At 64.8% G+C, this 57,671-nt stretch carries 48 protein-coding genes (2 of these 48 running past the window's edge); 28 read left to right on the plus strand and 20 right to left on the minus strand.

The features are described 5' to 3' along the window. The 3 genes from MU856_RS18425 to MU856_RS18435 form a co-directional block, all read left to right on the plus strand. Positions 1–147: the 3' end of a DUF305 domain-containing protein gene (locus tag MU856_RS18425; protein ID WP_260833915.1), read on the plus strand. 243 nt of this gene lie to the left of the window's left edge; the window shows 147 of its 390 coding nt (coding positions 244–390); its start codon lies off the left edge, out of view; it ends in the stop codon at positions 145–147. A 1-nt stretch (position 148) separates the two neighbouring features. Further along, a complete protein-coding gene (locus tag MU856_RS18430) occupies positions 149–670 on the plus strand; it encodes a DUF411 domain-containing protein (RefSeq protein ID WP_186401286.1) in 522 nt (173 codons plus the stop codon). Between the two features lie 186 nt (positions 671–856). Next, positions 857–3,328, plus strand: coding sequence for a TonB-dependent receptor plug domain-containing protein (locus MU856_RS18435; RefSeq protein ID WP_186401285.1), 2,472 nt, complete (start codon positions 857–859; stop codon positions 3,326–3,328). A 37-nt stretch (positions 3,329–3,365) separates the two neighbouring features. Here MU856_RS18435 and MU856_RS18440 read toward each other — a convergent pair whose 3' ends face one another. Continuing rightward, complete coding sequence (locus MU856_RS18440) at positions 3,366–4,271, minus strand: LysR substrate-binding domain-containing protein (protein WP_186401284.1); 906 nt, start codon at positions 4,269–4,271, stop codon at positions 3,366–3,368. Between the two features lie 55 nt (positions 4,272–4,326). Between MU856_RS18440 and MU856_RS18445 the strand changes: the two genes are divergently transcribed. From MU856_RS18445 to MU856_RS18475, 7 genes are all read left to right on the plus strand, one after another. After that, positions 4,327–5,400 carry an amino acid ABC transporter substrate-binding protein gene (locus MU856_RS18445; protein WP_260833893.1) on the plus strand — a complete coding sequence of 358 codons (1,074 nt, stop codon included), beginning with the start codon at positions 4,327–4,329 and terminating at the stop codon, positions 5,398–5,400. Between the two features lie 83 nt (positions 5,401–5,483). Continuing rightward, positions 5,484–7,586 carry an ABC transporter permease subunit gene (locus MU856_RS18450; protein WP_260833892.1) on the plus strand — a complete coding sequence of 701 codons (2,103 nt, stop codon included), beginning with the start codon at positions 5,484–5,486 and terminating at the stop codon, positions 7,584–7,586. Further along, positions 7,579–8,823: a cystathionine beta-lyase gene (gene metC / locus MU856_RS18455; protein ID WP_003046361.1), complete on the plus strand. Its 1,245-nt coding sequence runs from the start codon at positions 7,579–7,581 to the stop codon at positions 8,821–8,823. The genes MU856_RS18450 and metC overlap by 8 nt, the downstream gene beginning before the upstream one ends. Further along, positions 8,820–9,572 carry an amino acid ABC transporter ATP-binding protein gene (locus MU856_RS18460; protein ID WP_003046358.1) on the plus strand — a complete coding sequence of 251 codons (753 nt, stop codon included), beginning with the start codon at positions 8,820–8,822 and terminating at the stop codon, positions 9,570–9,572. Before metC ends, MU856_RS18460 begins: the two co-directional genes overlap by 4 nt. 284 nt (positions 9,573–9,856) lie before the next feature. Next, entirely contained in the window at positions 9,857–12,562 is a 2,706-nt protein-coding gene (locus MU856_RS18465) for a TonB-dependent receptor domain-containing protein (protein ID WP_003046355.1), read from the plus strand. An 11-nt stretch (positions 12,563–12,573) separates the two neighbouring features. Continuing rightward, a complete protein-coding gene (locus tag MU856_RS18470) occupies positions 12,574–13,278 on the plus strand; it encodes a PepSY domain-containing protein (RefSeq protein WP_186401281.1) in 705 nt (234 codons plus the stop codon). Further along, the gene (locus MU856_RS18475) at positions 13,275–14,006 is read left to right on the plus strand and encodes a PepSY domain-containing protein (RefSeq protein ID WP_003046347.1); all 732 of its coding nucleotides are present in this window, start codon (positions 13,275–13,277) and stop codon (positions 14,004–14,006) included. The genes MU856_RS18470 and MU856_RS18475 overlap by 4 nt, the downstream gene beginning before the upstream one ends. Before the next feature lie 6 nt (positions 14,007–14,012). Here the strand turns inward: MU856_RS18475 and hutC are convergent, their stop codons facing one another. Next, positions 14,013–14,747, minus strand: a complete 735-nt coding sequence (gene hutC / locus MU856_RS18480) for a histidine utilization repressor (RefSeq protein ID WP_051066410.1) — start codon at positions 14,745–14,747, stop codon at positions 14,013–14,015. Positions 14,748–14,929: 182 nt separating this feature from the next. Further along, complete coding sequence (locus MU856_RS18785) at positions 14,930–15,277, minus strand: alpha/beta hydrolase (protein WP_156001166.1); 348 nt, start codon at positions 15,275–15,277, stop codon at positions 14,930–14,932. Here MU856_RS18785 and MU856_RS18485 point away from each other — a divergent pair. Beyond that, positions 15,276–16,226: a chromate transporter gene (locus tag MU856_RS18485; RefSeq protein WP_186401280.1), complete on the plus strand. Its 951-nt coding sequence runs from the start codon at positions 15,276–15,278 to the stop codon at positions 16,224–16,226. The genes MU856_RS18785 and MU856_RS18485 overlap by 2 nt on opposite strands. Positions 16,227–16,415: 189 nt before the next feature. Here the strand turns inward: MU856_RS18485 and MU856_RS18490 are convergent, their stop codons facing one another. The 7 genes from MU856_RS18490 to MU856_RS18520 all read right to left on the minus strand — a co-directional run bounded on the left by MU856_RS18490 (position 16,416) and on the right by MU856_RS18520 (position 23,822). Beyond that, complete coding sequence (locus MU856_RS18490; RefSeq protein ID WP_003046339.1) at positions 16,416–16,934, minus strand: DUF305 domain-containing protein; 519 nt, start codon at positions 16,932–16,934, stop codon at positions 16,416–16,418. A 323-nt stretch (positions 16,935–17,257) separates the two neighbouring features. Beyond that, positions 17,258–18,526, minus strand: coding sequence for a tyrosine-type recombinase/integrase (locus MU856_RS18495; RefSeq protein ID WP_186401279.1), 1,269 nt, complete (start codon positions 18,524–18,526; stop codon positions 17,258–17,260). 260 nt (positions 18,527–18,786) lie between these two features. After that, entirely contained in the window at positions 18,787–19,944 is a 1,158-nt protein-coding gene (locus MU856_RS18500; protein WP_263588147.1) for an iron-containing alcohol dehydrogenase, read from the minus strand. Between the two features lie 25 nt (positions 19,945–19,969). Further along, complete coding sequence (locus MU856_RS18505) at positions 19,970–21,430, minus strand: S41 family peptidase (RefSeq protein WP_263588148.1); 1,461 nt, start codon at positions 21,428–21,430, stop codon at positions 19,970–19,972. 4 nt (positions 21,431–21,434) lie between these two features. Then, positions 21,435–22,157 carry an RlmE family RNA methyltransferase gene (locus tag MU856_RS18510; RefSeq protein WP_062901190.1) on the minus strand — a complete coding sequence of 241 codons (723 nt, stop codon included), beginning with the start codon at positions 22,155–22,157 and terminating at the stop codon, positions 21,435–21,437. Then, positions 22,154–23,245: a Ppx/GppA phosphatase family protein gene (locus MU856_RS18515; protein ID WP_082819843.1), complete on the minus strand. Its 1,092-nt coding sequence runs from the start codon at positions 23,243–23,245 to the stop codon at positions 22,154–22,156. The genes MU856_RS18510 and MU856_RS18515 overlap by 4 nt, the downstream gene beginning before the upstream one ends. A gap of 175 nt (positions 23,246–23,420) precedes the next feature. After that, positions 23,421–23,822, minus strand: a complete 402-nt coding sequence (locus tag MU856_RS18520; protein ID WP_062901188.1) for a glycine zipper 2TM domain-containing protein — start codon at positions 23,820–23,822, stop codon at positions 23,421–23,423. A gap of 173 nt (positions 23,823–23,995) precedes the next feature. Here MU856_RS18520 and MU856_RS18525 point away from each other — a divergent pair, with 173 nt between their 5' ends. Next, complete coding sequence (locus MU856_RS18525; RefSeq protein ID WP_186401278.1) at positions 23,996–24,997, plus strand: esterase-like activity of phytase family protein; 1,002 nt, start codon at positions 23,996–23,998, stop codon at positions 24,995–24,997. A 37-nt stretch (positions 24,998–25,034) separates the two neighbouring features. Here the strand turns inward: MU856_RS18525 and rpmB are convergent, their stop codons facing one another. Continuing rightward, positions 25,035–25,328, minus strand: coding sequence for a 50S ribosomal protein L28 (gene rpmB, locus MU856_RS18530; RefSeq protein ID WP_003050690.1), 294 nt, complete (start codon positions 25,326–25,328; stop codon positions 25,035–25,037). Between the two features lie 129 nt (positions 25,329–25,457). Here rpmB and tadA point away from each other — a divergent pair, with 129 nt between their 5' ends. After that, the gene (gene tadA / locus MU856_RS18535) at positions 25,458–25,913 is read left to right on the plus strand and encodes a tRNA adenosine(34) deaminase TadA (protein WP_062901186.1); all 456 of its coding nucleotides are present in this window, start codon (positions 25,458–25,460) and stop codon (positions 25,911–25,913) included. Positions 25,914–25,916: 3 nt separating this feature from the next. Here tadA and MU856_RS18540 read toward each other — a convergent pair whose 3' ends face one another. Next, the gene (locus MU856_RS18540; protein WP_234179268.1) at positions 25,917–26,621 is read right to left on the minus strand and encodes an NAD-dependent deacylase; all 705 of its coding nucleotides are present in this window, start codon (positions 26,619–26,621) and stop codon (positions 25,917–25,919) included. A 127-nt stretch (positions 26,622–26,748) separates the two neighbouring features. Here MU856_RS18540 and dapB point away from each other — a divergent pair, with 127 nt between their 5' ends. The 3 genes from dapB to nth all read left to right on the plus strand — a co-directional run bounded on the left by dapB (position 26,749) and on the right by nth (position 29,367). Further along, a complete protein-coding gene (gene dapB / locus MU856_RS18545; RefSeq protein ID WP_062901184.1) occupies positions 26,749–27,474 on the plus strand; it encodes a 4-hydroxy-tetrahydrodipicolinate reductase in 726 nt (241 codons plus the stop codon). A gap of 79 nt (positions 27,475–27,553) precedes the next feature. After that, positions 27,554–28,714, plus strand: coding sequence for a M48 family metallopeptidase (locus MU856_RS18550; protein ID WP_062901183.1), 1,161 nt, complete (start codon positions 27,554–27,556; stop codon positions 28,712–28,714). Then, positions 28,711–29,367, plus strand: coding sequence for an endonuclease III (gene nth / locus MU856_RS18555; RefSeq protein WP_062901182.1), 657 nt, complete (start codon positions 28,711–28,713; stop codon positions 29,365–29,367). Before MU856_RS18550 ends, nth begins: the two co-directional genes overlap by 4 nt. Positions 29,368–29,386: 19 nt before the next feature. Here nth and MU856_RS18560 read toward each other — a convergent pair whose 3' ends face one another. Beyond that, positions 29,387–30,799 (minus strand): methyltransferase family protein, encoded by a 1,413-nt coding sequence (locus MU856_RS18560; protein ID WP_263589002.1) that lies wholly within the window; start codon positions 30,797–30,799, stop codon positions 29,387–29,389. 242 nt (positions 30,800–31,041) lie between these two features. On the opposite strand from MU856_RS18560, the gene MU856_RS18565 reads away from it, so the two are divergent. The 4 genes from MU856_RS18565 (at position 31,042) to MU856_RS18580 (ending at position 34,320) form a co-directional block, all read left to right on the plus strand. Continuing rightward, on the plus strand, positions 31,042–32,247 hold the full coding sequence (locus MU856_RS18565) for a M23 family metallopeptidase (protein WP_062901181.1): 1,206 nt from the start codon (positions 31,042–31,044) through the stop codon (positions 32,245–32,247). Position 32,248: 1 nt separating this feature from the next. After that, positions 32,249–32,644, plus strand: a complete 396-nt coding sequence (locus tag MU856_RS18570) for a bactofilin family protein (RefSeq protein ID WP_086457467.1) — start codon at positions 32,249–32,251, stop codon at positions 32,642–32,644. A gap of 26 nt (positions 32,645–32,670) precedes the next feature. Further along, entirely contained in the window at positions 32,671–32,862 is a 192-nt protein-coding gene (locus tag MU856_RS18575; RefSeq protein ID WP_062901179.1) for a DUF2945 domain-containing protein, read from the plus strand. An 84-nt stretch (positions 32,863–32,946) separates the two neighbouring features. Continuing rightward, positions 32,947–34,320, plus strand: a complete 1,374-nt coding sequence (locus MU856_RS18580; protein ID WP_263588149.1) for a M20/M25/M40 family metallo-hydrolase — start codon at positions 32,947–32,949, stop codon at positions 34,318–34,320. Positions 34,321–34,365: 45 nt separating this feature from the next. Here the strand turns inward: MU856_RS18580 and MU856_RS18585 are convergent, their stop codons facing one another. Next, positions 34,366–34,956 carry a TetR/AcrR family transcriptional regulator gene (locus tag MU856_RS18585; RefSeq protein ID WP_263588150.1) on the minus strand — a complete coding sequence of 197 codons (591 nt, stop codon included), beginning with the start codon at positions 34,954–34,956 and terminating at the stop codon, positions 34,366–34,368. A gap of 33 nt (positions 34,957–34,989) precedes the next feature. Between MU856_RS18585 and MU856_RS18590 the strand changes: the two genes are divergently transcribed. The 3 genes from MU856_RS18590 to MU856_RS18600 are packed head-to-tail and all read left to right on the plus strand — an operon-like array spanning position 34,990 to position 38,974. After that, entirely contained in the window at positions 34,990–36,156 is a 1,167-nt protein-coding gene (locus MU856_RS18590; protein ID WP_062901176.1) for an aromatic ring-hydroxylating oxygenase subunit alpha, read from the plus strand. Further along, positions 36,153–37,373: an FAD-dependent oxidoreductase gene (locus MU856_RS18595; protein ID WP_263588151.1), complete on the plus strand. Its 1,221-nt coding sequence runs from the start codon at positions 36,153–36,155 to the stop codon at positions 37,371–37,373. The genes MU856_RS18590 and MU856_RS18595 overlap by 4 nt, the downstream gene beginning before the upstream one ends. Continuing rightward, positions 37,370–38,974: a phytoene desaturase family protein gene (locus tag MU856_RS18600; protein ID WP_062901175.1), complete on the plus strand. Its 1,605-nt coding sequence runs from the start codon at positions 37,370–37,372 to the stop codon at positions 38,972–38,974. Before MU856_RS18595 ends, MU856_RS18600 begins: the two co-directional genes overlap by 4 nt. On the opposite strand, the gene MU856_RS18605 is transcribed toward MU856_RS18600, so the two are convergent. From MU856_RS18605 to MU856_RS18630, 6 genes are all read right to left on the minus strand, one after another. Further along, on the minus strand, positions 38,951–40,297 hold the full coding sequence (locus MU856_RS18605) for an amino acid permease (RefSeq protein WP_263588152.1): 1,347 nt from the start codon (positions 40,295–40,297) through the stop codon (positions 38,951–38,953). The two genes, MU856_RS18600 and MU856_RS18605, sit on opposite strands and share 24 nt — an antisense overlap. A gap of 4 nt (positions 40,298–40,301) precedes the next feature. Next, on the minus strand, positions 40,302–42,707 hold the full coding sequence (locus tag MU856_RS18610) for a TonB-dependent receptor (RefSeq protein WP_263588153.1): 2,406 nt from the start codon (positions 42,705–42,707) through the stop codon (positions 40,302–40,304). Between the two features lie 202 nt (positions 42,708–42,909). Then, positions 42,910–44,508: a tetratricopeptide repeat-containing sulfotransferase family protein gene (locus MU856_RS18615; protein ID WP_263588154.1), complete on the minus strand. Its 1,599-nt coding sequence runs from the start codon at positions 44,506–44,508 to the stop codon at positions 42,910–42,912. Positions 44,509–44,510: 2 nt separating this feature from the next. Next, positions 44,511–46,124 carry a thioredoxin domain-containing protein gene (locus tag MU856_RS18620; RefSeq protein ID WP_263588155.1) on the minus strand — a complete coding sequence of 538 codons (1,614 nt, stop codon included), beginning with the start codon at positions 46,122–46,124 and terminating at the stop codon, positions 44,511–44,513. A 56-nt stretch (positions 46,125–46,180) separates the two neighbouring features. Then, entirely contained in the window at positions 46,181–47,587 is a 1,407-nt protein-coding gene (locus tag MU856_RS18625; protein ID WP_409372291.1) for a M48 family metalloprotease, read from the minus strand. 168 nt (positions 47,588–47,755) lie between these two features. Then, positions 47,756–50,374 (minus strand): Rne/Rng family ribonuclease, encoded by a 2,619-nt coding sequence (locus tag MU856_RS18630; protein WP_263589003.1) that lies wholly within the window; start codon positions 50,372–50,374, stop codon positions 47,756–47,758. A gap of 602 nt (positions 50,375–50,976) precedes the next feature. Here MU856_RS18630 and MU856_RS18635 point away from each other — a divergent pair. The 5 genes from MU856_RS18635 to MU856_RS18655 all read left to right on the plus strand — a co-directional run. Beyond that, entirely contained in the window at positions 50,977–52,245 is a 1,269-nt protein-coding gene (locus MU856_RS18635) for an N-acetylmuramoyl-L-alanine amidase (RefSeq protein ID WP_263588156.1), read from the plus strand. 71 nt (positions 52,246–52,316) lie between these two features. After that, positions 52,317–53,585, plus strand: coding sequence for a D-arabinono-1,4-lactone oxidase (locus MU856_RS18640; RefSeq protein WP_263588157.1), 1,269 nt, complete (start codon positions 52,317–52,319; stop codon positions 53,583–53,585). Beyond that, on the plus strand, positions 53,582–54,727 hold the full coding sequence (locus tag MU856_RS18645; protein ID WP_062901167.1) for a DSD1 family PLP-dependent enzyme: 1,146 nt from the start codon (positions 53,582–53,584) through the stop codon (positions 54,725–54,727). The genes MU856_RS18640 and MU856_RS18645 overlap by 4 nt, the downstream gene beginning before the upstream one ends. Then, positions 54,724–55,347, plus strand: a complete 624-nt coding sequence (locus tag MU856_RS18650; protein WP_186401266.1) for a TetR/AcrR family transcriptional regulator — start codon at positions 54,724–54,726, stop codon at positions 55,345–55,347. The genes MU856_RS18645 and MU856_RS18650 overlap by 4 nt, the downstream gene beginning before the upstream one ends. Positions 55,348–55,405: 58 nt before the next feature. Further along, positions 55,406–57,671, plus strand: the 5' portion of a protein-coding gene (locus MU856_RS18655) for a penicillin-binding protein 1A (protein WP_234179253.1). It continues 251 nt past the right edge of the window; the window shows 2,266 of its 2,517 coding nt (coding positions 1–2,266); it begins with the start codon at positions 55,406–55,408; its stop codon lies off the right edge, out of view.

Below are 57,671 nucleotides of genomic sequence, written 5' to 3' on the forward strand. Positions count from 1 at the left end.
TCAATGATCCCGCATCATTCGGGAGCGATCCTGATGTGCGAGCAGGCTTCGCTCAAGGATCCAGAAATTCGCGAACTGTGCCGCGGCATCGTCGCGGGACAGGCGGCCGAAATCGAACAGATGAAATCCATCCTCGCGAGGAAATGATATGACAAGTCCCATGACGCGCCGCAATCTTCTCGGCTTGGTGGTGGCCGGCTCGGGCATGGCGCTGGCGGCCTGTAACGCTTCGCCGGGATCCGTGCCGATCGGCGAGACGGAGGCCGCTCGTGAACCCCGTGCCGATGCTGCAAGCGCCAAGCGGATGCTCGTCTATCGCGATCCCGAATGCGGATGCTGCGAGGCCTGGGCCGATATCGCGCGCAAGGCGGGGTATGAGGTGACCGTCGAAAACCGGTCGGACATGACCGAGGTCAAGGCGCGTCACCACGTTCCCGAGCAGCTCGCCTCGTGCCACACGGCGGTCGTCGGCGACTATGCGATCGAAGGTCATGTGCCGATGCAGCATGTCGCGCAGCTGCTCCGGGACCGGCCCCGCGACATTTATGGGATCGCAGTTCCGGGCATGCCGCGCGGCTCGCCGGGTATGGAGATGCCCGATGGAAGCGCGGATGGATTCGAAGTCATTGCCTTTGGCCCGGATGGCAAGTCGATGGTGTTCGGCGCCTGATCGGCGACACGCTTTGCGACGAAGCAAGGGCTTGCGAGCCGGGAGAGAGGGACGCGGGCGCGATATATAACTTAATGGAATGACCCTCTCGTTTGTGGCGATGAGTCGTGATTATTTCTGGCCATGACCCAAGCGCAGCGATAGCCCGCTGAGGAAGCCGAGAGCTTTCGCAAATGGAGGGGACCCATGAGAAAATTTTTTCGCACGAGTGGCTCGATCGCCGCTGTCCTGGCCGCCTCGTCGGCCATGGCCGCCTTCGCGCAAGAGAATGGCGAGGAGGCATCGAAGCCGGGTGCATCGCAGGGCGAGATCATCGTGACCGGTACGCGGCGGAACGACCTAAAGGCTGCGGACTCGGCTCAGCCGATCGATATCATTACCGGCGCAGAACTGCTCGAAAAGGGCACGGCCGACATGAACGACCTCCTTCGCACCGAGGTTCCATCGCTCAACGTCCAGCGTCTCGTCAGCAATGACGGGGCCGTCTTCACCCGGCCCTTCTCGCTTCGCGGTCTGCCGCCGGACCAGACGCTGGTGCTCGTGAACGGCAAGCGGCGCCATCGCGGCGCGACGGTCCAGTTCACCAATGTTCCCTATATCCGGGGATCGCAGGGACCCGATCTTTCGGCGATCCCGTCGATCGCGATCGGCCAGCTCGAGGTGCTGCGCGACGGCGCGTCGGCGCTCTACGGATCGGATGCCATCGCCGGCGTGCTCAATTTCGGGCTGCGCCGTGACCGCGAGGGGGGCTTGCTGATCGCCCGCTACGGTCAATTCTACAAGGGCGACGGCGAGGATGTCCTCATCCAGGGCAATGTCGGGCTTCCCTTCACCGATGCCGGTTTCGTCAACATCAGCGGCGAATATGTAAACGCGAATACGACGTCGCGCGGCGTTCAGCGCCCCGACGCGCAGGCGCTCATCGATGCGGGCGTCGAGGGCGTCCCGGTCCCGGCGCAGCGCTGGGGTAATCCCGAGTCCGAAGCGGCCCGCATCTTCGTCAATGCCGGTATCGACCTGTCGGACGAGATGGAATTCTATACCTTCGGCAATTACAGCTGGAGCCGTGGGACGACGGCCTTCTTCTACCGCCATCCCGACACGAGCTTCATTTCTACCTCGATCCCGCTCACCAGCACTCCGGGGGGGCAACGCTTCAGCTTTCGCCAGCTCTATCCGGGCGGTTTTACGCCGGAATTCGGGGCCACGGTCACCGATGCCGCGCTCGCTGCCGGCCTCAAGGGCGAATTCTCGTCGGGCCTGACTTATGATCTCAGCGCCTCTTATGGGCAGAACCATGCGTCCTACCGGATCGACAACACGGTCAATCCGTCGCTTGGGCTAAGCTCGCCGACGTCGTTCAAGCCGGGGCAACTCGAACAGCGCGAGCTCGCCTTCAACCTCGATCTCACCTACCCGATTGCCATCGGCACCGCCGATCCGCTGACCCTCGCCGGCGGCCTCGAATATCGGCGCGAGACATATGAGATTACCGCGGGCGATATCGCGTCGTGGCAGGTCGGCCCCTTCGCCTCGGTCGTCGACCCCGATACCGGGAACAGAGTGGGGCTCCCCGTCGGCTCAAACGGATTTCCCGGATTCAGCCCGATACAGGCCGGCGAGTTCGCGCGCCGCAACTGGGCCGCCTACACGTCGCTTGAAGGCAATCTCACAGAGGCGCTGCAATTCGGCCTCGCCGGTCGATACGAGAATTATTCGGATTTCGGCTCGAAGTTCACCTGGAAGGTGAACGCACGATATGATTTTTCCGACCTGTTCGCGGTTCGCGGCTCGGTCAATACCGGCTTTCGCGCCCCCACGCCCGGCCAGTCGAATGCCTCGCAGGTCCAGACCAATATCGACTCGGTCACGGGCGCGCCGCTGACGGCGGGCATCATCGCCCCCAATAATCCGGTGGCGCAATTCTTCGGGGCGACGCCGCTCCGGCCGGAAAAATCCTTCAACCTGGCGGGCGGCATCGTCGTGAAGCCGTCCAATCGCGTCACCTTCACGCTCGATTATTTCAACATCAAGGTCGAAGACCGGATCGCGGTATCGGGCAATTTCAACCTCACGCCGGCGCAGCGGGCGCAGCTTGCGGCGCTCGGCATTCCGGGCGGGGATTCCTTCCAGCAGGTGAGCTTCTTTACCAACTCCTTCGACAGCCGCACCCAGGGGGTCGACGCCGTACTGACCGTCGGCTTCGACCTCGGCGCAGGCAAGGCAACACTGGGCCTCAACGGCAATTATACGAAGACAGACGTCATCAAGGCTTCGCCGGTGATCACCGCCGACCGCGAGCGACTGCTCGAACTCGAAGGCTTCGTCCCCAAGTGGAAAGGCAACGCCTCCTTCAGCTATGAAGGCGAGCGCTTCGGCTTCCTCACGCGCGCGAACTATTATGGCAAATGGACCGACTATGGCGCGACCCCGGCGGCCGACCAGACCGGCGGCGCCGAACTGCTGGTCGATCTCGAGCTTTCCTACCGGGTCAACGACATGCTCAAACTCGCGGTCGGCGGCGAGAATATCTTCGACAACTACCCCGACCGCGAGGCGCGCCAATCGCAGATCAACAACGGGATCCAGTATCTCCGCTTTGCGCCGACGGGGTTCAACGGCGGCTTCTGGTACGTCCGCGCGACCGCTTCCTTCTGATCGGTGGCGCTGGGCGGGCGTGCGACGACTTTCGTCTTCAGCCGGCTTCGGCGCCGAACATCGCGTCGCGGTGGGCTTCGAGCATCGCGATGAAGGCGGCCGCAACTTGCGACATCGGCCGCAGCATCGGCGTGAAGAGCATATATTCGAAATGAACCTCCGGCGCGAAATCACGGACCGTAAGCCCCCGCTCAGCATAATCCGCGGCGGTTACGGGGTTGAGGATCGAACATCCGACGCCCTGCATGACCAGCGCGCAGATCGTCATTGCATATTGGGTTTCGATGACCATTTCGCGGTGGACGCCCGCGTCCTCGAAAATGCGGTCGATGCGGTGGCGCACGCCGTCTTCGAGCGCGAGCGAGATGAAGGGCTCGCCCTCGAGGTCCGCCGGCCGGATGACGTCCTTTGCGGCGAGGCGGTGCCCGGCGGGAAGGACGCAGGCACCGGGGCAGCGCAGAAAGCGCTCCATCCGGATGCCAGGCAACTCGCGCGCCGGCGTCGCCAGCCCGATGTCGAACTGCTGGTTCGCCATCCATTGCCGCACCGTGGACGAACTGCGTGTCTGCAGCTGAATGGTGACGCCGGGATGCGTCTCGCGAAACGCCGCGATCACGCGTGGCAGGAAGCTGACGGCAAGGGCGGGGAGCGCTGCGATCCGCAAGGTTCCGGTCGCCATGTTGCGGATGTCCTCGGCCACCCGCTTCAGCGCGGCGATGCCGGAAAAGCTACGCTCGACCTCGTAAAAAAAGGCATCGGCCTCGGGGGTCACGGTGAGCGCGCTGCCGCGCGAGCGCAGGAAGAGCTGAAAGCCGAGTTGATGCTCGAGATCGGCGAGCATCTTGCTCACCGCGGGCTGCGACAGGTTGAGCGACTGCGCGGCCTGGGTAACCGATCCCGAGACCATCACCGCCCGGAATGCTTCGAGGTGACGCAGGTTCATCGCACATCGCTCCTTATAGCTATTCTTTATGGCATTAGCATTGAAAGCTTCCATTATGAATAGGTCGCGCGCGCCGCGCTCTCTGCTTTCTGCCCTACTCGCCGCGGGCGCCCTGCTACTGGGCGGCTGCGGCGGCAAGCCTGCGGGCTCTGGCGAACATGAGGTCGCCGCTGCGGCGAAAGGTTCGACCCTCGCGCGAATCCGGGCGCGGGGAACGCTCAATTGTGCCGTCCACACGGGACAGCTCGGCATGTCCTATCTCGACCAGCGCGGACGCTGGCAGGGGTTCTTCGTCGATTACTGCCGGGCGCTCGCCGCCGCCGTTCTGGGCGATGCGCGCAAGGTCCGCTTCATGCCGGTTGCCTCGAACAAGCGCTTCACGATCGTGCAGACGGGCGAAGCCGACGTCCTGTCGCGGACGACCACATGGACGCTGACGCGCGACACCGATCTCGGGGTGAATTTCGTCGGCATCATGTATTATGACGGGCAGAGCTTCCTTGTGCCGAAACGCTCGGGCGTGCGGCTTCCGGCGGATCTCGACGGCGCGTCGATCTGTATCACCAAGGGGACGACATCCGAACTCAACACCGCCGAATATTTCGAGCGCAAGGGGCTCCGCTTCCAATCGGTCGTCTTCGAGAATCCCGAGGAAGCGAAACTCGCCTTCTTCGCGGGGCGATGCGACGCGATGACCACCGATGCCTTCACGCTGACGGTGATCCGCCTCGCCGATACGGCAACGCCGGGCGATTATGTCGTGCTGCCCGAACGGCTCACCAAGGAACCGGTCGGGCCTGTCGTGCGCAGCGACGACGAGCAATGGTTCGAGATCAACAAATGGGTCCTGAACGCGCTGTTCGCCGCCGAGGAAATGGGAGTCACCCGGGAGAATGCGGCGCGGATGCGTTCAACCTCCCCCGATCCCGAGGTCCGCAAGATGCTGGGCGGCCTGCCGGGATTCGGCAAGTCGCTCGGCCTCGACGATGACTGGGCGTATCGGGCGATCCGGGAGACGGGCAATTATGGCGAAATCTTCGACCGCCACATCACCCCGCTCGGTGTCGAACGCGGGCAGAACAGGCTATACCGGGACGGCGGGCTGATCTTCCCGTTGCCGATGCGATGACCCCCGTTCGGCGACGATCTGCCATCGCCGCGCTGCCCTGGCTGCTTTTGGCGGGAGGGCTGGCGGCAAGCTACGCCTTGTTCATGACACTCACCGACAATCTCGCCGACCGGAATATCCGGACGGGGTTCGGTTTCCTGTTCGACCGGGCGGGCTTTGCGATCGGCGAAACGCTGATCGCATACGCGCCGGGCGACTCCTATGCCGCTGCGTTGTCGGTGGGGCTGCTCAACACGCTCCTGATCTCGGCGCTCGGCATCATTTTCTCGACCCTGTTCGGCCTCGCAATCTGTATGGCGCGCCTGTCGTCCAACTGGCCGTTTGCGAAGCTTTCCGGCCTCTATATCGAACTGGTCCGCAACATCCCGCTGCTGCTCCAGATGTTCGTCTGGTACGCCATATTGCTGTTCGGGTTGCCGGGTCCCGCCGCAGGATCCGTCGGTGCGTTCGATCTCGACAATCGGGGGTTGCATCTCCCCGCACTTGTGCTCTCCGATCCCGGCAGGCTCGCCTTGCTGACCGCGATCATCGCGGTGGCGATCCTCTTCGGCGCCGTCGGGCGCCAGCGCGTTCGGGTGCGCACCGCGCTGGCGCTGGCTGGCATCGCCTCGCTTTCGTTCATCCTGTGGGGCGGGGTCGATCTGCCGCGGGCGGGGCGTTTCGGAACGGTCGGCGGCCTCTCGCTCTCGACCGAATTTCTGACGCTGGTTGCCGGGCTTTCGGTCTACGCTTCGGCCTATCTGGCCGAGATATTCCGCGGCGCCATTCTCGCGGTGCCCGCCGGGCAGCGCGAGGCGGCGAGGGCGCTCGGCCTGTCGCCCGCGCAGACGATGGGACGGATCGTCCTTCCGCAAGCCTTGCGCGTCGCGATACCGCCGATGACGAGCTGGCATCTCAATACGATCAAGAACAGCTCGCTGGGGGTGGCGATCGGATATCCCGAATTTGTTTCGGTCGTCGATACCGTCATCAGCCAGACGGGGCAGGCCATCGAGGGCGTCGGTCTGATTGTGGCGACCTTCCTCCTACTTTCGCTTTCCTTGTCCTTCGTCACCGGCCGCTATGCCCGCCGTCTGGGCTGGAGTGTCGCCGGACAGCCGGGCCGGAGTGCCGAGGCACCCCGTCTTGAACCCTTCCCCTTGCGCCGGATGGCCGACTGGCCCGCATGGATGCGGCGCAATCTGTTCGGGGGCGGAGGGCAGTCTGTCCTGACGCTCGCCATTTTTGTTCTGGCGGCTCTGGCCATCGGCAAGGGGCTGTCGTGGCTGTTGCTCGATGCGACCTTCGCCGGCGGGGCGATCGAATGCCGGTTGGCCAGCGGCGCGTGCTGGCCCTTCCTGCGGGAAAATGCGCGGCTCATCCTGTTCGGCACCTATCCCGAAGCCGAGCAGTGGCGCGCCGCCGCAGCAGCGGCGGTACTGCTGCTGTCCCTCGCGCTGTCCTTCGTCCCGCGCTTTTGGGGCCGTCGCCTCGGGCTGGTCTGGGTCGGCGCTATTCTGGTCGCTGTGCTCTTGTTGCGAGGCGGGTTCGCGGGGCTCGTGCATGTGCCCATGGAAAAATGGAGCGGCCTTCCGGTCACGCTTCTGCTCGCCAGCATCGCGGTGGTCGGCGCATTTCCGCTGGCGATTGTCCTCGCATTCGGTCGCAGGTCGTCGCGGCGCACGCTTCGCTGGGCGAGCACCGCCTTCATCGAGCTCGTTCGCGGAACCCCGCTGATCGGCGTGCTGTTTCTCGCCGCGGTGATGTTCCCGCTGTTCGTTCCCGCCTATCTTTCGATCGACAGCCTGCCGCGTGTCCAGATCGCGCTCCTCTTCTTCACCGCCGCCTATATGGCCGAGGTCATCCGGGGCGGCCTGCTCGCGGTATCGGCCGGGCAGGGCGAGGCCGCGCAGGCGCTCGGCCTGAGCAAATGGCAGGCGCGGCGGCACGTCCTGTTGCCGCAGGCGCTCAAGGTCAGCGTGCCGGGTCTGGTCAACACCTCGATCAGCGAGGTGAAGAATACCACCCTCGTCCTGATCGTCGGCGTCTTCGATGTGTTGCAGACGACGCGCCTTTCCTACGTCGAGGCGCAATGGCGACCCTATTTCGCCGAAGCCTATCTTTTCACCGGGACCATCTTCTTCCTCCTCTGCTTCTCCCTGTCCCGGCTCAGCATGAAGATCGAACGGAAATTATCCTATGCATGAACAAGACCCAGCATCGCCCCGCGAGCGGGCTGAACCCGCCGGGGGCGCCTGGCAGGATCCAACCCGCGCCGTTCACGCCGGCCCGCGCGCGAGCGATCAGCGGGGTCTCATCAATCCTCCCGTCGATCGCGCCTCGACGATCATCTACGACAGCGTCGAAGCCTATATGGATCGCCACCGGGGGCTTTATGACGAGGTCATCTACGGCCTGTATGGCACGCGCACGACCTTTGCGCTCGCTGAGGCCGTCGCCGAGCTCGAGGCCGGCTATGCGACGGTCATCACCTCCTCGGGAACAAGCGCGATCGCGCTCACCCTCACGGCGTTTGCGGGCGCGGGCGATCATCTGCTCGTCGCCGACTGCGTCTATGGGCCGACCCGAAAATTCCTGACCGATGTGCTCGCGCGTTTCGGGGTCGAGGTCGAATATTTCCGGCCCGATATCGGCGCGGAGATAGCTGACCTGTGCCGCAGCAACACCCGCCTCATCTATATGGAGACCCCGGGCTCGCAGACATTCGACATGATCGACGTGCCGGCGATCGCGGCGGTCGCGCGCGGCCGTGGCATTTTGACGGCGGTCGACAACACCTGGGCGACGCCGCTCTTCTTCAAGCCGCTGGCTCATGGCGTCGATGTCTCGCTCGCGTCGGCGACCAAATATCTCTCGGGGCACTCCGATTGCCTGCTCGGCACGATGACCGCGGGCAGCGAGGCCATCTATCGCCACCTCAAGGATGCGGCGGCGCGCTGGGGCAATTGCGCGAGCCCCGACAATTGCTATCTGGTCCACCGGGGCATCCGGACGCTCGACGCGCGTCTCGAGCGCCACCAGCGCACCGCGTCGACCCTGATCGACTGGTTTCTGTGTCAGCCCGAGGTGGTCGCGGTTCGCTATCCGGCTCACCCCGCCGATCCGGGCCACGCGATCTGGAAGCGGGACTTTGCGGGGGCGTCGGGATTGTTCGGCGTCCAGCTCGATCGTCTCTCCCCGCCGGAGACCAGCGCATTCTTCAACAAGTTCTCGCTATTCCAGCTTGGGTCGAGCTGGGGCGGTTTCGAAAGCCTTGCGGTCCCCGCGTGGCCGGCGCCGATCCGCGACTTTCCGAATGGCGAGGCCGAAGGTGCGCTGATTCGTATTCATGCAGGGCTGGAGGCGCCCGACGATCTAATCGCCGATCTCGATGCGGCCTTCGGGCGGGTGCGGATGATGCGGAGCGGAAAGCGGGCGTCATGACGGACGCTTCGATTCCGGCGGCTGTCAGTCTGCGGCAGCTCGAAAAATATTACGGCGGCTATCACGCGCTTCGTTCGATCGACCTCGATATCGCGCCGCGCCAACGCGTTGTGATTTGCGGTCCCTCGGGCTCCGGTAAGTCGACCCTGATCCGCTGCATGAACATGCTCGAAGCGCCGGACGCCGGAGAGGTGCTGATAGAGGGCGTCAGGATAAACCGGGTGTCCCGCGATGCTGCCGCGGCGCTCCGTGCGGTCGGCATGGTTTTTCAGCAGTTTAATCTGTTTCCGCACAAGACGGTGCTCGAAAATTGCACCCTCGCGCCCGTCCTCGTCGGCGGCGTCGCGGTCGAGGATGCCGAGGCGCGGGCCATGTCCTATCTGGACAAGGTCCGGATCGCAGATCAGGCGAGCAAATATCCCGGGCAGCTTTCGGGCGGGCAGCAGCAGCGAGTAGCCATCGCGCGTGCGCTGGCGATGGAACCCCGGATTCTCCTCTTCGACGAACCGACATCGGCGCTCGATCCCGAGATGATCAAGGAGGTGCTCGATGTGATGACAGCGCTGGCCGGCGAGGGGCGGACGATGGTGTGCGTGACGCACGAGATGGGATTCGCGCGCGAGGCAGCCGATCGCATTCTTTTCATGGACCAGGGGCAAATTGTCGAGGACGCGAGGCCGTCCGACTTTTTTGCGGCTCCCAAAAGCGAACGCGCACAGACATTCCTTGAACAGATACTTTCGCACTGAGCAGTCGCTTGTGAGCGGCCCCGAATGGCTTCGATCTGCGTCCCCTGTCATTTCATGAGCAAGTCGAAGGGGAAGGCGGTCGGCTCCTTGCGCGAATGGGCCGGACCCTGCAAAAAAATTTCAAAATCGATGAGGGGTGAGGCGTCGGCATGCGTATTAGACAAGTATGATGCGCGCCGAATTTGGCATTTAACTAATTGATATATTTCGATAAATTCCTGTTGACCTGTATATACATTTAATGCTCTCTGAGGGAAATCGGCCAACCAACAGGGGGTTTCGCTATGATGATCAGAACATTTTTGCTCGCCAGCGTCGCGGCAGTCGCGGTCTTGGCAACGCCGGCACTTGCGCAGGACGAATCGTCAGGGCAGCCGCCCCTGGCCACCGACGCGCCGAATGGTTCGGACATCGTCGTGACGGGTTCACGCATCCGCCGCCAGGACCTCGCGGGCGTCGGACCCGCCACGGTCGTCTCGGCTGAGCAGATCGAGAATACCGGGATCGTCAACATCGAAACGGTATTGCAGCGCCTTCCCGCCAATGCAGGCTTTGCGGGCAACCAGACCTCGGCCTATTGGACAAGCAACGGCTATGGCACGGCGCAGGTGAACTTGCGCGGGCTTGGCATCAAGCGCACGCTCGTGCTGCTTAATGGTCGCCGTCTCGTGGCAGGCGGCACCGGCGCGAACTCGTCGCCGGACCTGAACATGATCCCGGTCGTAGCGCTGGCACGTACCGACGTGCTGAAGGACGGCGCGTCGGCAATTTATGGCGCGGACGCGATGGCGGGTGTTGTCAACCTGGTCACCCGGACCGATTATGAAGGTCTTGGCCTGAGCGCGCGCTATGGCATCACGGGCGAGGGCGACGGTTCCGATTTTTCCGCCGACCTGATCTGGGGCATCCGCAATGATCGTGGTGGTGTCATGATCGCCGCGACGTATCAGAAGACCAGCGCGGTCAATATGGCGACGCGCGCGCCCTGTTCGCTCGCTGAGGTCACGCCAGGTTCGCTATCGTGCGTCAACAGTGCCTCGACGATCGGCGGCCGCGCCGTGTTGCCCAACGGGCAACAAATCAACTTCAATCAAACTCCCGGCGGCGATGGCGACTTCTTCGAGCCGTACAGCGCGGCGAAGCATAATTTCAATTCGGCGCCCTTCCTCAACGCGGTCAGCCCCGTCGAACGCATCAGCACGGCCTTCTTCGTCGACTATGACCTCAGCGACAGCATCGAGGCTTTCGGCGAGTTTCTCTATACATTCCGCAAATCCAATCAGATTGCGACGCCGGGCACGCTCCGCAACCTGTCCATTTCGGCGAGTAATCCGACCAACCCAACCGGGCAGGACATCGTGCTCATCCAGCGCCGGCTTGCCGAACCAGGGCCGCGTCAATTCTTCCAGGAAACTGATACCTGGCAGGGTACGTTCGGCCTGCGCGGAAAATTGTCCAACGATTGGGCGTGGGAAGTCGCGGGGGCATTCGGACGCAACACGGCGATCGACGGATCGACCAACATCGCCAACCTCGAACGCATTCGCAACTCGATCGACCCGAGCAAGTGCAGCGTGACGGTTGGAGCTGCGATCCCCTGCGCTGACTATCTGGGCGCCGGCGACCTGACCCCCGAGGTTCTCGACTATATCCTTTTCACCTCGCGCGATCGCGGCGGCAACGAACTGGCGACGGTCACCGCCGATCTCAACGGCAGCCTGTTCAACCTTCCAGCTGGCCCCGTCTCCTTTGCGACAGGGGTCGTCTATCGCAAGGAAAAGGGCTGGCGCGATCCCGATCCGCTGACCGTGCTCGGTATTGCCAACACGAACCAGCAGGATCCGATTTCGGGTTCGACCACGGCGAAGGAAGCCTATCTCGAGCTGTCCGTGCCGATTCTCGCGGGCAAGCCTTTCTTCGAGGCGCTGACGCTGGACGGCGCGGTGCGCTATTCGGACTATAATCTGTTCGGCAGCGACTGGAATTACAAGGCCAGCCTCGACTGGATGATCAGCGACAGCTTCCGCCTGCGCGGGACCTATGGCACCGGCTTCCGCATTCCCAACGTGCCCGAACTTTACGGCGGCGTATCGGAAGGCAATCTGACCACCACCGATCCCTGTTCGCGCTATTCGACGAGCGGTAATGCGACGCTGATCGCCAATTGCCAGGCGTCGGGTGTTCCCGCCAACTATGTGCAGCTCGGCACGACGATCCTCACCACGGTCGGCGGCAACGAGAATCTGAAACCCGAAAGCTCGACGACCTGGACCGTCGGCACGGTGATCTCGCCCAAAGGGCTGGTTCCCGGTCTGTCGCTGACGGCCGACTGGTTCGACATCAAGATCAAGGATGCGATTCGCGCCATCCCCGGATCGACCAAGCTGTCGATATGTTATGCGAGCCAGAATCTGTCGCACCCTTTCTGCGACGATTTCACGCGCAGCCCGCTGACGGGCGAAGTGACCTTCCTATCCGCGCAGCCGATCAATACAGGGCGCGAGGAGATGAATGGCCTCGATCTGGGGCTCGTCTATGCGGGCGGCATCGGCAGCGTGAACATCTCGCTCGACGTCAACCTGACTTATCTCAACAAATATGTCGTTCTGCCGTTCCCCGGCGGCGACCCGATCGATTTCGACGGCTTCATCGGCGGCGGCAATGGCGGCTATCCCAAATGGCGCGGCTATGGCGTGCTGACCGCCGAGAAGGATGGCGTCAGCGCCACCTGGTCGACCCAATGGATCGGCAAGGCGACCGACTTCAATGCGGCGCCCGGCGAAATCGGCTACAGCACGCCGAACGTCTTCTACCACAATCTCCAGGTCGCCTTCGAGATTGACGAGAAGACGCGCTTCCAGGTCGGCGTCGACAATGTCTTCGATCGCAAGGCGCCCTATATCCAGAGCTTCACCGATGCGAACACCGACACGATGACCTACGATCTGCTCGGACGGCGCTTCTATGTCGGTTTCCGCACCGCCTTCTGAGGAACCAGGAGATGGCGATACGTTGGCCGCTGCTCGTTCGGCGAACGCATAAATGGCTGGCGCTGGTCGTGGGTGTCCAGGCTTTGCTCTGGACGTTGACCGGCTTCTACATGGTGGTCGTTCACATCGACACCATCCACGGCGATCATCTGGTGCGCTCCCCGGTGGCCCAGCCCTTCGACCTCGATGGCCTCGCAGCGCCGTCGAAGGTCGTCGCGGCCGCGCCGGGGGTGTCCGAAATCCGTCTCCAGCGCTTTTTCGGCCAACCGGTCTGGCGCGCCGAGACCCCTGAAGGCGCGCGCCTGTTCGACGCGCGTTCGGGTGCGCCGCTGCCTGCCCTGACCGAGTCCCAGGTCCGCGAACAGGCACGGCGCATCTACACGGGTGACGGCAAGATCGTCTCGGTGCGACTTTTGACCGAGGCACCTCAGGAAATGCAGGCGCGCAAGCCACCATATTGGCAGGTCGAGTTCGAAGGCTGGAACCGGCCGACGCTCTATCTGTCGCCGGCGACGGGTGAGCTCATCTCGCGCCGCCACGCGCTGTGGCGCGTTTTCGACTTCGCGTGGATGCTGCATATTATGGACTATGACGAGCGGACCGACGTCAACAATCCGCTGCTCCGCGTCGCGGCCTGGAGCGCCTTTGCGATGGCGCTCTCCGGCGCTTGGCTGCTGATCTGGTCTTTCAAACGCCGCAAAAGGAAGCAGGCATGAAACGCATCCGGCTGACCCCGCTCTTTTTCCGGCGTATCCATAAATGGGTGGGGCTGATCCTCGGTCTGCAGTTCCTGCTCTGGGCGCTCAGCGGTTCGGTGATGGCGCTGCTCGACAAGGACAAGGTCGGAGGGCACGGCGGCGGCATGTCGCACGCGCACGCGCTGCCCGCCGGCGAATATTTCGATGTCGCCGCCCTACCGCGCGGCGAACCCGTCACTGGCGTGGTTCTGCGCGATCTCGGTGCGCGGCCGGTCTATGAGGTCCGCGCCGCCGGGGGCACACGCCTTGTCGATGCGACGAGCGGCGAGGATATTCGGGTCGACGAGCAGGTCGCCCGCGATGTCGCGGCGATGATGAACGAGGCGCCGATCCGCAACGTAAGTGTGCTCGCCAAACCCAATCTTGAATCGCGCGACCATGAAGGCGCGATGTGGCGCGTCGATTTCGCGGACGCCGAAAACAGCAGTGCCTATGTTTCGCTCGACACCGCCCGTTTCCTGGTGATGCGTGGCGATACCTGGCGGACATGGGACTTCTTCTGGATGCTCCACAATATGGATTATATCAACCGGAAGAGCTTCAATCATCCGCTGATCATCTTCGTCGCCTTCGGCGTACTCTGGCTTTCCGGAACCGGCTTCTACCTGCTGTTCAAAAGCTTCAGTCGCGCCGATTTCCGCTGGCTACGCCGTCGCAAACCTGTGGTTGTCGCTCGAACCAGCTGATCGGCGTCAATCGTCGATCGAGAAGGCGGCCGACAGTTCGAACCGGGTGCCGGGGTGTGTCAGCCAGGCATGCGACACGAGACGCGACCGGCTCCATGTCCGGCGCGTCATCTGGAGTACCGGTTCGCTCGCGGACAGCCCTAACATGCCGCGCATTCGTTCGTCGGGCATCGTCGCACAGACACGGTGCTCGACCCGTTCGAGCGGCGCGATGCACGTCAGATATTCGTTCGGTGTCATCCGTGTGAAGTCGAGCGTGCCATAATCGGGCGCGATCGACGCGAGGACGAAACGCTCCTCGATCTGAATCGGGAATTCGGCCTCGTGATGGACGATGATCGAATGGAATAATTTGGTCCCTACCGAAACTTCGAGCAGCGCCGCCGTGTCGACATTGGCGCGCTCTTCCCGGTTCTGGATCACGCGGGCACGATAGGCATGACCTCGCTCGCGGATTTCCTCGGCGATGTTGCGGATTTCGATCATCTGGCCGATCGGCCTCGGCTCCGCGATGAACGAGCCACTTCCAGCGCGCCGCACGACAACTCCGGCAGCCTGTAGCTCGCGGAGAGCACGATTCGCCGTCATGCGCGAAACGTCGAATTGTTGAACTAGTTCTGCTTCCGAGGGAACACGGTCGCCTGGTTGGAGGCGACCATCGCGAACGGCGTCGGAAATACTCTGCTTGATAACAACGTAGCGTGGTGTCGATTCATCACCGGCATGGTCGAGGGAAGGCATTGCCTCTCGGGGCTTGGGCATTGAAACTTTGGGCTTCCGAGTGGGCGAAGGACTCATAGGTCGTCTATACAACTTCACGGTTTCCCAGCTAGTTAAAAGAGAAGGCTGCCAATCGTCGATGTCGCAACGAAATGACGAGCGTCCTTGTCCGCTCGTCGAGCGCAGCGGCGTGCTCCTTTTTTTCAAAGAAACCTGGCTCGGCAAAGGTGGCCGGGGAACATCGCGATGGCAAAATCAGGCCGGCTGCTCCCTGTGTCTGTTTCGTCGACCGGCTCATAGGCTGCTTCTAATATATTGCTGGTCTGGGCGACCACATACCCGCCGGCTGAGAAGCCTATGACACCAATCTTATGGGGACCGATCTTGAGTTCGTCGGCGCGCGAGCGGACCAGGCGGATCGCACGCTGCGCGTCCTGTGGTGCATGGAGGTGCTTGATGGGCCGCTTTACATTGCCGCTAGCACCAATCCGCGGAGCGGTTTGTGTACCGGCCAATTGAGTTGAGAAGACAGTGAGACTAGTTGGAGGCATGGATGATATATCGGGCAACGAGCGGCCATCTGTTCGCGCTGGCAGTGCCCGCGAAGTATTTGCGGCCTTCCTGAAGCTCGGGGTGACGTCGATTGGTGGGCCGATTGCACATCTGGGCTATTTTCGTGACGAGCTTGTCATCCGTCGTCGCTGGATCGACGACAGCGGTTTTGCCGAGTTGCTGGCGCTCTGTCAGTTCCTTCCTGGCCCCGCCGCGGCGGCGGGGATGCTGGTTCTGGCGTCGCCTGTGACGCAGATCGGATTCATTGCGCTTGGCGCTCTTTCCGGGCTGCTTGTTTGCACGCCGAAAGTCCGGTCCAGCATAGGGAATGGCGGGTGGATTCCGACGCGCAGAGCCAGTTTCCTGATGCTGACGGGGGCTGCCACTATTCTTCTCCTTCTCCCGGTTGCCGGGCGGGGCGGCTCGCTCTTCGAGCTTGCGGGTATTTTCTATCGCGCCGGGGCGCTCGTATTTGGGGGCGGTCACGTCGTTCTGCCGTTGCTCCACGCTGAACTGGTCCCGGGTTTCGTGGACGATACGGCTTTCCTGACCGGTTATGGCGCGGCGCAGGCTCTGCCAGGACCATTGTTCGCACTGTCGGCCTATCTCGGAGCCGTCGGCTCACCGGATGCGCCACTCGCAGGCGGACTGATCGCCATCGTCGCAATTTTTCTGCCAGGGCTGTTGCTCGTCGCGGGCGCGTTGCCGTTTCGCGCGGCGATCGCAAAAAATGCTCGCGCGCAGGCCGCGATCATGGGGGTCAATGCGGTCGTCGTCGGCATTCTGGCGGCCGCGCTTTATGACCCGCTCTGGACGTCCGGCGTAAAATCTTTCGCCGATGCTCTAATAGTGCGCGTCGGATTGCTGATTGTGCTGCGATTTCGCTGCCCTCCGCTCGCGCTCGTTGCTGGGACCGTTGGAGCCGCGCTGGCACTTGCAGTCATATAGTTGCGATACATAATCTCGGACGCGAATCTGGCGCGAACAAGCTCGGAGATGAAATAATGGGGATGGCGCATCCCTGCGGTACGAATGGCGGTTGATGGCTGCTCGGCATTTTACCCAGCTGTGCCGGCATCATCCGGTCTCGCAAAAGATGCGAGATTTGCCGCCGGACCAGATGATTTTGCGCTGGATCTATCGCTCCCTGTAATCGGGCAGCAACGGCGCGTCTGCGGCAATCGGATGCCGCTCGAGATCCACTATCAATGCCTTCATCTTATCAATTTCCCGAACCTGCGCCTCGATGATGCCATCGGCGAGCTTGCGGACCCTGGGATCGCGAATCTTCGCCCGTTCGCTGGTCATGATGGCGATCGAATGATGCGGGATCATCGCCTTCATGTAGGAAACATCGTCGACGGTTTGCTGGCTGCGAACGAGCCATAACGAGGTTGCGAAGACGATCAGGCTGGCGGCCACGATGATCGCATTCATTCGGCGGTTATTGTACATCGACCACATGAAGCCAAGCATGATGATGGCCATCACGGCGCCCATATAGACCGCCATCCAGGTTCTCGTCTGGCTGTAGTAAATATGATCGAGTGCGTAGCTGTTCAGATACATCAGGCCGAACATGACAATGGTCGACGTCGCGATCATCGCCGCAAACCGGCCGTAGCTCGATCCATGCTTTTTCATGTCGCCGTTCATGGCTCTTGCTCCTTTCGTATGATGCGGCAAAGCAATTCCGATTGCGGGTTATGGAATGAATGCCGGACGACCGAACTCTGTTCCCTTTCGGCGATCATTCTTCACCGCGAGTCGCGTCCTGGTGGGCCAGTTCTCGATCCGCGAAGTTCTTCCAAATGCTGACCGATCTTGCCGGATTCCAGTCTGAACACTGACGGATGGCTAGTGGCCAATGGCTGTGATCCTGGCGCATCTCGTTTACAACGAGAGGGGTGACCAATGAGTAAGGGCATTTATCTCATTCGAGGAGTCGGCGGCGGACCTGCTCCTTTTCAGCGTGGCGTTTACGCTGCCAGATCAGTGGTTCGAAGCATTGCTGCGCCGCGACGGAGCAGGCGATCGATTTCGTTCGACGTCCGCTGCACAGCCAACTTCAGAGCTTCGTCGATGTGGACATAGTCTTGCGTGACATTCTGCGACGCATGGCCGAGCATGGCGCGGATCGTAAGTTCGGAAAAACCAAGATCGCCGGCGACGCTGCCGAACGTGTGCCGAAGCGTATGCGGAGTGACGCCCTTTATTCCCGCAAGACCGCAAACCCGTTTGAGGCATTCGCTAACGGCGGTGAAGGGCCCGCTTCCCACTGCCGATGGAAACATGTGGGGATTGCCGGCAATGCCGGCTTGCGCGACGAGTACTCGGATCGCGGCAGGCCCGATGGCGCGAATTTGCGCGCCGCCTTTCGTGTCCGGAAAGGCCACATATCCACGATCTGCATGTAGCCAGTCGTGATGCATAGCCTGCGCTTCCTGTCGGCGATATCCAGTCAGCAGCAAGGTTCGCAACACGCCGAGCGCAACCGGATTCTCGCCATTGATCTCGGCGTAGGCAATCGCCTTCCCGAGCAATTCGAGTTCCGTGACGCTAAGCCGCCGCGTCTTCTTTTTCCCGGCAAGCTTTCTTGCGCCATGCGTCGGGTGAACCTCCAGCAGGCCCTTGTGCTTGGCATGCGCGATAATCGCCTGAAGAGTGCCAACGCACCGCCCGGCAACACCGGGGCCACCGGTCGCTTTGCCGCCACGTCCTCCGGTTCGCGGCTTCGCGGTCTTTCCGTTCTTCACGTCTGTCTGCATCTGCTCGACATCTGCGATCTTCAGATGCTTGACCACGCGCTTTCCGAGCAAGGGAATGATGTGGGTCCGAATACGACTATCGTCCATGTCGAGCGATGAAGACTTAATGGGAAGGTTCTTCCGGCCGAGAATGTTTCCGGCGCGGGCTTCCGTGATATACCAATCACACATCTCCGCGACCGTCATCGCATTGCGCGACTGACGAGCGTCATCGGCCGGATCTTGTCCGACTATGACGGCGGCCAGTTTGAGCCGGGCCAGATCGCGCGCCTGTTCAACCGTGAGAACGCCGAAACGGCCGAGGTTCATCCGGCGCTGAATGCCCTCTGCATTGCGGTATTGAACGATGAAGGTCTTCAGGCCCGATGGGAGAACGCGAAGTCCGAATCCTTTAATCTCGGTGTCCCAATAGATGAGCTGTTTCGAGGCCGGCGAAATGACCGCGTCGATCGTGCGTTTTGTCAACTTGCTCGTCGGCATGCTATTAATCCCCTTGCTGACAAAATCTCGGATCGAGCCATTGTCAGCAAATTGTCAGCGCTGTACGGTGTTTCAGCGGCTAGGCGAGGATAGGGCGTCGTAGGATAGATATCAAGAAAAGAAGCAATTATAGGGCGATAGCGTAGAAAAAGAAGAAGCCGAAGCGAATCGCGTTCAAGTTGCCAAGGTTGGGGTCGAGGGTTCGAATCCCTTCGCCCGCTCCATTCTTCGCTGACATCGGAATTTCAACGGCGGGCCGGTCAGGCCCACGCTTCGCGGTACAGCGCCTCGATGGTCGCGGTGTCGGGGATGCGGGGATTGTTGCCCGGCGATCCCGATGCGAGCGCTTGTTCGGCCATCAGGGGCAGCAATTCGCTCCAGCGCGCTTCGTCGATGCCATAGCTTTTGGGGGTGGGGACCGCGAGGTCGCGGTTGACGTCTCGTAGCGCTTCGACCAGCCGCGCCACGGCCGCCTGGTCGCCTTCGCCCTCTGCCGCGAGCCCCATCGCGCGCGCGCAGTCGGCATAGCGCGGCAGCGCCGCCGGTGCCGACCAGGCGGTGACGGCGGGGAGCAACATCGCGTTCGACAGGCCGTGCGCGACATGGAAATGCGCGCCGATCGGGCGACTCATGCCATGGACCAAGGCGACCGAGGCGTTCGAAAAGGCGATTCCGGCCTGCAGCGACCCCGCCATCATCGCCTCGCGCGCGGCGCGATTGCCGGGTTCGGCGCAGGCGGTACGCAAATTGGGCCAGATCGCACGCATCGCGGCGAGCGCCATGCCGTCCGAGAAAGGATTGGCGAGCCGCGACACGTAAGCCTCGATAGCGTGCGTCAGCGCGTCGATCCCGGTGTCGGCGGTGAGGCGCAGCGGCTTGGTCAGGGTGAGCTCATAGTCGACGATCGCGATGGTCGGCAGATAGGCGAGGCCCGCGCACAGCATCTTTTCGTCATTGGTCTCGTCGGTGATGACCGTCACGCGGGTCGCTTCGGATCCGGTGCCGGCGGTGGTCGGGATCGCGACGATGGGCAGGGCGGGGGCATCTTCCTGATGCGGCACCTTGCGCGCGCGCATCGTGCCGCCGCGTACGGCGAGCACAGCCACCGCCTTCGCTGTATCGATGGGACTGCCGCCGCCGAGCGCGATCACACAGTCATGCGCGCCTTCGGCGACAAAGCCGTGCGCCGCCTCGACCGATGCGACCGTGGGGTCGGAGATGACGTCGCAATAGGCGCGCGACGCAATCCCTGCGTCGTCAAGGATCGCGAGCAGCCGCTCGAGCGTGCCGTTTTGCGCCAGGAAGGGGTCGGTCAGGATCGCCGGAGCGGCAAGGCCGAACTGGGCGAGCGCCGCCGGCAGCTCGGCGATCGTGCCGCCGCCGATGCGGATCGACCGCGGCAGGAAGATCGAGGCCATGGTCATGCTCCTTCGCGCCGCAGCGTCAAAACAGGCCCGGCAATTCGCGCTGCGCGGCGCGGGGGTCGGCCGGCATCAGCATCTCCGGCGCGGCCGGTGCGGCGGCGAAGCTGCGCGCGGCGATGCCGGCGGATGCGCTTGCGATGTGCGCCGCGCAGCTTTGTCCCGACAGGAAATCGATTGCGGCGCGTACCGATGCCTCGCGCACGTCGCCGAGCGGATAATCGAGATCGTCCGCGGCCGCACAGCTGTTCGCTATCTTGGGCGCCAACCCGGTAAAATAGTCGCTCGGCCCGCTCGCATTGCCCGTCGAAAAGGCGATCACGCGCATCCGCTCGTCGCATTCACTTTTGTCGAGCGCGATCTGGCCCACCGGCTTGCCATAGGTGTTGCTGCCGACGAGCGTCATATTGGTGCCGAGCCAGGGCAGCATGCCGTTGATGACGAGTTCGCTCGCCGACGCAGTCGATCCGGTGCCGATGAAGGCGATGCGCGTCGGCGCGATCGACTGCGTGGTCGGCGTGAAATTGTGGGTCTCATCGTTCGCGGATTTCGACGCGCGAAAGCTGGTCCGCGAAAAGACGTCGCTTGCCGCGCGGTTGCGGCCGAGCAGGTCCCCGAACAACTCTGCGGTCGCCACAAGGCCGCCGCCATTGTAGCGCAGATCGACCACGACATTGGTGATCCCTTGGCTGCGGAAATTCAGAAAAGCGTCCTTCAACTGATCATTGGCCGAGCTGATGAAGGTCCGCAGATTGATATAGCCATAGCTCTGGCCGCCTTCGGTGATCACCTTGGCGCCATAGCGGTCGGACACGGGGTCGATATTATAGTCGGCCTTGGTGACGCTGACATCGCGGGTGCCGCCTGCATCGCTGATCCGCAGCAAGCGCGTAACGCCCGGATCGCTTGGCCCCAGGGCATTGGTGATGCCCGCGGTCCCTTCGCTCGCGACGATGTCGGCGACGCTGCGCAGATTGGCGGCGCTGGTCCCGATCGCCAATATCTGCGTGCCGCGATCGATCCCGGCGGCGAGGGCGGGGGCGCCTTCATAGGCTTCGGCGATAATCACGCGCTGGGTCGAGGGATCGTAAGTCAGGCGGACGCCCAAACCGGCGCTCGACCCGCTGTTATAATAGGCCTCTTCTTCGGCGATCGAGGTGACGTAAGTGAAATAGCGATCCTTGCTCTGCGCTCGCGCAGGCGCCACCAGCGCGTCGATATAATCCTGCACCGTCGAATAGCTGGCCGGATTGACGTTCGTCGCGACATCGTTCGGGAAGAGATACCATTCGTCGATCACCGACTTGGCAAAGGACTGCTGTGCCGACAGACCGCAGCTTGCGGGCGTGGGGGTCGGGCTGGGTGTCGGGGTGACCGTTACCGGCCCGCTCCCCGCCGTGCTGCTACCTCCTCCTCCGCCGCACGAGGCAAGCATCAGCGCCGCCATCGTCAATGCGGTCAGCGGCACCCTCGGTTTCGCCATGTCCCTACTCCCCTTCGTCATGCTCCGGCGCGCTATCGCCGCGTCCTTTGAACCCTTGCGCGATCACATATAGCTCGGGCGACCCCTTGCGGCTTGCAGGCGGCTTGGCATGTTTCACGCTCGCGAAATTCTGCTTGAGCAGCATCAGCAATTCGCGGTCGGCGCCTCCGGCGAACACCTTGGCGACGAAGGCACCGCCGGGCAACAGCGTCTGGACCGCAAAATCGGCGGCCGTCTCGGCGAGAGCGATAGTACGCAGATGGTCGGTCTGCGGGTGGCCGACGGTGTTGGCCGCCATGTCCGATATCACGAGGTCGGGCGCACTGCCGAGCGCCTCGATCAGCGCGTCGGGGGCAGCATCGTCCATGAAATCCATCTCGAGGATCACAACGCCTTCGATCGGTTCGCAGGCGAGCAGGTCGATACCGGCGACGCGCGCGCGGGGGTTGGCCTTGCGTACCACCTGCGACCAGCCGCCAGGCGTGATGCCCAGATCGACAACCGCACGCGCCTTCTTGAGAAAGCCGAATTTGTCGTCGAGCTCGATCAGCTTGTACGCGGCGCGCGACCGATAGCCTTCGGCCTGCGCGCGCCGCACATAAGGGTCGTTGAGCTGACGCTGCAGCCAGCGCGTCGAGGATGCGGTGCGCCGACGCGCGGTCTTGACGCGCTCGTGCAGTCCGCCGCGCCCGCTTCCGCCCCCGCCTCCGCCCTTGCGTCCGCTCATTTGCGATACTCGCGCCGGGTGACTGGAATGTCGCGCCCCTGCATCGCCAGCGTGCGCAATATCCCTTCGCGAATACCGCGATCGGCAACGCCGACGCGCAATGCGGGCCACAGATCGATGATGCTTTCAAGGATCGCGCAGCCCGCGACGACCAGATCGGCGCGTTCGCGGCCGATGCACGCGATTTCGGCACGGTCGTCGAGGCTCGCCTCGGCGAGCCGGCGGCTGATGTCGCGCATTGCGTCGGTGGGAACGACCAGCCCGTCGACCGCGCGCCGATCGTACCGAGGCAGATCAAGAAAGACGCTCGCCAGGGTCGTTACCGTGCCGCTCGTGCCGAGCAAACGCAGCGGCTGGCCTTCGTAGCACTTCACCCGTTCGGCGAAACCGGCGAAGGCCTCGCGCGTCACCGCGCGCATATGGGCATAGCTCGCCTGCCGGGCCGAGAGATTATCCTCAGCTGGCGGCGCATGTTCGGTCAGCGAGACGACGCCCCACGGCACGCTGATCCAGTCGCGGATCGCAACATCATGGTCGGATATATCGACGTGCATCAGCTCGGTCGAACCGCCCCCGATGTCGAAGATCAGCGCCGGACCGTCGCCGGGTTCCATCAGATTGTGGCAACCCAGCGCGGCAAGTCGCGCTTCCTCGGCGGCGGAGATGATGTCGAGTACGATACCGGTTTCGCGGCGCACCCGGTCGGCGAGCTCGACCCCGTTGGCGGCGCGGCGGCACGCCTCGGTCGCCACCGCGCGCGATAGGGTGACATGGCGGCGGCGCAGCTTGTCGGCACAGATGGCGAGCGCGGCGACGGTGCGGTCCATCGCGGCTTCGCTGATCCGGCCGGTGCTGTGCAGCCCTTCGCCGAGGCGCACGATACGCGAAAAAGCGTCGATGACGACCAGTTCGCCCTCCTGCGGGCGCGCGATCAGCAAACGGCAATTATTGGTGCCAAGGTCGATGGCGGCATAGCTGCGCGGTCGTACGACCGGCACGGGCCGCGGGGGCGGTGCCGTCTTGTTTCGTCCTTTTGCCGCCTGTCCTGACCGCGGCGGTCGGCCCGATGGCGCTGCCATTTGCCGCATGATTTAAATGACCTGTCTCAACTCACCCACCCGCGATCAGCCGCGGGTGTGCACTTGGGACCGAACCTAGGCGCGCCCCGCCGCGATGGCAAGGCGCATGGCGCAGCAAAACCCCGCCCGGCGCGGGGCCGGACGGGGCAAGGGAGACTGTTTTTTGTTGGGGCTCGGGCCTGCCTTAGCGACGGCAGCCGTCATTGCCCTTGTCGATGGCGCGGCCGGCGATGGCGCCGACGGCGCCGCCGATGATCGTGCCGACGGTGCGGTCGCCACGGCCGGCGATTTCATGGCCTGCGAGGCCGCCCGCGATCGCGCCGATGATGGTGCCGCCGGTGCCATTGTCGCACTGGCGATAATTGCGGCGGTCGTAGCGACGATCGTAGCGGCGGTCGGCTCGATAGTCGCGGCGGTCATAGCGGCGCTCGTAACGGTCGTGGCGACGGTCGTCGCGACCATAGCCGCTGTAATAGGTGCCATAGCTGCCGTCGTAATAGCCCTGCTGGGCGGCGGCCGGCGTCGCCACGCCCAGCGTCGCGGTCGACATCAGGGCGGCGAGGGAGAGCGTCATCATCTTTTTCATCGTCTTTCTCCTTCAATCTCTTGCGTCTGCCCGGTGCGGGCGGTGGGTCGATGAAAGGGTTTTGCCCGATTCGTCTTGAGGGAAGCCTGAACGCCATTGTTGGCATTTGTTCAGCTTCGCGCGCCGGACACCGGGCTTGCCTGCGAGGAAGGTTCGGGCCTATCGCCGCGGCGATGCGCCGCCTTCTCTCCGCCGCCGCCATCTTCCTTTTGCTTGGCCCGCTGCCCGGAACCGAGCAGCGGCTGCGTGTCATGGACCGCACCTCGCAACGGATCGAGGCGCGGCCCCTGGTCTATCCGGCGGGGCAGACCGGAACGCTGCGCTTCGTGCGCGGCTGGCAGCTCGTCAGCCCCAATGCCATGTTCGGCGGCTTTTCCGCGCTGGCGCTGACCGGCCCCGACCGGTTTCAGTTAGCCGGGGATAACGGCGTCCTGGTCCGCATGACCCTGACCGAAGACGGCCGGCCGCGCGCCGCGCACATCGGCACGATTCCGTCACCGGCCGGGCCGTCCCCGACCGGCGGCGAGCGCAACAAATCGCAGCGCGACGTCGAATCGATGCTGGTCGACCCGCTAAGCGGCCGGACCTGGCTGGCGCTAGAAGGGCTCAATCAGGTCTGGCGGCTCGATCCGGCGCTGACGAAGATCGAATCGCGCCGCGCCTTGCCCGAACCGGCCTGGCCGTCGAACAGCGGGCCGGAGGCGATGGCACGGTTGGCCGACGGCCGGACCCTGATCTTTTCCGAAGACGCGCACCGCGATCCGCGGGGACGAGAGGCGCTGCTCTACACGGGCGACCCGGCCGCACCGGGGCCGGCGCCGCTGCGCTTCTTCTATGAGGCAGAAGGAAAGGGGCTGGTCAGCGATGCCGCGCCGCTACCCGACGGCCGCGTTCTGCTCGTTCACCGGCGGCTGGGCCTCTCCCCGATCTTCACGACGATCCTCGCGATCGTCGACCCCGCCGATATTGCGAAGGACGCTGTCGTCCGGTCGATGGCGATCGGTCAGGTTCCGGCGCCGCTCGCCGACAATTATGAAGGGGCGGCCGTTATGCGGAGGGATGGCCGCACGTTCGTCTGGCTCGTCGCGGACAATAATTTCAACGCCTGGCAGCGCAGCCTGCTCGTCGAATTCGAACTCGTCGACCTGCCGGGCAGCAAAAAGGCCGCGCGGTAAACCGGCGGCCTTTTGTCGCAGCACGTCGAAGGACGAATCAGGCGGCCTTTTCGGCCAGCTTCTTCGCGACTTCCTTCTTGATCTTGCGGGCGTTGTCCGAAAGCAGATTGTCGCCGGTCTTCATCAGCCAGTTGTCGAGGCCGCCATTATGTTCAACCGAACGCAGGCCGTGGGTCGACACGCGCAGCTTCACGCCCTTGCCGAGCGCGTCCGACAGCAGCGTCACATTCTGCAGGTTGGGCAGGAAGGTACGCTTGGTCTTGTTGTTGGCGTGGCTGACATTGTGGCCAACCTGGCGGCCCTTGCCGGTCAGTTCGCAAATGCGCGACATCGTCTTCTTCCTCACAAAATCTGGGCGGCGTGCCGGTTGGCGCGAAAGGCGCCGAAGGGACCGGGTGGGCCGGGAAAGGCGCGCGCTTATCGGCTTGCCGGAGATTCGTCAAGCGATTAGCGGTAGGAAATGCCCTCTTTCCCCCTTCCCGAACCCATGCGCCGCGCGCTCGACCTTGCCCGGATCGCCGCAGATTGGGGCGAAGTGCCGGTCGGTGCGGTCGTCGTCAAGGACGGTGCGATCGTGGCCGAAGGCCATAACCGCCCGCGCGAATCGCACGATCCCACCGCGCATGCGGAGATTGTGGCGATTCGGGCGGCCGCGGCGAAGCTCGGCAACGAGCGGCTCGACGGCTGCGACCTCTATGTCACGCTGGAACCCTGCGCGATGTGCGCGGGTGCCATCGCCCATGCTCGCATCGCGCGCCTCTATTATGGCGCCGACGATCCGAAGGGCGGGGCGGTCGCGCATGGTCCGCGCGTCTTCGCGCAGCCGACGATCCATCATCGCCCCGAAATCTACGACGGGATCGGTGCCGGTGAAGCGGCGATGTTGCTCCGCGATTTCTTCGCGGCGCGTCGCTGACCGTCAGAGCCCCAGCAATTGATCGACCCATTGCGGTACCAGCTGCGTTGCCGGTCCCTGCCGCGCCTCGTCGAACCAATAGCTGCCCTGGCTCGGCTCCATATTGAGCTCGAGCGTGCGGGCACCCGCCTGCCGCGCCTCGCGCACGAAACCCGCGGCGGGATAGACCGCGCCGGAGGTGCCGATCGAAACGAACAGGTCGGCGCGGTTGATGGCGCGATATATGTCGTCCATCCTATAGGGCATCTCGCCGAACCACACGACGTCGGGGCGCAGATAGCCGACCAGGCCGCACGCCGGGCAGGCGGGCCGGTCGATCAACGTGCCGGACCATGGGCTGCGTCGGTCGCACGCGGTGCACCACGCGTTCAGATGTTCGCCGTGCATGTGAATCAACCGCTTCGCGCCCGCGCGCTCGTGCAGATCGTCGACATTTTGCGTGACGATCAGCAACTCGCCGGGCCAATGCGCGTCGAGCCGTGCCAGCGCAGCATGGGCGGCGTTGGGCTGTTTGGTCTGGATCGCGGCGCGGCGCGCATCGTAAAAGCGGTGGACCAGATCGGGATCGCGGACGAAAGCTTCGGGCGTCGCCACATCCTCGACCCGATGCTGTTCCCAAAGCCCGCCGCCGTCACGGAAGGTGTCGATACCACTTTCGGCCGACACGCCCGCGCCGGTCAGGATCACGATGTTATGGACGCCGCTCATGCGGCCTCTCTATCGAGACGCAGTGGCGGCTTCATCCTTTTTCATCAATCCGGCCCGTGCCGGGCGAGCCGCGCCTCGACTTTGCGCGATCGGAAGCGCTAAGGGGGATGGGGTAAGGGGACGCGTCATGACGAGCATCGGCATCATCGGCAGTCAGGGACGGATGGGCGTCGCGCTCGCCGCCGCGATTTCGGAGGCGGGGCAGCGCAGCTGCGGCGTCGACAAGGGCGGCGATGTCGCACGGCTCGTTGCCGCCGCCGATGTGCTCGTCGATTTCTCGTCGCCGGGGGCGCTGGAGGCGACGCTCGACGCCTGCATTACCGCAAGGAAGCCCATCGTCATCGGCACGACGGGGCTTGAGGAGCGTCACCATTATCTGATCGACGATGCCGCGAAGGATATCGCGGTGCTCCAGACGGGCAATACTTCGCTTGGCGTCACGCTGCTTGCGCATCTGGTGCGCGAGGCGGCGGCGCGGCTCGACGCCGATTGGGATATCGAGGTGTTGGAAATGCATCACCGGATGAAGGTCGATTCGCCGAGCGGCACCGCCCTGCTGCTTGGTCAGGCAGCCGCCGAGGGGCGCGGCATCAGCCTCGACCGCTGCTCCGAACGTGGCCGCGATGGCGTCACCGGGGCGCGTGGCCATGGCAAGATCGGCTTCGCATCGCTGCGCGGCGGGACCATCGCCGGCGACCATGATGTCATCTTCGCCGGGCCGGAGGAAATGATCACTCTGTCGCATCGCGCCGAAAACCGCATGATCTTCGCGCGCGGCGCGGTGCGGGCGGCGCTGTGGCTGATCCACCAGCCGCCGGGTCGCTACACGATGCCGCAGGTGCTCGGCCTCTGAACGGGCTTGCGGCGCGCCGATTTCGGCGTATTGCTCTCCTAATACGGCATCGCTGCCAAAGTTGAGGGGAGATATCGCGATGAACCCAGCCGCAGAAACCGCGGGCTACATCGACAGCCTCGGGCCGCAGGCGCTGGCGAAGGCGGCCGCCTATACGCACGGCAATCACTGGCTGCTCTTGTGGGGCTTGCTCGTCGCGGCGGCCGTGACCCTGCTTTTCGTGCGGCTGCGGGTTCTCGATCGCATCGATACGCGTCTGGCGCGGCGCGGCTGGGCACTGCGGACCTGGGTGCTGTGCGCGGTCTTCTTCCTGCTTTCGGCGCTCGTCACTCTGCCGTGGGACATTTACACCGGCTGGATTCGCGAGACCGCCTATGATCGCACCAGCCAGCCGCTCGGCGACTGGCTCGGTCAGGCGGCGATCTCGACCGTCATCACCGCGCTGCTCGGCGGGCTCTTCTTCCTCGGCGTCTATGCGCTGATCCGGCGCACGGGCAAGCGCTGGTGGATCTGGTCGGGCGGGCTGGCGGCGATCGCCATTTCGGCGTTTCTGCTCGTCGCGCCGATCGCGATCGAGCCTTTGTTCAACAAATATACACCGGTTCCCGATGGGCCGGTGCGCGATGCGCTCGTCGAGATGGCGGCAAAGGCCGACATACCCGCTGACCGTATCTATATGTTCGATGGATCGCGCCAATCGAACAATTTCACCGCCAATGTCTCGGGCATCGGTCATTCGGCGCGCATCGCGATCTCGGACGTTGCGATCGGCAAGGCCTCGCTCGACGAGGTGCGCGCGGTGACGGGGCACGAGATCGGCCATTATGTGCTCGGCCATATCTGGCGCATGGTTTTCGTCTTTGCGGCGCTCGCGGTGCTGCTTTTCTTTTTGGCCGACCGGCTCTTTCCGCGCCTCGCACGGCTGTTCGGCAGCGATGCCGAGATCGGCGATCCGCGCGGCTTTCCTGTGCTGATTTTCTTCCTGTCGCTGTTCGGCCTCGTCACCCTGCCGATCACTAACACGCTCATCCGCATCGACGAGAGCGAGGCCGACCTTTATTCGCTCAAGACCGAAAACCGGCCCGATGCGCTTGCCACCGCGCTCGTCAAGACCGCCGAATATCGCAACCCGCGCCCCGGCGCGGTCGAGGAGACGATCTTTTACGACCATCCTTCGGTCGAACGGCGCGTGCGCGTCGCGATGGACTGGAAGGCGGCGCACCCGCCCGCGGCCGAATGAAGAAGGCCGACATCTTCGAATTCTATCGCCGCCTTGCCGAACTCAACCCGAGTCCGGAAACCGAACTGGAATTTGGCAACACGTACCAGCTGCTCGTCGCGGTGGTGCTGTCGGCGCAGGCGACCGATGTCGGGGTGAACAAGGCGACGCGGCGACTGTTTCAGGACGTGAAGACCCCGCAGCAGATGGTCGACCTTGGCGAAGACGGCCTCAAACAGCACATCAAGACGATCGGGCTGTTCAACGCGAAGGCGAAGAATGTCATCGCGCTCAGCGAAATTCTCGTCCGCGACCATGGCGGCGAAGTGCCCGCCGACCGCGATACGCTGGTCGAATTGCCCGGCGTGGGGCGCAAGACCGCCAATGTCGTCATGAACTGCGCCTTCGGGGCGGAAACCTTTGCGGTCGACACGCACATTTTCCGCGTCGGCAACCGCACCGGCCTTGCGCCCGGCAAGACGCCTCTCGCGGTCGAAAAAAAGCTCGACAAGGAAACGCCGCAGCCCTTTCGCGTCGGCGCGCACCACTGGCTGATCCTGCACGGTCGTTATATCTGCAAGGCGCGCACCCCCGAATGCTGGCGCTGCCCCGTTGCCGATCTGTGCCGTTACAAGCCCAAGACGCCCGCCCCGAAGGGCTGGCAGGCTCCCTGATAGCGCGTCCGCCGGGCGGTCAGGCGACCGGCCCGACGCGCGGATCGGGATCGAGCCGTATCCGCGGCAATGCGCAGCCACTCAGCTTCGCGAACAGGCGCGGGACGAGGGCGTGGCGCTGCGCCCAGGCCCAATAGGCCTGATAGGCGGGATCGCCGAGCAGATGCTTTTCCTCGGTCTTGGCGCGCCAGTAATAGACGCCGCTGACCGCCGCGAGCAGGATGGTGTTGCGCACCGCGTCGGCGGCGCTGCCAGATGTGACGAGGAAGGGCAGCGAGCCGATCCACCAGCTCAGATTCTTCGACACATAGGCGGGGTGCCGCGTGAAGGCATAGGGGCCGTGGGTGATGACGCCGCGGTGGGTCAGGTTCGAAAAGCGGATGCCGAACGCCATCGTCGCCCAGGCGTAGATGCCGACCAGAAATACCAGCGCCACGCCCCACAATGTCATCAGCGTGTCGTGCCCCTGAAGCCAATAGCCCCAGTCGGACCCGTTCACCGTATAATCGAGCGGCCCGCCGTTCATCAGAATGAAGGGCGGGTAGCAGACGAGCGCCGCGACCCACGCCATGCCATAGGGATTGGCGGTGCGGATATGCGCGTCGAGCGGCTTGAGGGTCAGGATATAGCCGACGGTCGCGACATGGACATCGACCAGATAGAGCAGGTTGATCGTCCAGATGCCGGTCATATAGGGATTGGCGAGGACGTCGCGCATCGGCACGCTGGCCAGTGACGAGAAATTGCCCGGCACGATCGACAGCATGAAGGCGGTGAAGAACCCCTTCACCGCCCAGGCGCGCAGATGATGCGCGATCGCGCGCCCATCGACGGGCTGGGCGCGGCCCGACTGGCGCGGCGCGATCAGCCAGCGTCCGAACTGGTAACAGCCGTCGCGCGGTTCGACCATGCGGCGGTCGAGCCACAGCATATAGGGCACCGATACGAGCAGCAGCCACGGCACCACCCGTTCGAGCAGGTCCATCGAGAAGGCGTAATTGCCCTCCCAATAATAGCGCATCACGGCATAGAATCCGGCGATCAGCGCCCAGGTCGTCCACAGCCCGGCGATCTTGGTCAGGCTGATGTCGACCGTCTCGCGCCACGGGCGGCGCAGCGACCAGTCGATGCCGGTCGACGGATTGCGGTGCACCTTGTCGACGAACAGCGACCACAGCACCATCGGAACGCCGCAGGCAAGGACGCTGGCGATCGCCGAATTGGGGCCGTTCATCGGCCCGCGCTGTCCCCAGTCGACGCCCAGATAGGCCGCGATTTCGGGCGCGTAGCGCGCGATCAGCAGATAGGAAAACAGGCCCAGGATACCGACGATCCCGACCCCGGCGCTGACCGCCGACCGGGGGCGCGAAGCGGGCGCTTCGATGGCGTCAGCCGCCGTCTCGGCGGCCGCCGGAACGGCAAGATCGGGCATATGGGTCACCCCCTCGTCCTAGGCCGAAATGGTAAGCAAGCCGTCAACGATAATCCCCGATTCGCGGCGAAAATGCCGCCCGATCGATCATAGTTGCGACGGTTTGACACCGTTCACCGCGAGTCAGGTTCGATTCAACCCGACTCGGCCGCTGAAGAGTCGCGATGCCCCGCCGGCGCTGGTAAAGGCCCCACCAAGTCGGGGCGGAGGGCTCCATCAGAACAACAAGACGGGGTCGTAGCTTGTCTTCCCAATCGACGGGTCTGCGCCATTGGCGCCAGCGTTTTAATGCGCTGTTCCAGGACCATGAAATCTTCATTCGCACGCACGGCCATGTCCGGTTTCTGCGTATTAGCGCCGTTTGGCAAAAGCGCGTTGCGCTGATCGCTGGCGCGGTGCTGCTCGCTTGGGCTGCGATTACGCTCGCCGTGTTCGTCAACCAGCTGCTCACCGCCGACGAGCGCGCCGAAGTCGCGCAGAAGCAGGCGGCTGCCGCGGCTGCCGAGCAGCGCATCGCGCGCTATCGCGACCGCGTCGGCGAAATCGCCGCCGACCTCGACGAGCGGCAAAAGCAGCTCGAACAGTGGCAGCAGGATTATTTCGGCAACGAAGCGCTGCCCGCGCCGGCGAAGGCGGCCGATGGTGCAAAAGCCGACGGCGACGCCGCGACGCCGCTCAAGACCAGCGCCATCGATCCGCGCCTGCCCCCCGAAGCACAGGCGCTCGCGCGCATCGAGGCGCGGCAGGAGGCCTTTTCGTCGCGCCTGCTCGCCGCGGTCAACGCCCGCGCCGCCAAGGCCGAAAGCGCGGTCGCCAAGCTCGGGCTCGATCCGCGCGCGCTCGTTCGCGACGCCTCGTCGGGTCGTGGTGGTCCGCTCATCCCCTTCCAGCGCCGCGGCGGCAATGCGGGCGCGCTCGGCACCAGCTTCGCCGCGCTCGAAGGCGCGCTGTTCCGTATGGAAGTGTTCGAACGCACCCTCGTCGCGATTCCTTCGGGTCAGCCGGCGCATGTGCTGATGCTCTCATCGAGCTATGGCTATCGCAGCGATCCCTTCACCGGCGCCGGTGCGATGCACGCGGGGCTCGATTTCCCGGGGCCGATCGGCGCGCCGATCCTCGCCGCCGCGCCCGGGCGTGTCAGCTTCGTCGGCCAGAAGTCGGGCTATGGCAATGTCGTCGAGGTCGATCATGGTCAGGGTATCCTGACCCGCTACGCCCATTTGTCGGGTTTCAACGCCAAAGTGGGCGACCGCGTCACCGCGGGGCAGCAGATCGCCCGCATGGGCAGCACCGGCCGCTCGACCGGCAGCCATTTGCATTTCGAAGTCCGTTTGAACGGGGTCGCGGTCAATCCGCGGCGTTTTCTGGAGGCCAAAGCCGATGTTCTCAAAGTCAAAGACGACGCCCGACAGCGGGTCGGCGCCCTCGCTTCCGCCGGTGCCCGCTAAGATGGCGACCGGCGCCCGTCATACCACTTTCTCGATCATCGGGTCGGATGTGGTCATCACCGGCAATGTGTCGGCCAGTGTCGACCTGCACGTCGACGGCAAGATCGAGGGCGACTTGAAATGCGCCAACCTCGTCCAGGGCGAGGCGAGCGAGATCAAGGGCGGTGTCGTCGCCGAGACCGCTAAGCTTGCGGGTCTGGTCGACGGGTCGATCGAGGCCAAGACGCTGATCATCCACGCCAGCGCGCGGATCACCGGCGACGTGACCTACGAAACGATCACGATCGAAAATGGCGGCAAGGTCGACGGCAAGCTGTCGCACCGCCGCGCGGGTGCGGCCAAGGCGCCTCCGGCGCTCGAAGTCGTCGGCGAAAAGCCGGCCTCGTTCGGCGCCTGACCGACCGCGATTTTCCGGTCGGCACGATGGTGTGCTGGCAATGGGGCCGCGGCGAAGGTCGCGGCGTGATCGCCGAGCGCTTCGACCGCCGCGTCGAACGCACGATCAAGGGTAGCCGGATCGTGCGCAACGGGAGCGCGGGGAATCCCGCCTATCTGATCGAAATGCTCGACGGGCGCTGCGTGCTCAAGCTTGCGAGTGAACTCGCGCCGGCTTGACCGCGGGCGGCGATTGGGGGGCAGGGGGGATCTGCCCAACTTCGGGTCTTGCGCGCCCCCGCGCAGACGCCATAGTCGCGAACCATGCGCACCCTTACCGCTCCGCTCGCCCTCGCCGCCGCCTTGCTGGCCGCCGCGCCCGTCCATGCCAAACCCGCCGATGCGGGTACCGCGAAAAAGATCCTGATCGACAGCGTCGCGATCCCGACCGTCGCGGGACGCGGCAAGGTGCCCGAACTTGCGGCCTATTATGCCGAGGTGCTGAAGGCGGCGGGCTATGCCGACAGCGACATCGTCATCACCCCGATGGGCGAAACCGCGACCTTCGCCGCCACGCTGCAGGGAACGACGAAGGAAAAGCCGATCCTGCTGCTCGGCCATATGGATGTCGTCGAGGCCGACGCGAAGGACTGGACGCGCGATCCGTTCGTGCCGGTCGAGGAGAATGGCTATATTTTCGGGCGCGGGTCGGAGGACAATAAATTCGACGTCGCGATGATGGTCGCCACCATGGCGCAGCTCAGGAAGGACGGCTTCAAGCCCAAGCGCTCGATCATCCTGCTGCTGTCGGGCGACGAGGAAACGTCGATGATGACGACGCGTGCGCTCGCCGCCAAATATAAGGGCGCCGAACTCGCGCTCAACGGCGACGGCGGCGGCGGCCTGATCGGTGAAGACGGCAAGGCGCAATATTACGCTCTGCAGGCCGGCGAAAAAACCTATGCCGACTTCACGCTGGAGGTCACGAACCCCGGCGGTCACAGCTCGCGCCCGTCGCCGACCAATGCCATCGTTCAATTGTCGAATGCACTCGCCAAGGTGGGCGCCCATCATTTCAAGCCGCAGCAGAACGAACTGACCAAGGTCGGTATGCCGATTGTTGCCGATCAGGTCGGCGGTGCGATCGGCGCAGCGCTCAAGACCTTTGCCGCAAACCCCGCCGACGCGGCGGCGATCGCGACGATTACCGCCGATCCTGAATATGTCGGCCAGATCGGCACCACCTGCGTCCCGACGCTGGTCAACGGCGGTCACGCCGAAAACGCCCTGCCGCAGCGGGCGACCGCCAATATCAACTGCCGCATCTTCCCTGGCGTGCCTGTCGAGGCGGTGCGCGCCGAACTCGAACGCGTGATCGCCGACCCCGCGGTGGCGGTGAAGCCCGATCCCGACGCGAGCGCGAGCGACGCCTCGCCGCTGCGCCCCGATGTCATGGCGGCGGTGACGAAGGCCGTCCATGGCCGCTTCCCGGGCCTGCCGATCATACCGTCGATGAGCGCAGGGGCGACCGACAGCTATCATTTCCGTATGCTGGGCGTTCCGAGCTATGGCGTCGCGGGTCTGTTTTCGAAGGCGAGCGACAGCTACGCGCACGGGCTCAACGAGAGGGTGCCGGTCAACGCCATTCCCGGCGCGCTTGCGCATTGGGACAGCCTGCTGCGCGACCTGGCGAAATAATCGTCCGAACCTATGCCGTCGCCCCCGCCCGCGCGGGGGCGACGATTATATGAGCGCCGCCACCGCCCGCTCGACCATCGCCGCCGCCGCATCGGCGCCGAAGCTGCTCGCGTCGAGCGACAGTTCGAGCCACAGCCCGTCGACCATGGCGGTAAGCAGGATCGCGAGCTGGTCGGGGTCGCGCGCGCCGCACGGCGCGAGCAGGTCGCGCAGCCGGGCGCGATAACCGGCATAGCTATCGGCATGGATGGCCGCCATGCGCGCATCGCTGCGCGCGAGCGCCCAGAAAGCGGTCCACGCGCCGAGCAATTGCGGGTCGGTCACCGGCGGGCGGAAGCTGGCAGTCAGATAGGCGGTCAGCCGCGTGTGCGGATCGGGGCCCGCCGCGTCGGTGGCGGCGGCGAAGACCGCATCCATCCGGTCGCTCGTCGCCTGATAGGCTGCGGCGATCAGATCGTCGATGCCGCCGAAATAATGGCGCAGCAACCCGGGCGACACGCCCGCCTTCGCGCAGATCGCGCGGACGCTCGTTCCCGCCAGCCCAAGCTCGGCAAGACATGCCGCGGTCGCGTCGATCAGGTCGGCCCGGCGGGCGTCGGCACTTTCGCGCGTAAAGGCTTGGCGAGCGGCGGTCATATTGTTATACATGTGTATAACAAGGAACGAGCCATGGCAACTGCACCCCTTCGCGATTCGCATCCCGATCCGCTCGACGGCTGGTCGCTCCCGGCCTGGACCTATAGCGACCCCGATTTCTACGCCGCCGAAATGGCGCGCATCTTCCGCCCGAGCTGGCAGGTCGTCTGTCATGACAGCGACATTCCCGCGGCGGGCGACTGGCACAGCATCGATTATTGCGGCGAAAGCGTGATCGTCGTGCGCGGCGCCGACCGCGTCGTGCGCGCCTTCACCAACGTCTGCCGCCACCGCGGGTCGCGGCTGGTCGACGGCGCGGCGGGCTGCGCGAAGAAGCTCGTTTGCCCCTATCACGCCTGGACCTACGAACTCGACGGGCGACTCTCGGGCGTTCCCGATTCGGCGAGCTATCCGACGCTCGACAAGGAAAAGGCGGGGCTCGCGCCCGTCGGCCTCGAACAATGGCGCGGCTTCTGGTTCGTGCGGCTGGAGGACGACGGCGGCCCGTCGGTCGCCGCGATGATGGCGCCCTATGAAGCGATGGTCGAACCCTATCGTTTCGCGGAACTCGGCGCATTGGGGCGCGTCACGCTGCGCCCGCGCGATGTGAACTGGAAGAATGTCGGCGACAATTATTCGGACGGCCTGCACATTCCCGTCGCCCACCCCGGCCTGACGCGATTATTCGGAAAAAGCTATGGCGTCGAAGCCGAAGATCGCGTCGATCGCATGTGGGGCGACCTCGCCGACCGACCGTCGGCGAACTGGTCCGAGCGGCTCTATCAGCGGTTGCTGCCGCCGGTCCCGCACCTGCCGCAAGCGAACCAGCGGCACTGGCTCTATTTCAAGCTGTGGCCCAATGTCGCCTTCGACATCTACCCCGATCAGGTCGATTTCATGCAGTGGCTGCCGACCGGCCCGACGAGCTGCCTGATCCGCGAAATCAGTTACGTGCTTCCCGATGCCCGCCGCGAGATGAAGGCCGCGCGCTATTTGAACTGGCGCATCAATCGTCAGGTCAATGCCGAAGATACGGCGCTGATCACCCGCGTCCAGCAGGGCATGCAATCGCAAAGTTTCCAGATGGGACCGCTCAGCGACAAGGAAGTCTGCCTCAAGCATTTCTGTGCCCGGATGCGCGCGATCATCCCCGAAGCACGGCTGGAGCAGGCGCCGGCGGCGGGGTGGAGCCGCGCTTGACCGGCACGGCGCCCGTGGTGATCGTCGGCGGCGGTCCCGCCGGGATGGTCGCGGGGCTGCTCTTCGCGCGCGCCGGGGTGGCGGTGACGGTGCTCGAAAAGCACGCCGACTTTTTTCGCGATTTTCGCGGCGACACGGTGCACCCCTCGACGCTCGATCTGTTCGACGACATCGGCCTGCTTGGCGCGCTGCTCGCGCTTCCGCATGCCGCGATCGACACGATGACGCTCGACCTGCTCGGGCGCCGCTACACGATCGCGACGCTCAAGCATCTGCCCGTTGCCGCACCCTTTGTCGCGATGATGCCGCAATGGGATCTGCTCGACTTCATCGCGCGCGAAGGCCGCAAATATCCCACCTTCGACCTGCGCATGTCGACCGAAGCGACGGGATTGCGCCACGATGCCGCCGGCCGCGTCGACGGCGTCACGCTGGCGAGCGGTGAAACGCTGCCCGCGCGCCTTGTCATCGCCGCGGACGGGCGCCGCTCGGTGCTGCGCGATGCCGCCAGGCTGCCGCTCGACGATCTTGGCGCACTGATGGATGTGCTATGGTTCCGGGTGCCGATGCCGGCGGATCTGGACATGACCGAAGTCCCGCTCGGTACGATCGACAAAGGCGGCATGGTCGTCGCGATACCGCGCGGCGATTATTGGCAGTGCGCGCAGATCATCGAAAAGAGCGGCTTCGCGGCGGTCGAGGCGCGCGGTATCGCGGCCTTTCGTGAGACAATCGTTTCGATAGCGCCGGGCCTCGCCGCCGGGATCGACGCGATCGGCGGCTTCGAAGACGTCAAGCTGCTGTCGGTCGCGCTCGATCGGCTGACCCGCTGGTGGCAGCCCGGATTGCTCGCGATCGGCGATGCCGCGCACGCCATGTCGCCCGTCGGCGGCGTCGGGATCAACCTTGCGGTGCAGGATGCAGTGGCCGCCGCGAACATCCTTGCGGCGCCGCTCGTCGCCGGCGCGGACCCCGATCCCTTGCTCGCGCGGGTGCAGGACCGCCGATGGAAGCCCACGACAAAGATGCAGGCGCTGCAGCGTTTTGCGCACCGGCGCGTCGTCGAACCTGTGCTGCGCGGCAAGATCGATCATGTACCGCTCGCGATCCGCCTGCTCGACCATATCCCGCTGCTGCGCCGGATTCCCGGCCGCATAGTCGGCCTCGGCTTCGGGCGGCAGCATGTTCAGTCCCCACTTGCGAAAGATTTTTCATGACCAAAGCCTATGACGCGCTGATCATCGGCGCCGGCCACAACGGCCTTGTCTGTGCCTTTTATCTTGCCAAGGCGGGGCTGAAGGTCCGTATCGTGGAGGCGCGCGACGTCGTCGGCGGGGCCGCTGTGACCGAGGAATTCGCGCCGGGCTTCCGCAATTCGGTCGCGAGCTATACGGTCAGCCTACTGCAGCCGAAGGTGATCGCCGACATGAAGCTCGCCGATCATGGCTATCGCGTCATCGAGCGGCCGATCAGCAATTTCCTTCCGCAGGAGGATGGCGGCTATCTCAAACTCGGCGCCGGGCTCGAACGCACGCAGGCCGAGTTCCGAAAGTTCAGCGCCCGCGATGCCGAGGTGCTGCCGCAATATTATGACGCGCTCGAAAATGTCGCCGAACTGCTCCGCGATCTTGCGCTGCGCGTCCCGCCCAATGTCGGCGAAGGCATGCGCACGCTGCTCGACGGCGCGCGGCAGGGGCGGCGCTTCGCGACGCTCAGCCTCGAACAGCAGCGCGATGTGCTCGACCTGTTCACCAAGTCGGCGCGTACAATGCTCGACAGCTGGTTCGAGAGCGAGGCGGTCAAGGCCGCCTTCGGCTTCGATGCCGTCGTCGGCAACTATGCCAGCCCCGACACGCCGGGCAGCGCCTATGTCCTCCTCCACCATGTCTTCGGCGAGGTGAACGGCAAGAAGGGGGCGTGGGGCCACAGCGTCGGCGGCATGGGCAAGATCACCGAGATCATGGCCAAGGTCTGCCGCGATCATGGCGTCGAAATCAGCCTCGAAAGCCCGGTAGCGAAAGTGCTCGTCGACGGCGGCAAGGCCGTGGGGGTCAAGCTCGTCGGCGGCGAGGAGATTGCGGCGGCGCGGGTGATCGCCAATGTCGGACCCAAGCTGCTTTACGAACGGATGATGGACGCGGGCGACCTGCCTGCCGATTTCGAACGCCGGATCAAGGGTTTCAAGGCAGGCAGCGGCACCTTCCGGATGAATGTCGCGCTGTCCGAACTCCCCAGATTCACCTGCCTCCCCGAACCGGGCGAGCATCACCAGTCGGGGATCATCCTCGCGCCGACGCTCGACTATATGGACCGCGCCTTTCTGGATGCGAAGCGCGACGGCTGGTCGAAGGAACCGATCGTTGAGATGCTCATCCCCTCGACCGTCGATGACAGCCTTGCCCCTGAAGGCTGCCATGTCGCCAGCCTCTTCTGCCAGCAGTTCGCACCCGAATTGCCGGACGGGCGCGACTGGGACGATGAGGAGGAAGCCGCGGCCGATTGCATCATCGACACGGTCGAAAAGCATGCGCCCGGCTTCCGCGCCAGCATTGTCGGGCAGACGCGCCTCAGCCCCAAGGGTCTCGAACGCAAGTTCGGGCTGGTCGGCGGCGACATCATGCACGGCAATATGAGCCTCGATCAACTCTGGTCGGCGCGGCCGGTGCTTGGCAATGGCGGCTATCGCGGGCCGGTGAAGGGGCTTTACATGTGCGGGGCGGGAACGCACCCGGGCGGCGGCGTCACCGGCGCGCCGGGGCATAATGCGGCGCAGGTGATCCTGCGCGACCGCGGTCTATTCGCGCCCCGCTGGCGCTGAGGCCGCTCCCCCGCGGCGCCGCATTAGCAGATAGAGGGGTAGCCCCGCCGCGGTCATCGCGACGCTCCACAAACTCGCCTCGATCCCGGCGCCGTAGAAGGCCCAGCAGCTGTAGCAGAAGCCGACGAGGGTCAGCGCCGCAAAGCCCGGCGAGACGCGCAGGCTGCCCGCCTGTTCGAGCCGCAGCGCCGACAGGCTGCCGACGACATAAAGGATGATCGCGGTCGAAGTGGTGATGAGCACCATGAAGGTGAAAAGTTCGGCGAGGCCGCGCGAATAATTGGCATAGACGACGATGCTCGCGAGCAGGCTCGATGCGATCTGCGCCATTTGCGGCGATCCGAAACGATTGTCGCGCCCGAAAAGGGCGGGGAGCAGACCGCGATGGGCGAGGTCGCGCGGAATTTCGCCCTGCAGCATCACGAATCCGTTGAGCGCGCCGAGCGCGGCGATCGCGGCAAAGACCGCGACGATATCACCCGCCAGCGGGCTGACCAGCGTTCCGAAAAAGGTCGCATAGGCGGCGTTCGACTGTTGCAGCGTTTCGACGGGCAGCAGCATGGTGACCGCGGTGCAGGACAGGAGATAGAGGAGGCCGGTCGCCGCGGCACCGATCAGTGTGGCGCGCGGGATCATCCGTTCAGGATCGCGCACCCGGTCGCCAACGACGGCGGCGCTTTCGAAGCCGAGCAGCGCGAACAGCGTCAGCGTCGCCGCGCCGCTCACTGCCGACAGGCTGACCGGCTGGGTATGCGCCATCCCTGCGGCATGGCCTTCGCCGGTGCCGAGCAGCCAAGCCGCGACCAGCACCGCGCCGATCACCGGCACCAGCTTCAACAGCAGCGTGACGATCTGCGTCTCGCCCGCGCGGCGGATGCCCGACAGGTTGATGAGCGTGAAGAGCCACAGAAAGCCGATCGCGACCAGCGCGGGCAGCGGCCCCTTGTCGCCGAGCCTGGGGATGACGATCGAAAGATTGCTGACCGCCGCGACGGCAAGCGTCGCATTCGCCGTCCAGCAACTGATCCAGTAGCTCCAGGCGACGGTGAATCCCGTGCCGGGGCCGAAGGCTGCATTGGCGTAGGTGAACGTCGCGCTGCCGCCGGGCAGTCGCCGTGCAAGCTGCGCAAAGACGATGGCGAGGCACAGGGTGCCGGTGATCGTCACGCCCCAGCCGATGACGGCGTTCCAGCCGAGCGGCGCCAGATCGCGGGGCAGGAGGAACACCCCCGACCCGATCATATTGCCCATGACGAGGGCGACGCACATGGCGAGACCGAGCTTCTGCCCGGCCTCGCCCTGTTGCTGTGCGGGGTTCGTCACCCGGTCAGAACTTGGCGCCCAGGCGTGCGCCGATCGTCTGCGGCGTGTTCACCAATATCTGCACCCGGCTGTCGCACTGGCCGCAGTTGGAGAAGCGCGACAGCTCGGCCCGCTCGTCGAAGGCATTCTGGAGGAACAGTTCGAAGCTGTATTTGCTCCAGTCGAAACCGACCGCAAAGTCGACCGTCGTCGATCCGCGGATCCGGCCCAGCGCGTTCGCGACATCGACGCGAATGTCGGGAGTTGACGAACTGCGATGCGCGACGACCGATTGCAGATGCAACTCGCCGGGTCCCACTGGGAATTGATAGCGGATCGTCGCATTGCCGTTGAACCGCGGTGTCACCGGCAGTCGCGTTCCCCGCGGCGCGGCGATGCTGTTGTCAGGATCGGCGGTACATTGATAGGTCGGGTCGTCGATCGCGCATAGATTGTTGCGCGTCTTGGCATCGGTGTACGCGGCCGCCGCCGCGATCGTCAGCCCGTCGACCGGGCGGATGTTGACGTCGGCTTCGATACCCCGGATGCGCGCATTCGGCCCGTTGTGGATTTCGGTAAAGCTGTTGAGGCCGAGGAAGGAGAATTGGAAGCGCTTCCAATCCTGCTGATAGATCGCTGCGTTGAGGCGGACGAGCCCGCCAGCCAACGTCGTTTTGATCCCGATTTCATAATTGGTCAGGAAGTCGGCGTCGTAAGGCGGAATCGTCGCACGCCTGTTGATTCCGCCCGGACGGAAGCCGCGCGACCAGGTGGCATAGGCCATCACATCGTCGCTGGGTTTCCACGTGAGGTTCAGCCGGTGGGTAAAGCCATCGTCCTTGGTCCGCTTCGGAACGAGCTTGCCGTTCACATAATCGGCAAGGTTAGTGCACGGCCCGCCAGGCACCGCGGCAGGGAACAGCGTCCCGCCCGGATTGTCGCGCAATATGTCGCCCGTGGTCGTATAGCAGCCCGCGACCCCCGTGCGTGAGCTGCCCGCGCCATTATAAGGCGGGCCGTCGGGATTGCGCCCGAATCCGAAGAAGCCGATCAGGCTGTTGTCATATTTGTAGAAGCGGCCTCCGCCGGTGAGCGTCACCGTCGGGGTGATGTCGAAGCTTGCTTCGCCGAAGATCGCATAATCCTTGTCGACGCGCTTCTGCTCGGTTAGCCAAAGCGTGCCGGGAAGGCCGTTGACTGACAGATCGTCGGCAAGGCCGGGGACACGATAGTCCTGATGAATCCGGTTGCTCTGCCGCTGATAGAAGAGGCCGGCGACGATACGGAAACGTTCCTCCTGGGGCGAAGCGATGCGCAGTTCCTGGCTGAGCTTGCGGAAATGGTCCGTGCCGATGATATATTGCCGCGGGTCGATCGTGTTGCCGGCATTGTCCTGGAAATAGAAATAGCCGGCCAGTCCGCCATAGTCGGCATAGAGCGCGTCATAAGCCTCGGCATAGTCGGTATAGTCGTTGATCTGATACGCCTTGCGGTCGAGATAGGCGCCGGCATAGGTGACATCAAAATTGCCGAGCTTGCCCTCGATCGTCAGTGCTGCCTGAATGAACTTGTCGGTGCGCATGTCGGGGTAAAAGCGCTGCACCTGCAAATCGCCGACGCGCGGATCCTGGGCGAAGGTGCCGTTGCTCTTTTGATGCTGGTAGAGCAGCGTCGGGGTGACGGTCCAGTTTTCGTCGAGATCGACCTTCAGCGCGGCGCGGCCGCCATAGATTTCAGCGTCGTTGAAGTCTTTTTTGACATAGGGTGCGTTATTGACCGTGATGCCGCCCGGATCGGGCAGGAAACTGCGCGTTCCCGGCACATTGTCGATATATCCTGCATCCTTCTGATACCAGCCGACAAGGCGCACCGCCGCCATCTCGCTGAGCGGCGCGTTGATCATGCCTTCGAGCCGGCCGCCCATGCCGCCATGCTTGACGGTGTTGAGTTCGCCGTCGACGCGGCCTTCGAAGCCGGCGGTGTCGGGCTTGTTGGTGATTATGCGGATCGTCCCCGCCTGCGACGAGGCGCCGTACAGCGTGCCCTGCGGTCCGGCGAGCGATTCGATGCGCGCGATGTCATAAATATGAACGTCGAGCGTGCCGCCGATCGTCGTGACCGGCTGTTCGTCGAGATAAACACCGACGCTGGGCAGCGAACCAGAGTGGTTGCCGTCGCCGCCGCTCGCCACGCCGCGCATATAGACAGTGGTGACGCCGGGCTGGCTCGACTGGAAGGCCACGCTGGGCAGAAGTTTCGAAAAATCCTGGAAGTTGGCGACGTTGAGTTGGTCGAGCTTGCGTGTGCCGAGCGCCTGGATGCTGATCGGAACGTCCTGAAGATTTTCCTCGCGCTTCTGCGCCGTGACGACGATCTCGTCGCTATTCGCCGCGCCCGGCCCCTCTTGGGCGAACGCAGTTCCCGATGTCATGACTGCTGTGGATAGCGATGCCAGAAGCAACGCCCGGTGCGAAAAATGGACTCGCATGCAAGACCCCCCTTTTCTGCGCTGCGCCATATGTCGCAGCGCAAGCAAAGAGGTGTGCCAGCTTTCTTTCGATCGTCAATCGGGACGCGCGTGCGTCACCCCCGGAGAACGCAGATTCCCGGCCACTATGACAAAATTGCAACAATCATGCGCCGCGCGCGGGATAGGCGTCGAGCGCCGGGCCGAGCGCGGCTTTCAAGGGATCGAGCCACGGCTCCATCGCGCGCCACTGGCCGACGCCATCGCGGTTGATCGGCCGCCGCACCTGTTCCGAACTCGCGGTGCGAACCGCGCGGTCGCTTTTGTGAAATTCAAGGCAGGCCTGTTCGAACGGCACCCCGAGCCAGCCGAGCATCGCGCGCACTTCGGCTTCGAGATCGGCGAGCACATCTTCGTGAAAGACGCGGTGGACATGGCCGGGCAGAACGCCGTCGAAATGGTCCATCAGATCGACATAATCGGCATAATAGCGCCCCATGTCGGCAAGATCGTAGCTGAACGCCTGCCCGCGCGCAAAATGCTGTTTGAAATTGGAAAAGCAGCAATCGAGCGGATGTCGCCGCGCGTCGATGATCTTCGCATTGGGCAGGATCAACCGGATGAAGCCGACATGCAGCCAGTTGTTCGGCAACTTGTCGATATAGAAGGGCTTGCCGCTCTTGCGCTGAATCTCCGTCTGGCGAAGATAGGTTTCGCCGAGGTCGCGCGCCTGTTGTGCCGACAGTTTCGCGATTCCGCCCATCCCGCGCGCCTTGGCGAAGAGTCGGGGGATGTCGGGCAACTCCATGGTGCCCTCGATCATCGAATGGCTCGACAATATCTGTTCGATCAGCGTCGATCCCGCGCGCGGCATGCCGACGATAAAGATGGGGTCGGGCGCATCGGCGCCATGATCGGACCGCGAGGCAAAGAAGTCAGGGGTGTAGAGCGTCTTGGCATGATCGACTGCAGCGCGCGTCTGATCGGCATCATAGTCGAGCAAGGTCCGGCGCAAGCCATTGCCGCGCGCGTAATGGGCAAAGGCCTCGGCCGGGCGCTGCCGGTCCTCCTCCGCCTTGCCGAGCGCGAAATGGAGGTGGAAACGATCCTCGACCGCCAGATCGTCGCGGCCGAGCGGCGCCTGCATCGCATCCAGATCAGCGTCCGAAAAACGGAAAGTCTTGAGGTTAGCGAGGCTCCACCACACCTCGCCGAGCGCGGGGTTGAGCGCCAGCGCCCGGCGATAGGCGGCGATCGCGTCGTCCTGTCGCCCCACCGTCTTGAGCATATGACCGTAGGACATCCAGATGCGCGGCTGGCGATCGATGCCTTGCAATACCCGTTCGTAGAGTGCGAGCGCCTCGTCAAACTCGCCGACGCGGCCGAGCGCGGCGGCCTTCAGGTTGGCGTTCATCAGATTGTCGGGATCGACCTGCTGCAGCTTTTCAAGCTCCTCGACCGCCTCGGCCGAACGGCCCTGACGGTGGAGGATCGTTGCAAGGTTCGACCGTGCGGCGAGAAATTCGGGCGCCAGTTCGATCGCCCGGCGCAGCAGCGCTTCGGCGTCGCGATAGCGTTCGATCCGCGCCGCCAGTTCGGCAAGCATACGGATCGCCGTCACGTCGAAGGGGTCTTGCTTAAGATGCGCCTTCAATGCCGGCTCGGCGTCGTGCAGTCGCCCCTCGGCGAGCGCGAGCGCGGCCGTCATCAGCGCTGGGTTGCGGATCGCCCGTTCGATCGTCGCCTGAACGCGATCGGCCGTCATGCTCAGCTCTTGGACCGGGCCTTGGCGATGGCGCGCTTCAGCGTGTCATAGCCAACCTGCCCTTGGAGAAGTTGATTGCCGACGACCCAGGTCGGGGTCGCGTTGAGCTGAAGCTGGGTTGCGATCGCCAGGTTCGCGTCGAGTTCGCGCTGGAACAGCGCCTCGTTCGCGGTCGCGTCGGCGCTGCCGTCGGTAACGACGCCCGCGCGCTGCGCGGCGGCGGCGATCGCCGAGGGGTCGAGCGAACTCGCTGCGAACATCGCGTGGTGGAAAGCGTCATATTTGCCCTGTCGCGCGGCGGCGAGCGCCATCAGCGCGGCATCGCGGCTTTGCGGCGAGATGATCGGCAATTCGCGGAACACGACCTTCAGCCTTTTGTCCTCGCGGACCAGCCGGTCCACGTCGGGCACGCTCGCCCGGCAGAAGCCGCAGGCATAATCGGTGAAGACGACCAGCGTGACGTCGCCGTCGGCATTGCCCGCCCAAGCGCCGGCATAGGGCTTTTCGAGCGCGGGGCGGATCGCGTCGATCGCCCTGGCCATTTCGCGGTCGCGCTGCGCCTCCAACGCCTCGGGGATGATTTCGGGATTGGCGCGAATATAGTCGCCGACGATCGTCTCGACCTCGCTCTTGCTCATGCCGCCGCCGAAGCGGCCGCCAAGCCAGAAGGTCGCGCCGAGCAGCGCGAGCGCGGCGATGCCGCCGATCAGCAGGGTTCGCGTCGATACGCCGTCCATCATTCCTCCCTGGCGCTGCGGCAGGCGGCCCGCGGTCATCGCCTTGGTCCGCGCGAGCTTGGGCTTGGCCGGGGGCGTGACATGCGGGGTGCGATCATCGTCCGACGCGATTGCTGTTGCCGCTGCCTTGGCCGGCGTTTCCGCCAGCGTCGCGGGGATCGCTTCGCCGGCGAAGAGCGGCAGGTCGCCCGCGTTCCCGGCGTCGGCGGCGCGCGCCTCTGCCTCTTCGCGCGCGAGCAATTGTTCGAGCCCCGAGGGCGGCGGCGCAAGCTCTTCGGCGGCGGGACGCAGCTTGTTCGCGGCGTCGCCGATGCCGTCCTTGCCGGCGCGCGCAACCTGACCTGCGACCTGGCCGATTCCGGCCTTCGTCTTGCCCGCGACTTCGCCGATCCCGCGTCCGGCTTCGCTGGAAATTTTCGCGACCTTGTCGCCCAGCGCCATCTTGCCCCACGCCTCGCCGCTCGCGCTTGCTGCGCTGCGCGCCGCCTTCGCCGATCCGCGTCCGATGGCGCGCGCGGCGCGCGCGGCGCCGCGGCCCGAACGCTGCGCAAGGTCGCGCGTCCGCCGCGGTATCTCCATTGCCTCGACGCGGGCGGGAATATCGGCGCGTTCGCCGACATCGATCGTCCAGTCGGCAAAGGCCGCAGCGCCGTGCCGGATCGCACTCCATAGCCGCGCCGCACCCGCCTTCAGCTGCTCGCCCGTGACGCGCGGATCGCGCGCCGGAGTGGGCTGCGGCGTATAGCGGCCGACGTCGATGCCGACGGGGGGCGCGTCCTTCGGCTTCGCCAGCCCCTCGTCGGCGCGCGGCAGGGGATCGGGCGCCGGCGTCGGGTCGCGCAACCACGGCTGGTAATATTCGTCTTTCTTGTCTGTCACTTGTCGCCCTTGTGCATTCGCGAAATTGCGATGCATCCCCGAATTTCGTCGTGAATCTAGCGCCGTTTGCGCGTCCGTTCTACCTCGGCGCGCGCAACCATCGAAATATCCTGTGCACGAATCCAGTCGGGCGACCCTTGCGGCAGGCCCTGCATCGCCATTTCGGCATTACGCAGCGCGAGCATCGGCTGTCCACCCTCGAGACTGTAGCGTTCCGCCGAGGCGAGCGCGGCGCGCGCCTGATCGCCGCGGTTCGCATAGACAATTCCAAGCTGATACCAGGCAAACGGATTCTCGTTATCGAGCGCGACGGCGGTCTTCAGCACCTTCTCGGCCTCTGGAAAATTGGCCGGATCCTCGGTCGCGATCAACGCATGGCCGAGGGTCGAGGCGATCAGCGGCTGCGATTTCGAGTTGGCGACCGCTTTGCGCAGCGGCGGGATCGCTTCCTTGGGCCGACCGGATTCGAGCAGAACCTGGCCTTCGAGTTCGAGGAAATAAGGGTCTTCGGGATTGGTGGCGATCAGGGCATCGACCTCGTCCAGCGCCTTTTGCGGATAGGCGCTCTTGTGCCAGGCGTAAGCGCGGGCGTAGCGCGCGGGCACGCTCTTGTCGCTTTCGGGATATTTGCGCAGCGTCCGCTCGGGCTCTTCCATATAGCCGAGCAGCTTGGCCTTCACGCGCTGGAAGCGGGCCTCGAGCTGGGGGTCGCTCGGCTTGTCCCACGCCGGATCGACGACATAGACTTCGCGAAGCGCCTGGATGCGATCGCCAGACAGCGGGTGCGTGCGGCTGTAGGCCTGATCATCATCCTGTTTGACGGCATAGCGAAATTCGAGGTTCTGCAGCTTCTTGAAGAAATCGAGGCTGCCCCTGCCGCTGATCCCCGCCTTCGACAGATATTGGGCGCCGGCGGCATCGGCGGTCGCTTCCTGGACCCGGCTGAACGCCAGATATTTGCCGAGTGCGGCCTGCTGCCCTGCCATCATGATGCCCATTCCAGCGTCGCCGCCGCCCGCCGCGATCGCCGCGGCGCCGAGCAGCATACTGAGCAGCGAGATGCCCGTTGCGGTCTTGGCGCCGTCGCTGGCGCGGATTGCGTGGCCGCCCATGATATGGCCGAGCTCGTGGGCGAGTACGCCCTGCACTTCGTTGGCGCTGTCGGCGGTCTCGATCAGGCCGCTAAAGACATAGATGTCCTGACTGCCCGCCACGAACGCGTTGATGCTGCGGTCGCCGAGCAGGTGGACGCGCACCTGTCCGGGACGCAGCCCCGCCGCGACGAGCAGCGGGTCGACCATGTCCTGGAACAGCGCCTCGGTTTCGGCGTCGCGCAGCATCGACTGCGCCATCACCGGCCGCGCGGCAACGGCCACCATGGCGAGGAGCGTCATCAACAGGCGCAGCGCGGCGCGCCAGGCGCCCAGCCGGGCCAGGATGTGGGACGGGGACGGGGCGATCATCGCCGCCTGTCTTGCGCCGCGCGTCTGAACCTCGACTGAAGCCATGGAGACTTATTGGGGCGCCAGCCGCGCGGGCGCAAGGCGAGAGATGGTCGCCGCCGCGGTGACAGTCCAAAAAAGGGGCCCCCGCTTGCACGGGGGCCCATCTTTTTACGCGATGCAGGCGCGTCAGTTGCCGAAGGTGCGCTGCCACCAGCCTCGGCGGGGTTCGCCCGCTGGGGCGTCGCCGTCGGCATCGGCCTCGGCGGGGACGGAGACGGCTTCGTCCGCCGCATCGCCCTGCGGTGCGCTTGCCGTCGCTTCGGCGGGCTGCGCCTCGGCGGCGGCCGCCTTCTTGCTGCGGCTGGCGCGCTTCTTCGGCGCAGGCTTGGCAGGTTCCGCCTCCTCTACCGGCACTTCGGCGACAGGAGCGTCGGGCGCTTCGCTGCTCGCTTCGGCAGCGGCCGCTTCGGCAGCGATCGCCGTCTTGGTCTTGCGCGGCGCGCGCTTGCGCTTCGGCTTTTCGTCAGCCGGCGGCATTTCGGGGGCGGGAGCTTCGACGGCTTCCGGTTCGGGCGCGGTCGTGTCCGCGTCGCCTGCTTCGGCTTCGGCCTCGACCTTCTTGCGACCGCGGCCACCGCGGCGACGACGCGGCTTGGCTTCGCCTTCCTCGCTCGCTTCGGCGGCTACGGTTTCGACCGCACCATCGGCGCCGACTTCGTCGTCGCCGTCCTCGGCCTCTTCGGAAGCCGTTTCGCCCTCGGCGGTTTCGTTGCCCTCGTCATCGCGGCGACCGCGACGACCGCGGCGGCGACGCCGGCGGCGCTTGTTGCGTCCGCCTTCGCCATCGGCATCGCCCTCGTCACGCTCGCGTTCGCGGCGCGCGGGGCGTTCGGCTTCTTCTTCCTCTTCTTCGATATCCTCTTCGTCGACGATATCGTCGTCATCATCATCCTCGATCGGCGCGATCGGGGCGAAGCTGCGGCGCTGAACGGGCGGCGGGCCGCCGACCTCGATCGCCATGCGCGCGCCTTCGGTTTCTCCGTCGGGCAGGATTTCGACGCTGACGCCGTACAGATCCTCGATGTCGCGCAGTTCGCGGCGCTTTTCGTTGAGTAGATAGAAGGTTGCTTCCTGGCTCGCGCGCAGGATTATCTTGCTGCCCTTGCCACGTGCGGCTTCCTCTTCGATCAGGCGCAGCGCGCTGAGACCCGCCGACGATGCGGTGCGGACGAGGCCGGTGCCTTCGCAATGCGGGCAGGGTCGCGTCGACGCTTCGAGCACGCCGGTGCGCAGCCGCTGGCGGCTCATTTCCATCAGGCCGAAGCCCGAGATGCGGCCGACCTGGATGCGCGCGCGGTCATTCTTGAGCGCATCCTTCATCGCGCGCTCGACCTTGCGGACGTTCGAGCCATGATCCATGTCGATGAAGTCGATGACGATCAGGCCCGCCATGTCGCGCAGGCGGAGCTGGCGGGCGATTTCGTGCGCTGCCTCGAGGTTGGTGCTGAGTGCGGTCTGCTCGATATTATGCTCGCGCGTCGAGCGCCCCGAGTTGATGTCGATCGACACCAGCGCCTCGGTCGGGTTGATGACCAGATAGCCGCCCGATTTCAACTGGACGACGGGATTGAGCATCCCCGCAAGCTGATCCTCGACGCCATAGCGCTGATACAGCGAAACGGGGTCGGCATATTGCTTCACGCGCCGGGCGTGGCTGGGCATCAGCAGCTTCATGAACTGCTTCGCCGCCTTATAACCCTCTTCGCCCTCGACGAGCACTTCCTCGATGTCGCGGTGATAGATGTCGCGGATCGCACGCTTCACAAGGTCGCTGTCCGAATGGATCAGCGCCGGCGCGCTCGACCCCAGCGTCTTTTCGCGGATCTCGTCCCAAAGCCGGGCGAGATAGTCGAAGTCGCGCTTGATCTCGGTCTTGGTGCGGCTCATCCCCGCGGTGCGGACGATGCAGCCCATCGACGGCGGCAGGTTGAGCTCGTCGATCATCGCCTTCAATTTGCGGCGATCGGCGCCATTCGAAATCTTGCGGCTGATCCCGCCGCCGTGCATCGTGTTGGGCATCAGCACGCAGTAGCGGCCGGCCAGCGACAGATAGGTGGTCAGCGCCGCACCCTTGTTGCCGCGCTCTTCCTTGACGACCTGCACCAGCATCACCTGGCGGCGACGGATGACGTCCTGAATCTTGTACTTGCGGCGCAGCGACATGCGGCTTTCGCCATTTTCGTCCTCGTCGCGGCGTCCGCGTCCGCGGCCGCCCTTGCGCCCCCGGCCACGCCCGCGGCCCCGGCGACCCTTGTCGTCGCGATCGTCGCGCGATTCTTCGCCATCTTCGCCGTCGGCGTCGTCCGCGGAATCTTCGCGGCCATCATCGTCGCTGTCCTCGCCGATGGTTTGGGGGGCGGCAACGGCGGCGTCATCGTCGCCGGGCTCGTCGACATCGGCCACATCGCCTTCCAGCTCGTCGAGATCTTCCTCGGCGCGCATCGCGGCTTCGGCGGCATGCTCCGCCTCTTCGCGCAGCAACGCTTCGCGGTCTTCCTTCGGGATCTGGTAATAGTCGGGGTGGATTTCGCTGAAGGCCAGGAAGCCGTGGCGATTGCCACCATATTCGACGAACGCCGCCTGCAGCGACGGTTCGACGCGGGTTACCTTGGCCAGATAGATATTGCCCTTGAGCTGCTTGTGCTCGGCGGACTCGAAATCAAACTCCTCGATGCGGTTTCCCTTGGTGACGGCGACCCGGGTTTCTTCCCGGTGCCGCGCGTCGATCAACATGCGCGTGGTCATTATTATTACTCCAGGCGCGCCGCAGCGCGCCAAACAAAAAGGCCGCCGCCGCCCGTGGAGGGCGGCTGCGGTCGATAGGGTTCAAACGGAAAAAGACGTTATTGCCGCGCGTGGCCCGCGTCCGGTCCTGGACGCGCATGCGGTCTTCCGTCACGTCGACGCGCGGCGCAAATGCGACTGCGTCGGCATGGGAAGAGGGCATGGCAAGCCTCATACGGCATCAACCTGTTACGGGGTGACCGTTATGGCAGGCGACGCTGGAATGGGGTCGGCCGCCGCCCGGTCATCCGGGTGGACTGACGGATATGCCTTTCCCCGCATGTCCGGCGCCAGGGAGGCCATGAACCGCGAATCGCGCGGGTCAGCCTTTCCCCTCAAAAGGCCGGACGGGATCGGGTCGGACACCGTCAGTGTGTCGGGTGCTAGCATCGGCACGGACCAACGGCAACCCAAAGCACGGCAGTCACATGGGAATGTTCGCGCGCGCCGACAAGGCGTTTCGCGTAATTCATACTGAATAGCCTGTTAACCGTGCCGGTTGACCGGGATTTGACGGGCGATGGCTAATGGCTGGTTCATCCTTTTTTGCGGCCGGAGCGCTCATGTTTTCGAATAAGCGCTGGACCATCGCGCGCCGGGGGCGGCATAACCGGGTGATGGGCCTGATCCTTGTCCTGATCGCGACGATCCTGTCGATGCCGGCGGCGATCGCGGGCGATATTCGCGCGGTCGAAATCGGCGACCGCGAGGTGACGCTGCGCTTTGCCGACGTCGTCGCGGGCGCGTCGGCCTTCGTCCTCGCCGGACCCGACCGCATCGCGCTCGACATTCTGGGCGCCGATCCTGGCCGTTCGCCGCAGGGCAGCGGGCTTGTCAGCGCGGTGCGCCAGGGGCGGCCGGCCGCCGACACGGCGCGCGTCGTGCTCGATCTGGCGCGGCCCGCGGTGGTCACCGACGCGCGCTTCGCCGCCGACGGGCGCAGCCTTTCGCTGCGCCTGCGTCCCGTCTCGGCCGACGAGTTCGAACGCGCCGCCAAGACGCCGCGCACCGAATGGCAGCCGCCGCTCAACTTTCGCGCCAAGCCGCCCGAAAAGCGCTACAGCGTCACCGTGCCGATCGGCGCGCCCAAGCCGGCGCCGGCGCTGCCCAAGATCGAAGGGCCGAATAATCCGCGCCTGCCGCTTGTCGTCATCGACGCCGGCCATGGCGGGCACGATCCGGGCGCGATTTCGCCGCACAGCGGCAAGCGCGAAAAGGATATCACGCTGGGGATCGCGCGCGCGATTCGCGACGATCTGGTCGCCAGCGGCCGCGTCCGCGTTGCGCTCACGCGCTCGGACGACCGCTTTCTGGTGCTCGAGGAACGCTATGGCATCGCGCGGCGGCTGAAGGCCGATCTGTTCATTTCGATCCATGCCGACGCGGCCGAGAATGAAGAGGCGCATGGCGCGTCGGTCTATACGCTGTCCGAAGTCGCCTCCGACCGCGAGGCGGCTCGGCTTGCGGCGCGCGAGAACAAGGCGAATATCATCAACGGCGTCGACCTGGGCGCGCACAGCGGCGAAGTCTCGTCGATCCTGCTCGACCTGACGCAGCGCGAGACGATGAATGTCGCGTCGGACTTCGCCCGTCTGCTCGAGCGTGAGGCGGCGGACGATGTCACCTTCCGCACCACCGCGCACCGTTTTGCATCCTTCGTCGTGCTGAAGGCCCCCGATACGCCGTCGATCCTGTTCGAAACCGGCTTCATCTCGAATAAGGAGGATGCGGAATTTCTCGCCTCGGCGGCGGGGCAGAAGAAGGTTGCGCGGGGCGTCCGCGATGCCATCCAGCTTCATTTTGCGCGGCAGATCGCCGCAGTCGGCCGCTGATCCAGAAAGTTAGTCTTGACTAACTTTTGACGTGCGCGCAGCTTTCGCCCGGTTCGCGGCGGGAGAGCGACATGGCGACGGCGGAGGCAGGATGGAGCAACTGGTCGGGTAGCGTCCGTGCCCCGGCAACGGTGGCGCGACCGACGGACGAGGCGGCGCTTTCCGCGCTGGTGCGCGAGGCCGCCAAGGTGCGCGCGGTCGGCGCCGGGCACAGCTTCATGCCGCTATGCCAGTCGGACGAACTGATCGTGAGCCTCGACGCGATGGCGGGCGAGCTCAGTATCGCCCCCGATCGTCAGACCGCGCGCATGCCGGCAGGATGGAGCATCAAGCGGCTGACCGAGGCGTTGTGGCAGCACGGCCTTGCGCTCGCCAACCAGGGCGATGTCAATCCGCAGGCGCTGGCGGGCGCGATGGCGACGGGCACGCACGGGACCGGCGTCGATCTCGGCTCGCTGTCAACCTTTGCACGCGGCTTCCGGCTGATCGGCGCCGACGGCGCGGCGCGCTGGTGCGACGCGCAGGAAAACTCCGATCTATTCGCGGCCCAGCGGCTGTCGCTCGGGCTGTTCGGCATCGCGACCGAGATCGAGGTCGCCGTCGTCCCCGCCTTTCATCTGGTCGAACAGATCGAGAAAAGGCGCTGGGACGAAATCCGCGAAAGCTACGACGAGCTTGCCGAGCAGCACCGCCACATCGAATTCTGGATTTTTCCGCACGCCGAACATGTGATCCTGAAGACTTTGACGCCGTGCGACCCGTGCGATCCGCCCCGCTCGACGAGCGATGTCGACGAAAGCGCTTTCCGCCGCGCGCTCGACGTCGCGGCCTTCGCGCCTTTTCTGACCCCGCTGCTCCAGCGCGCGATGATGAAGACGCGCTTCGATGGCGAGCGTCGCGGGCCCGCGCACAGCATCTTTCCGTCCGACCGCACGATCCGCTTCGAGGAAATGGAATATGAACTGCCGCGCGCCGTCGGCCTCGCCGCGCTCGACGCGGTGATCGGCTGGATTCGCGCCCGGCGTTTGCCCGTGACCTTTCCCTTTGAATATCGCACCGTCGCCGCCGACGATATCTGGATGAGCCCGATGAACGCGGGGCCGGTCGCTGCGATCTCGATGCATCAATATGCAAAAATGCCATGGGCTGATCATTTTGCTGGCGCCGAGGCGATTTTTCGGGCGCATGGGGGGCGGCCGCATTGGGCGAAGCGCCACACATTGACGCGCGCCGATGTCGATTCGCTTTATCCGATGGCCGAGCGCTATCGCGCGGTCCGCCGTGCTGCCGATCCCCACGGCAAATTTCTGAACCCGCATCTGGAGGCGCTGTTTTCATGAGCGACGATCTGACCCTGCACGCCCATCTTGTCGGTCGGCAGGGGTCGCGCGCCGACCTCAATACGCCGGTACTCGTCCTCGATATCGAGGCGCTCGACCGCAATATTGCGGCGATGGCCGGGCTGGCCGCCGCGCGCGGTATTGGCCTGAGGCCCCATGCCAAGACCCACAAGAGCGTCGATATCGCGAAGCGCCAGCTTGCAGCAGGCGCCGCCGGGGTCTGCTGCGCGAAGATCGGCGAAGCGGAGGCACTCGCCGACGGCGGCATCACCGGCATCCTCATCACCTCGCCGGTCGCCGCGCCGCGCGCGATCGAGCGGCTTGCGGCGCTGGCCACGCGCGCGGACCTGCTGATGGCGACGGTCGATCATCCCGATGTTGCGGAGCGGATCGATGCCGCGCTTGCGGTCCAAGGCGCGACGCTCGACGTGTTGATCGACATCGATCCCGGTATCGCGCGCACCGGGGTCGCCTCGCCCGAAAAGGCCGTCGACCTTGCCCGCGCCATCGCCGCGCTGCCGACGCTGCGCTGGCGCGGCGTCCAATATTATTGCGGGTCGCAGCAACATATCGAGGATTATGCCGAGCGCCGCGCCGCGATCGCCGAGCGCACCGATTATCTGAAGACGGCCCTCGCCGCGCTTGCCGACGCGGGCTTCGCGGCGGAAATCGTCAGCGGCTCGGGGACCGGAACGCACCATATCGACCTCGACCTCGGCGTCTTTACCGAGCTGCAGGCGGGCTCCTACGTCTTCATGGACAAGCAATATTGCGACTGCGATCTGACCGGCGACGGCGCGCCGCCGTTCGAGGTTGCGCTCGGTGTCGATGCGCGCGTCGTCAGCGCCAATCATAGCGGCCTTGTCACCATCGACGCGGGGTTCAAATCGCTGTCGACCGACGGCGGGGTCGCCGTGGTGCGGCGCGGCGCGCCCACGGACAGCTTCTTCGCCTTCATGGGCGACGAACATGCGGCGCTGGTCGCGCCCGGCATCGGCGAACGGATGGCGCCGGGCGATCCGGTGACGCTGACCGTCCCGCACTGCGACCCGACCGTCAATCTCTATGACCATTATCATGTCGTCGCAGGCGACACGCTCGTCGCCATCTGGCCGGTCAGTGCGCGCGGGCGCGCGCGATGAGCGTCGCGGCGAAGGCGCCGCCGAAGCAGGACCGCGCGCGCGCCACCTATGACAGGCTGCTCGATGTCGCGGGCCTGCTCCTCGCCGAAGAGGGCATCGAACGCATTTCGACCAACCGGATCGCCGCCGAGGCAGGGCTGAGCCCGCCCGCACTCTATCGCTATTTCGGCGACAAATATGCGGTTCTCGAAGCGTTGGGCCGCCGGCTGATGGAGCGGCAGAATGCAGTGCTGGAGGCGTGGATCGAGCGGCACCGGAGCGGCGGCATCGCGGCAATGGCCGATCATATCGGCGAACTGCTCGCCAAAACCGCCACGGTAACGCGCGCCGAGCCGGGCGCGGTGTGGACCTTGCGCGCGCTCCACGCGACCCCGCGACTCGTCCATGTCCGGCTCGAATCGCATCGCCACGTCACCGACCGGCTGACCGATGCATGTCTGCCCTGGCTCGTCGGCGTGCCGCGCGAGACTTGTTGGCGGCGGCTGCGCCTCGCGGTCGAGATCGGCTTCGCCGCCGACGAGATGCTCTATGAGGAAGATCGGGTCGCCGCCGATGCGGTGCTCGCCGACGCTGCGCGTCTGCTAAAGGCGTCGCTCCAGGATCTCGCGACGGACGGCTGACCGTCCGGGCGCAAGCCGCTTCCCTTTCGGCGAAGCAGGCTTTAGAGGCAAGCCAATCATGGTCGCCGACAGCACGTCCCACTTCCGTTACCGCCTGCGTCGCGACAGCAACGCCGTCATTGGCTGGTTCCGGCAGATGTGGACGCGGCGCTGGTTCCGCTGGCTCGGCTATCTGGCGCTGGCGGGCGTGGCCGCACTGGCGCTGCTGTGGACGATTTTCGCCCGTAACCTGCCTTCGGTCGACCAGCTTCGCGACTATCAGCCGCCGCTGCCGACGATGGTGCGCGACGGCGAGGGCAAGCCCGTCCACAGCTATGCACGCGAGCGCCGCGTCCAGCTGGAATATGCCGAATATCCCCAGCTTCTCGTCCGCGCCTTTCTCGCGGCCGAGGATCGCACCTTTTTCGAACATGGCGGGATCGACTATCCCGGCATCGCGACCGCGATCCTGACCAATCTGAAGCGCGACGGCCGCCCGGTCGGCGCCTCGACGATCACGCAGCAGGTGGCGAAGAATCTGCTGCTGACGGGCGAGGTCAGCTATACCCGCAAGATTCGCGAGGCGATCCTCGCCAAGCGGATCGAGGCGGCGCTTACGAAGCAGCAGATCCTCGAACTGTATCTGAACGAAATTCCGCTCGGCCGCCGCAGCTTCGGCGTCCAAGCGGCCGCGCGCGCCTACTTCGACAAGGATGTCGACCAGCTCGCGCTTCACGAAATGGCCTTCCTCGCCATTTTGCCCAAGGCACCCGAAACCTATGGCCGCGCGCGCAATACCGACAAGGCGATCGCGCGGCGCAATTTCGTGCTCTCCGAAATGTTCCGCAACGGCTGGATCACCGCGGCGCAGCGCGACGCCGCGCAGGCGATGCCGCTCGGCCTCTCTGAAACGGGCAACAAGGCGGTCGCGCAGGTCGGCGGCTATTATATGGAAGAGGTGCGCCGCCAGCTGATCGACCAGTTCGGCGAGACCCCCGAGGACGGCCCGCTCAGCGTTTATGGCGGCGGGCTTTGGGTGCGCACCCCTTATGACGACAAGATGCAGCAGGCCGCGACCGGCGCGCTGCGCCGCGGCCTCGTCCGCTACGACACCGGCAAGGGCTGGTCGGGACCGATCGCGCGGATCGAGGCCGACGACAAATGGCGCAGCCGCCTCGCGTCGAGCTTCATCGGCATCGACTACGACAATTGGCGCGTTGCCGCGGTGCTCGCCAAAACGGCCGGCGAGGCGCGCATCGGCTTTGCCGACGGCGAAGAGGGGCGCCTGCCCGCCGGTGCCGCGAGCATGGGCTATCGCAAGACGGGCGGCAGCGCCTTTTCGGCGATGCGTCCGGGTGACCTGATCGCGGTCAAGGCGACCGGGCCCGGCGTCTATACGCTGAAGAACATCCCCGAAGTGTCGGGCGGCATGGTCGTCGAAAGCCCCCATTCGGGCCGCATCTATGCGATGCAGGGCGGGTTCGACGTTCGCCTGTCGCCGTTCAATCGGGCGACCCAGGCCGAACGCCAGCCGGGGTCGACGATCAAGCCCTTCGTCTATGCGACGGCACTCGACAATGGCATGACCCCCGCGACGCTGATCGTCGACGGCCCCTTCTGCGTCTATCAGGGCGCGCGCTTCGGCAACAAATGCTTCCGCAACTTCGGCGGCGCGAGCGGCAGCGGCGAACATACGATGCGCTGGGGCCTTGAGCAGTCGCGCAATCTGATGACGGTCAGGACGGCGAGCCAGATCGGGATGGAACCGATCGTCGAAACGATCAAGACGATGGGGATCGGGACGCACGAACCCTATCTGTCGACCGCGCTCGGCGCCGGGTCGACGACGGTCGAAAAGATGGTCAACGCCTTTTCGATGCTCGCCAACCACGGCCGCGAGCTCAAGCCGCGACTGATCGACTATGTCCAGGATCGCCGCGGCAAGGTGATCTTTCCCAAGAACTGGAGGCCCTGCGAGGGGTGCAACAGCGACGATTGGGATGGCAAGCCGATGCCGCGCTTCACGCCGTCGGGCAAGCAGCTGATGGACCCGATGACCGCCTATCAGGTCGTCCATATGCTCGAAGGCGTCGTTCAGCGCGGGACGGCGCAGGTGCTGCGCGATCTGAACGTGCCGCTGTTCGGCAAGACGGGGACGACCACCGGCCCGACCGACGTCTGGTTCGTCGGCGGCACCCCCGACGTCGTCGCCGGCCTCTATATGGGCTATGACCAGCCGCGCAGCATGGGCGGCTATGCGCAGGGCGGCAGCCTCGCCGCGCCGGTATTCAAGCAATTCTTCCTCGAATCGCTGACCGACCGGCCGCCGGTGCCGTTCATTGCGC

Origin of the sequence: Sphingopyxis sp. GC21 (assembly GCF_025727575.1) — a bacterium.
Classification (GTDB): Bacteria; Pseudomonadota; Alphaproteobacteria; order Sphingomonadales; family Sphingomonadaceae; genus Sphingopyxis; species Sphingopyxis terrae_A.

Coding starts and splice junctions, on each gene's coding strand:
- MU856_RS18475 (WP_003046347.1), top strand. CDS start 13,275: ATGAAACGCATCCGGCTGACCCCGCTCTTTTTCCGGCGTATCCATAAA.
- MU856_RS18440 (WP_186401284.1), bottom strand. CDS start 4,271: ATGAACCTGCGTCACCTCGAAGCATTCCGGGCGGTGATGGTCTCGGGA.
- MU856_RS18540 (WP_234179268.1), bottom strand. CDS start 26,621: ATGAGCGGCGTCCATAACATCGTGATCCTGACCGGCGCGGGCGTGTCG.
- MU856_RS18585 (WP_263588150.1), bottom strand. CDS start 34,956: ATGACCGCCGCTCGCCAAGCCTTTACGCGCGAAAGTGCCGACGCCCGC.
- MU856_RS18490 (WP_003046339.1), bottom strand. CDS start 16,934: ATGAACGGCGACATGAAAAAGCATGGATCGAGCTACGGCCGGTTTGCG.
- MU856_RS18560 (WP_263589002.1), bottom strand. CDS start 30,799: ATGCCCGATCTTGCCGTTCCGGCGGCCGCCGAGACGGCGGCTGACGCC.
- MU856_RS18520 (WP_062901188.1), bottom strand. CDS start 23,822: ATGAAAAAGATGATGACGCTCTCCCTCGCCGCCCTGATGTCGACCGCG.
- MU856_RS18615 (WP_263588154.1), bottom strand. CDS start 44,508: ATGACGGCCGATCGCGTTCAGGCGACGATCGAACGGGCGATCCGCAAC.
- MU856_RS18610 (WP_263588153.1), bottom strand. CDS start 42,707: ATGACATCGGGAACTGCGTTCGCCCAAGAGGGGCCGGGCGCGGCGAAT.
- MU856_RS18570 (WP_086457467.1), top strand. CDS start 32,249: ATGGCGACCGGCGCCCGTCATACCACTTTCTCGATCATCGGGTCGGAT.
- MU856_RS18550 (WP_062901183.1), top strand. CDS start 27,554: ATGAACCCAGCCGCAGAAACCGCGGGCTACATCGACAGCCTCGGGCCG.
- MU856_RS18785 (WP_156001166.1), bottom strand. CDS start 15,277: ATGCCTCCAACTAGTCTCACTGTCTTCTCAACTCAATTGGCCGGTACA.
- rpmB (WP_003050690.1), bottom strand. CDS start 25,328: ATGTCGCGCATTTGCGAACTGACCGGCAAGGGCCGCCAGGTTGGCCAC.
- MU856_RS18465 (WP_003046355.1), top strand. CDS start 9,857: ATGATGATCAGAACATTTTTGCTCGCCAGCGTCGCGGCAGTCGCGGTC.
- MU856_RS18510 (WP_062901190.1), bottom strand. CDS start 22,157: ATGAGCGGACGCAAGGGCGGAGGCGGGGGCGGAAGCGGGCGCGGCGGA.
- MU856_RS18525 (WP_186401278.1), top strand. CDS start 23,996: ATGCGCCGCCTTCTCTCCGCCGCCGCCATCTTCCTTTTGCTTGGCCCG.
- metC (WP_003046361.1), top strand. CDS start 7,579: ATGCATGAACAAGACCCAGCATCGCCCCGCGAGCGGGCTGAACCCGCC.
- nth (WP_062901182.1), top strand. CDS start 28,711: ATGAAGAAGGCCGACATCTTCGAATTCTATCGCCGCCTTGCCGAACTC.
- MU856_RS18645 (WP_062901167.1), top strand. CDS start 53,582: ATGAGCGACGATCTGACCCTGCACGCCCATCTTGTCGGTCGGCAGGGG.
- MU856_RS18460 (WP_003046358.1), top strand. CDS start 8,820: ATGACGGACGCTTCGATTCCGGCGGCTGTCAGTCTGCGGCAGCTCGAA.
- MU856_RS18600 (WP_062901175.1), top strand. CDS start 37,370: ATGACCAAAGCCTATGACGCGCTGATCATCGGCGCCGGCCACAACGGC.
- MU856_RS18495 (WP_186401279.1), bottom strand. CDS start 18,526: ATGCCGACGAGCAAGTTGACAAAACGCACGATCGACGCGGTCATTTCG.
- MU856_RS18500 (WP_263588147.1), bottom strand. CDS start 19,944: ATGGCCTCGATCTTCCTGCCGCGGTCGATCCGCATCGGCGGCGGCACG.
- MU856_RS18470 (WP_186401281.1), top strand. CDS start 12,574: ATGGCGATACGTTGGCCGCTGCTCGTTCGGCGAACGCATAAATGGCTG.
- MU856_RS18575 (WP_062901179.1), top strand. CDS start 32,671: ATGGTGTGCTGGCAATGGGGCCGCGGCGAAGGTCGCGGCGTGATCGCC.
- MU856_RS18515 (WP_082819843.1), bottom strand. CDS start 23,245: ATGCGGCAAATGGCAGCGCCATCGGGCCGACCGCCGCGGTCAGGACAG.
- MU856_RS18485 (WP_186401280.1), top strand. CDS start 15,276: ATGGATGATATATCGGGCAACGAGCGGCCATCTGTTCGCGCTGGCAGT.
- MU856_RS18625 (WP_409372291.1), bottom strand. CDS start 47,587: ATGATCGCCCCGTCCCCGTCCCACATCCTGGCCCGGCTGGGCGCCTGG.
- MU856_RS18640 (WP_263588157.1), top strand. CDS start 52,317: ATGGCGACGGCGGAGGCAGGATGGAGCAACTGGTCGGGTAGCGTCCGT.
- MU856_RS18435 (WP_186401285.1), top strand. CDS start 857: ATGAGAAAATTTTTTCGCACGAGTGGCTCGATCGCCGCTGTCCTGGCC.
- MU856_RS18580 (WP_263588149.1), top strand. CDS start 32,947: ATGCGCACCCTTACCGCTCCGCTCGCCCTCGCCGCCGCCTTGCTGGCC.
- MU856_RS18430 (WP_186401286.1), top strand. CDS start 149: ATGACAAGTCCCATGACGCGCCGCAATCTTCTCGGCTTGGTGGTGGCC.
- dapB (WP_062901184.1), top strand. CDS start 26,749: ATGACGAGCATCGGCATCATCGGCAGTCAGGGACGGATGGGCGTCGCG.
- MU856_RS18650 (WP_186401266.1), top strand. CDS start 54,724: ATGAGCGTCGCGGCGAAGGCGCCGCCGAAGCAGGACCGCGCGCGCGCC.
- MU856_RS18590 (WP_062901176.1), top strand. CDS start 34,990: ATGGCAACTGCACCCCTTCGCGATTCGCATCCCGATCCGCTCGACGGC.
- hutC (WP_051066410.1), bottom strand. CDS start 14,747: ATGCCTTCCCTCGACCATGCCGGTGATGAATCGACACCACGCTACGTT.
- MU856_RS18630 (WP_263589003.1), bottom strand. CDS start 50,374: ATGACCACGCGCATGTTGATCGACGCGCGGCACCGGGAAGAAACCCGG.
- MU856_RS18635 (WP_263588156.1), top strand. CDS start 50,977: ATGTTTTCGAATAAGCGCTGGACCATCGCGCGCCGGGGGCGGCATAAC.
- MU856_RS18445 (WP_260833893.1), top strand. CDS start 4,327: ATGAATAGGTCGCGCGCGCCGCGCTCTCTGCTTTCTGCCCTACTCGCC.
- MU856_RS18505 (WP_263588148.1), bottom strand. CDS start 21,430: ATGGCGAAACCGAGGGTGCCGCTGACCGCATTGACGATGGCGGCGCTG.
- tadA (WP_062901186.1), top strand. CDS start 25,458: ATGCCCTCTTTCCCCCTTCCCGAACCCATGCGCCGCGCGCTCGACCTT.
- MU856_RS18450 (WP_260833892.1), top strand. CDS start 5,484: ATGACACTCACCGACAATCTCGCCGACCGGAATATCCGGACGGGGTTC.